The organism is Micromonospora sp. CMU55-4 (assembly GCF_011602315.1).
Taxonomy (GTDB): domain Bacteria; phylum Actinomycetota; class Actinomycetes; order Mycobacteriales; family Micromonosporaceae; genus Micromonospora; species Micromonospora chalcea.
Window position 1 is genome coordinate 1 of record NZ_JAAOLH010000001.1, and the last position, 57671, is coordinate 57671.

45 protein-coding genes, 1 pseudogene and 2 CRISPR repeat arrays (1 of these 48 running past the window's edge) are annotated in these 57671 nt (G+C 73.0%); of the genes and pseudogenes, 18 read left to right on the forward strand and 28 right to left on the reverse strand.

All coding sequences use genetic code 11. The features are described from left to right. Together HA073_RS00005 and HA073_RS00010 are read right to left on the reverse strand one after the other, a co-directional pair. Nucleotides 1–210: pseudogene (locus HA073_RS00005) on the reverse strand (1,4-beta-xylanase); the annotation flags it as partial. Between the two features lie 209 nt (nucleotides 211–419). Beyond that, nucleotides 420–3299, reverse strand: a complete 2880-nt coding sequence (locus tag HA073_RS00010; RefSeq protein WP_166455431.1) for a glycoside hydrolase family 9 protein — start codon at nucleotides 3297–3299, stop codon at nucleotides 420–422. A gap of 428 nt (nucleotides 3300–3727) precedes the next feature. Between HA073_RS00010 and HA073_RS00015 the strand changes: the two genes are divergently transcribed. Next, a complete protein-coding gene (locus HA073_RS00015) occupies nucleotides 3728–5293 on the forward strand; it encodes an aldehyde dehydrogenase family protein (RefSeq protein ID WP_043325594.1) in 1566 nt (521 codons plus the stop codon). Nucleotides 5294–5470: 177 nt separating this feature from the next. Here the strand turns inward: HA073_RS00015 and HA073_RS00020 are convergent, their stop codons facing one another. Both HA073_RS00020 and HA073_RS00025 read right to left on the reverse strand, forming a co-directional pair. Further along, on the reverse strand, nucleotides 5471–6646 hold the full coding sequence (locus HA073_RS00020) for a GNAT family N-acetyltransferase (RefSeq protein WP_240925447.1): 1176 nt from the start codon (nucleotides 6644–6646) through the stop codon (nucleotides 5471–5473). Between the two features lie 80 nt (nucleotides 6647–6726). After that, nucleotides 6727–7431 carry an amino acid-binding protein gene (locus tag HA073_RS00025; RefSeq protein ID WP_043325595.1) on the reverse strand — a complete coding sequence of 235 codons (705 nt, stop codon included), beginning with the start codon at nucleotides 7429–7431 and terminating at the stop codon, nucleotides 6727–6729. 151 nt (nucleotides 7432–7582) lie between these two features. On the opposite strand from HA073_RS00025, the gene HA073_RS00030 reads away from it, so the two are divergent. Both HA073_RS00030 and HA073_RS00035 read left to right on the forward strand, forming a co-directional pair. Beyond that, on the forward strand, nucleotides 7583–8653 hold the full coding sequence (locus tag HA073_RS00030) for a phosphotransferase family protein (RefSeq protein ID WP_166455432.1): 1071 nt from the start codon (nucleotides 7583–7585) through the stop codon (nucleotides 8651–8653). Beyond that, complete coding sequence (locus HA073_RS00035; protein ID WP_166455433.1) at nucleotides 8654–9865, forward strand: acyl-CoA dehydrogenase family protein; 1212 nt, start codon at nucleotides 8654–8656, stop codon at nucleotides 9863–9865. A 20-nt stretch (nucleotides 9866–9885) separates the two neighbouring features. On the opposite strand, the gene HA073_RS00040 is transcribed toward HA073_RS00035, so the two are convergent. The 6 genes from HA073_RS00040 to HA073_RS00065 all read right to left on the reverse strand — a co-directional run bounded on the left by HA073_RS00040 (nucleotide 9886) and on the right by HA073_RS00065 (nucleotide 16551). Further along, nucleotides 9886–10932, reverse strand: a complete 1047-nt coding sequence (locus HA073_RS00040; protein WP_043325601.1) for a LacI family DNA-binding transcriptional regulator — start codon at nucleotides 10930–10932, stop codon at nucleotides 9886–9888. An 84-nt stretch (nucleotides 10933–11016) separates the two neighbouring features. Beyond that, nucleotides 11017–12450, reverse strand: coding sequence for a GH1 family beta-glucosidase (locus tag HA073_RS00045; RefSeq protein WP_064447182.1), 1434 nt, complete (start codon nucleotides 12448–12450; stop codon nucleotides 11017–11019). Further along, the gene (locus HA073_RS00050) at nucleotides 12447–13247 is read right to left on the reverse strand and encodes a carbohydrate ABC transporter permease (RefSeq protein ID WP_205795793.1); all 801 of its coding nucleotides are present in this window, start codon (nucleotides 13245–13247) and stop codon (nucleotides 12447–12449) included. The genes HA073_RS00045 and HA073_RS00050 overlap by 4 nt, the downstream gene beginning before the upstream one ends. 105 nt (nucleotides 13248–13352) lie before the next feature. Then, a complete protein-coding gene (locus HA073_RS00055) occupies nucleotides 13353–14333 on the reverse strand; it encodes a carbohydrate ABC transporter permease (RefSeq protein WP_043325606.1) in 981 nt (326 codons plus the stop codon). A gap of 119 nt (nucleotides 14334–14452) precedes the next feature. Further along, nucleotides 14453–15772 carry an ABC transporter substrate-binding protein gene (locus tag HA073_RS00060; protein WP_043325608.1) on the reverse strand — a complete coding sequence of 440 codons (1320 nt, stop codon included), beginning with the start codon at nucleotides 15770–15772 and terminating at the stop codon, nucleotides 14453–14455. A gap of 233 nt (nucleotides 15773–16005) precedes the next feature. Continuing rightward, complete coding sequence (locus HA073_RS00065) at nucleotides 16006–16551, reverse strand: plasmid pRiA4b ORF-3 family protein (protein ID WP_043325609.1); 546 nt, start codon at nucleotides 16549–16551, stop codon at nucleotides 16006–16008. A 150-nt stretch (nucleotides 16552–16701) separates the two neighbouring features. Between HA073_RS00065 and HA073_RS00070 the strand changes: the two genes are divergently transcribed. The 10 genes from HA073_RS00070 (at nucleotide 16702) to HA073_RS00115 (ending at nucleotide 28680) form a co-directional block, all read left to right on the forward strand. Then, nucleotides 16702–17541: a pyrimidine reductase family protein gene (locus tag HA073_RS00070; protein ID WP_166455435.1), complete on the forward strand. Its 840-nt coding sequence runs from the start codon at nucleotides 16702–16704 to the stop codon at nucleotides 17539–17541. A 444-nt stretch (nucleotides 17542–17985) separates the two neighbouring features. Next, nucleotides 17986–19734, forward strand: a complete 1749-nt coding sequence (locus HA073_RS00075; RefSeq protein WP_043325613.1) for an ATP-binding protein — start codon at nucleotides 17986–17988, stop codon at nucleotides 19732–19734. An 11-nt stretch (nucleotides 19735–19745) separates the two neighbouring features. After that, entirely contained in the window at nucleotides 19746–20894 is a 1149-nt protein-coding gene (locus tag HA073_RS00080) for an exonuclease SbcCD subunit D (RefSeq protein WP_166455436.1), read from the forward strand. After that, complete coding sequence (locus tag HA073_RS00085) at nucleotides 20894–23368, forward strand: AAA family ATPase (RefSeq protein ID WP_166455437.1); 2475 nt, start codon at nucleotides 20894–20896, stop codon at nucleotides 23366–23368. Before HA073_RS00080 ends, HA073_RS00085 begins: the two co-directional genes overlap by 1 nt. Beyond that, complete coding sequence (locus HA073_RS00090) at nucleotides 23365–24336, forward strand: hypothetical protein (RefSeq protein WP_064447178.1); 972 nt, start codon at nucleotides 23365–23367, stop codon at nucleotides 24334–24336. The genes HA073_RS00085 and HA073_RS00090 overlap by 4 nt, the downstream gene beginning before the upstream one ends. After that, a complete protein-coding gene (locus HA073_RS00095) occupies nucleotides 24336–25193 on the forward strand; it encodes a spermidine synthase (RefSeq protein WP_166455438.1) in 858 nt (285 codons plus the stop codon). The genes HA073_RS00090 and HA073_RS00095 overlap by 1 nt, the downstream gene beginning before the upstream one ends. Nucleotides 25194–25275: 82 nt before the next feature. Next, on the forward strand, nucleotides 25276–25974 hold the full coding sequence (locus HA073_RS00100) for a sigma-70 family RNA polymerase sigma factor (protein WP_030503038.1): 699 nt from the start codon (nucleotides 25276–25278) through the stop codon (nucleotides 25972–25974). Next, nucleotides 25971–26753 carry an anti-sigma factor gene (locus tag HA073_RS00105; RefSeq protein ID WP_030503037.1) on the forward strand — a complete coding sequence of 261 codons (783 nt, stop codon included), beginning with the start codon at nucleotides 25971–25973 and terminating at the stop codon, nucleotides 26751–26753. The genes HA073_RS00100 and HA073_RS00105 overlap by 4 nt, the downstream gene beginning before the upstream one ends. Before the next feature lie 205 nt (nucleotides 26754–26958). Next, nucleotides 26959–27618 (forward strand): hypothetical protein, encoded by a 660-nt coding sequence (locus tag HA073_RS00110; protein ID WP_064447175.1) that lies wholly within the window; start codon nucleotides 26959–26961, stop codon nucleotides 27616–27618. Nucleotides 27619–27765: 147 nt separating this feature from the next. Next, on the forward strand, nucleotides 27766–28680 hold the full coding sequence (locus tag HA073_RS00115; protein ID WP_104114374.1) for a DNA-3-methyladenine glycosylase: 915 nt from the start codon (nucleotides 27766–27768) through the stop codon (nucleotides 28678–28680). A 4-nt stretch (nucleotides 28681–28684) separates the two neighbouring features. Here the strand turns inward: HA073_RS00115 and HA073_RS00120 are convergent, their stop codons facing one another. Then, a complete protein-coding gene (locus HA073_RS00120; RefSeq protein WP_064447269.1) occupies nucleotides 28685–29206 on the reverse strand; it encodes a DUF1990 family protein in 522 nt (173 codons plus the stop codon). Nucleotides 29207–29261: 55 nt separating this feature from the next. Between HA073_RS00120 and HA073_RS00125 the strand changes: the two genes are divergently transcribed. After that, nucleotides 29262–29750, forward strand: a complete 489-nt coding sequence (locus tag HA073_RS00125) for a GNAT family N-acetyltransferase (protein WP_043325626.1) — start codon at nucleotides 29262–29264, stop codon at nucleotides 29748–29750. Here the strand turns inward: HA073_RS00125 and HA073_RS00130 are convergent. Together HA073_RS00130 and HA073_RS00135 are read right to left on the reverse strand one after the other, a co-directional pair. Then, nucleotides 29725–30147, reverse strand: a complete 423-nt coding sequence (locus HA073_RS00130) for an SRPBCC family protein (protein WP_166455439.1) — start codon at nucleotides 30145–30147, stop codon at nucleotides 29725–29727. The genes HA073_RS00125 and HA073_RS00130 overlap by 26 nt on opposite strands. Before the next feature lie 235 nt (nucleotides 30148–30382). After that, on the reverse strand, nucleotides 30383–30595 hold the full coding sequence (locus HA073_RS00135; RefSeq protein ID WP_043325629.1) for a hypothetical protein: 213 nt from the start codon (nucleotides 30593–30595) through the stop codon (nucleotides 30383–30385). Between the two features lie 136 nt (nucleotides 30596–30731). Between HA073_RS00135 and HA073_RS00140 the strand changes: the two genes are divergently transcribed. Then, nucleotides 30732–31844 carry an ATP-dependent DNA ligase gene (locus HA073_RS00140; RefSeq protein ID WP_064447172.1) on the forward strand — a complete coding sequence of 371 codons (1113 nt, stop codon included), beginning with the start codon at nucleotides 30732–30734 and terminating at the stop codon, nucleotides 31842–31844. A gap of 19 nt (nucleotides 31845–31863) precedes the next feature. Then, complete coding sequence (locus HA073_RS00145; RefSeq protein ID WP_064447268.1) at nucleotides 31864–33468, forward strand: alpha/beta hydrolase; 1605 nt, start codon at nucleotides 31864–31866, stop codon at nucleotides 33466–33468. Between the two features lie 51 nt (nucleotides 33469–33519). On the opposite strand, the gene HA073_RS00150 is transcribed toward HA073_RS00145, so the two are convergent. Then, nucleotides 33520–34797, reverse strand: a complete 1278-nt coding sequence (locus tag HA073_RS00150) for a YncE family protein (RefSeq protein WP_166455440.1) — start codon at nucleotides 34795–34797, stop codon at nucleotides 33520–33522. 163 nt (nucleotides 34798–34960) lie between these two features. Between HA073_RS00150 and HA073_RS00155 the strand changes: the two genes are divergently transcribed. After that, nucleotides 34961–36109 carry a helix-turn-helix domain-containing protein gene (locus HA073_RS00155; protein ID WP_064447170.1) on the forward strand — a complete coding sequence of 383 codons (1149 nt, stop codon included), beginning with the start codon at nucleotides 34961–34963 and terminating at the stop codon, nucleotides 36107–36109. A gap of 67 nt (nucleotides 36110–36176) precedes the next feature. After that, on the forward strand, nucleotides 36177–36629 hold the full coding sequence (locus HA073_RS00160; protein ID WP_030503026.1) for a GNAT family N-acetyltransferase: 453 nt from the start codon (nucleotides 36177–36179) through the stop codon (nucleotides 36627–36629). Nucleotides 36630–36726: 97 nt separating this feature from the next. Here the strand turns inward: HA073_RS00160 and HA073_RS00165 are convergent, their stop codons facing one another. The 14 genes from HA073_RS00165 to HA073_RS00230 form a co-directional block, all read right to left on the reverse strand. After that, nucleotides 36727–37452, reverse strand: a complete 726-nt coding sequence (locus HA073_RS00165) for an ABC transporter ATP-binding protein (RefSeq protein WP_030503025.1) — start codon at nucleotides 37450–37452, stop codon at nucleotides 36727–36729. Then, nucleotides 37452–38441 carry an ABC transporter ATP-binding protein gene (locus tag HA073_RS00170; protein WP_069089390.1) on the reverse strand — a complete coding sequence of 330 codons (990 nt, stop codon included), beginning with the start codon at nucleotides 38439–38441 and terminating at the stop codon, nucleotides 37452–37454. Before HA073_RS00170 ends, HA073_RS00165 begins: the two co-directional genes overlap by 1 nt. A gap of 1 nt (nucleotide 38442) precedes the next feature. Next, a complete protein-coding gene (locus HA073_RS00175; protein WP_166455441.1) occupies nucleotides 38443–41172 on the reverse strand; it encodes an FtsX-like permease family protein in 2730 nt (909 codons plus the stop codon). Continuing rightward, nucleotides 41169–44354, reverse strand: coding sequence for an FtsX-like permease family protein (locus HA073_RS00180; RefSeq protein ID WP_166455442.1), 3186 nt, complete (start codon nucleotides 44352–44354; stop codon nucleotides 41169–41171). The genes HA073_RS00175 and HA073_RS00180 overlap by 4 nt, the downstream gene beginning before the upstream one ends. A gap of 198 nt (nucleotides 44355–44552) precedes the next feature. Beyond that, nucleotides 44553–45678: direct repeats of the CRISPR family, unit length 29 nt; unit sequence CGGAGCACCCCCACGTGCGTGGGGAGGAC. 18 nt (nucleotides 45679–45696) lie between these two features. After that, nucleotides 45697–46038 carry a type I-E CRISPR-associated endoribonuclease Cas2e gene (gene cas2e / locus HA073_RS00185; RefSeq protein ID WP_166455443.1) on the reverse strand — a complete coding sequence of 114 codons (342 nt, stop codon included), beginning with the start codon at nucleotides 46036–46038 and terminating at the stop codon, nucleotides 45697–45699. Between the two features lies 1 nt (nucleotide 46039). Next, nucleotides 46040–46957 (reverse strand): type I-E CRISPR-associated endonuclease Cas1e, encoded by a 918-nt coding sequence (gene cas1e / locus HA073_RS00190; protein WP_205795805.1) that lies wholly within the window; start codon nucleotides 46955–46957, stop codon nucleotides 46040–46042. A 41-nt stretch (nucleotides 46958–46998) separates the two neighbouring features. Continuing rightward, on the reverse strand, nucleotides 46999–47619 hold the full coding sequence (gene cas6e / locus HA073_RS00195; RefSeq protein ID WP_166455445.1) for a type I-E CRISPR-associated protein Cas6/Cse3/CasE: 621 nt from the start codon (nucleotides 47617–47619) through the stop codon (nucleotides 46999–47001). Then, entirely contained in the window at nucleotides 47616–48392 is a 777-nt protein-coding gene (gene cas5e / locus HA073_RS00200) for a type I-E CRISPR-associated protein Cas5/CasD (RefSeq protein WP_166455446.1), read from the reverse strand. The genes cas6e and cas5e overlap by 4 nt, the downstream gene beginning before the upstream one ends. After that, the gene (gene cas7e, locus HA073_RS00205) at nucleotides 48389–49531 is read right to left on the reverse strand and encodes a type I-E CRISPR-associated protein Cas7/Cse4/CasC (protein ID WP_166455447.1); all 1143 of its coding nucleotides are present in this window, start codon (nucleotides 49529–49531) and stop codon (nucleotides 48389–48391) included. Before cas7e ends, cas5e begins: the two co-directional genes overlap by 4 nt. Next, nucleotides 49528–50181, reverse strand: coding sequence for a type I-E CRISPR-associated protein Cse2/CasB (casB, locus tag HA073_RS00210; protein WP_205795735.1), 654 nt, complete (start codon nucleotides 50179–50181; stop codon nucleotides 49528–49530). Before casB ends, cas7e begins: the two co-directional genes overlap by 4 nt. Further along, nucleotides 50178–51659: a type I-E CRISPR-associated protein Cse1/CasA gene (gene casA, locus HA073_RS00215; RefSeq protein ID WP_166455448.1), complete on the reverse strand. Its 1482-nt coding sequence runs from the start codon at nucleotides 51657–51659 to the stop codon at nucleotides 50178–50180. Before casA ends, casB begins: the two co-directional genes overlap by 4 nt. Nucleotides 51660–51752: 93 nt before the next feature. Next, entirely contained in the window at nucleotides 51753–54527 is a 2775-nt protein-coding gene (gene cas3 / locus HA073_RS00220; RefSeq protein ID WP_166455449.1) for a CRISPR-associated helicase Cas3', read from the reverse strand. A 115-nt stretch (nucleotides 54528–54642) separates the two neighbouring features. After that, nucleotides 54643–56562: a CRISPR direct-repeat array (repeat unit 29 nt; unit sequence GTCCTCCCCACGCACGTGGGGGTGCTCCG). Nucleotides 56563–56702: 140 nt separating this feature from the next. Continuing rightward, the gene (locus HA073_RS00225) at nucleotides 56703–56885 is read right to left on the reverse strand and encodes a DUF397 domain-containing protein (protein ID WP_166455648.1); all 183 of its coding nucleotides are present in this window, start codon (nucleotides 56883–56885) and stop codon (nucleotides 56703–56705) included. Between the two features lie 4 nt (nucleotides 56886–56889). Further along, nucleotides 56890–57671 carry the 3' portion of a helix-turn-helix transcriptional regulator gene (locus tag HA073_RS00230; protein ID WP_166455450.1) on the reverse strand. 100 nt of this gene lie beyond the right edge of the window, so only the last 782 of its 882 coding nucleotides appear in the window; its start codon lies off the right edge, out of view — the gene reads right to left on this strand; the stop codon is at nucleotides 56890–56892.

The following is a 57671-nucleotide window of genomic DNA, read 5'->3' on the forward strand; positions in this document are numbered from 1 at the left end:
GAGCCGGCCCGCCGCGATGGCGGTGCCGAAGTAGCGGCCCGACTGCGCGGCGGCCGCGCCCAGCGTGCTCGCGGCGGCGTTCGCCGCCGGCATCATCACCGCGACGGCGGCCACCGTCACGGCGCTGACCGCGCCGGCGAGCAGCGCTCGGACGGCTGGTGATCGCCGTCGCCGACTCCCGCCGCGATGAGCGGATGGGCTCATTGCCATCTTGGCCTCCTTACTGGCCAACACCCAGGCCGTCGGGGCGGGACGACTGGACGTTTCGGTTGGGGCATCTAGCTTTGTCGATGCTTCCACCACGCATCGGTGGGGACAATGGTGTTTCGGAAAAGTTTCGGAACGTTTTTGGCCGCGCGGGGCCGGGTGCGGCGTGGCCGGTCACACGGGGTGCGGTACCGGCCACGCCGCGTTGACGGTCAGGCGACCGTGCAGGCGGTCCCGTTGAGCGTGAAGGTCGCCGGCCTCGGGTTCGAGCCGGTGTGGGTGCCGTTGAAACCGAAGCTCGTCGACGCCCCGGGCGCCAGCGTCCCGTTGTACGACAGGTTCGTCGCGCTCACCGCCGCGCCCGTCTGGGTCACGTTCGCCGACCAGGCCTGCCCGACCTTCTGCCCGGCGTTGCCGAACGTGAACGCCAGCGTCCAGCCGTTGATCGCCGTGGTGCCGGTGTTGGCGACGGTGATGTTCGCGGTGAACCCGGTGTCCCAGGAGTTCGCCGTCCAGGTCACCGCGCAGGTGCCGCCGGCCGGCGGCGCGGTGGTGGTCACCGTGACGCCGGGCGAGGCCGGTGAGACGTTCCCGGCCGCGTCCACCGCCACCACCGTGAAGGTGTACGTGGTGGAGGCGGTCAGCCCGGTCACCGCCAGCGTGGTGCCGGTGGCGGTGCCGACCAGGACGTTCCCGCCCCGGTAGACGCGGTACCCGGTGACGCCCACCGCGTCGGTGGACGGACCCCAGGTCAGCGTCAGTCCGGTCGGGCCGATCGCGGAGGCGGTGGGAGTGCCCGGCGCGGTCGGCGGGGTGGTGTCGGGCGCCGGGCCGGCCGGCGTGGTGACGCTGACCGCAGCCGACGACGCGGATCGGTTGCCGGCGCCGTCGAGCGCCCGCACGGTGAACTGGTACGTCCGCTCGGGTGCCAACCCGGTCACGGTGAGGGTGGTGCCGGTCGAGGCGGTGACGACCGGGTCGGCGCCGGCCGAGGTACGGGTCACCTCGTACCCGGCCAGCCCGCTGCCACCGGTGTCGGTGGACGCGGCCCAGGTCAGCGTGAGCCCGCTCGACGTGACGGCGGACGCGACAGGGGTGCCGGGCACTGTGGGCGCGGTGGTGTCCGGGGTGACCGGGCCGGGCTCCTCGCCCCAGACCCGTACGCCGCCGGAGTAGAGCGGCACCTTGCGGTTGGGCCCGGCGGTGGCCTGGTACGACGGGTCGTTGGTCGGGTCCCAGGTGCCGCCCTCCGGCACGCCGATCTTGAACTGCACCTCCATCCGGTGCTGGGACTGCCCGGCGGGCGCGATGGTGTAGCCGGTGCAGTCGACTTCGACGTACCAGATGTCGCCGGAGAACTGCTTCGCCGTCGACGGCGACGGGCAGCCCTGGGTGTAGCCGGGGGTGACGGTGACCGGTCCGGTGCCGTCGGGCCGGAAGAAGTACCGGAACTTACCGGTGGTCAGCGCCCGGGCCGGGAACGCCGACTTGTTGTAGATGATCGCCTTCAGTCCGGTGGCGCGCGGCTCGGCCTGCATGACTGTGGTCTCCACGGTCATCTCGTCCATGTCGGGCGTCTCGGCGGACGGGAACCCGGCGCGCGGGCTGCCGCCGTACTCGTTGGCGAGCCGGGCCAGCGCGGAGGTGAAGCCGGCGTTGTAGTCGGTGGCCACCTCGTTCATCACGTAGTCGGACCGGCTGTCGGTGTACGCGTCGTTTGCCGATGACGGGCCGCCGACCAGCGCGCCGTAGAGCACGTGCCGGGTCTCGGTGGGCACGGTCTGGCTGTCCCACCAGGAGCCGTGCGCGGTGCGGTGGTGCGGGTTGCGCGGCGAGTTCGTGCCGAAGCCGATCTGGTAGCTGGAGTTGCGCGGGTTGTCGCCGAGCGCGTAGTTGATCTGCCGGACGGCGAAGTCGTGGTAGCGCGCCTTGCGCGTGGTGTCGGTGGTCTTGTCGCTGTAGACCAGCGCGGCGAACGCGGTGTTCGAGGCGTACCGCAGCGCGCCCCAGGAGTCGAGCACCGCCATCCCGCCGGGCGAGTACGGCACCCGCTGCCCGTTGACGCCCACCGTCCAGTAGTCCAGCCACCGGTTGGCGTCGTCGGCGTACTTCTGCTTGCCGGTCAGGTTGGCCAGCAGCACGTACGCGCCGAACTGCTTGTTGTCCCAGGCGATGGTCCACTTGTAGGAGCGGGTGGTGGACTGCGGCTCGGTGCCGAGCTTGTCGTACTCGCTCTCGGCCTTGGCCAGGTAGGTGGCGTCGCCGGTGGCCCGGTACAGCCAGATCGCGCCCCAGACCAGCTCGTCCTGGTAGCCGCTCCACGACTTGTAGAAGCTCGTCGCGTCGGTGATGCACTCGTGGTAGCTCTTCCGCACCGTGTCGGCGAACGTGTAGAGCTGCTTGGCGTGGCCGAGCAGCTTGTCCGCGTAGGTCGCGTCGGTGGGGCGGAACACCATGGACGAGGCGGCCATAGCGGCCGCCGTCTCCCCCGCCAGGTCCGCGCCGCCGCAGCTCGCGTCGATCTTGTACGCGGGCCGCGCCATCGGCATCACCTCGGCCGGGCCCCACCACTTGTGGTCGTCGTCGCCCTTGCCGACCTGTCCGTAGAGGACGTTCGGCGCGGGGTGCGCCTTGACGAAGTAGTCGTTGACGAAGCGCAGGTTGTTCAGCAGGTGGGTGAGCTGCCCGGAGGCGACGTAGCCGTCGCGGTACTCGACCGCGCCCCAGGCCAGCATGGTGGCGCTGAACGCCATCGGGAAGCCGAACTTCACGTGGTCACCGGCGTCGTACCAGCCGCCGGTGAGGTCGACGCCTACGTCGGCGCCGTCGGTGAGCGCCGAGTCGCCGCGCCAGGAGACGCGGTTCCACGAGGGCTTGGGGCCGGACTGCTGCGCCTCGTAGAAGAACAGCGACTTCTGCAACGCCTCGGCGTAGTTGAACGTGGCCGCGGCCTGCGCGGCGGGCACCTCGACGGCCGACGCGGGCGGCGCGGCGGCGACGGCCGTGGCCAGGCCGACGGCCAGCGCGGCGCCGGCGGCGAGCAACCGGCGCAGCCGCGACCGGCCTCCGGGCGGCGGTATCGGACGGGGCATGGCGAGCTCCTGTGGCTGGCGCCGCGCGGCAGCCGGAGCGGGGACGGCGCTCGGGGCTCCGGCTGCCGCGAGGCAGTGGTGGTGGGGTGACCGCAGGAGCCTCGGGAGCGCTCCCATGGATAAGCGACAATGTAATGCGCGGGCAACATGTTGGGAAGGCCACCGTCGGCGGGGCCCGCTCGCCGTACCGACGGGTAACAAACGGGAGCTGGATCACACCATCGATGCAGTTCGATATCGAGCCGACTCGTTCCCAGCTCAGCGGCATCGCGGTGACGACGAACGCGCCGCGGACGACCCCGTCCGGGCCGCCGCCGTCCTGGCATACGAGCGTACGGTTGCCCGCCCGCTCGGCACCGCGCGACAGTACGCCTCACCTGCGGTGCCATCGACGCCGCCGCTCCCCGGACAACCCTGAGGAGATCGCGATGGCTCTACGACTCGCCGAGGGCACCTCCTGGTCCGACACGCTCGCCCGGGCGGTGGCCGCCACCCCCGAGGCCTTCGACACCACCTCCGACGGCGTGCCCACGCTCCACAATCTCGTCCAGGGGCAGTGGCGCGCGCTCGGCACACCGGCGCCGGTCCGTACCCCTGTCGACAACACCGTCCTCATCCACCTGGCCCGGCTCGACGCCGAGGCCGCGCGCGGCGCGGTCGCCCACGCCGCGGCGGCGCACCGGGAGTGGGCGCAGACCCCGCTGGCCGAGCGCGTCGCCCGCGTCACCGACGCGCTGGACGCGCTCACCGGGCACCGCGACCTGCTCGCCCTGCTGCTGGTCTGGGAGATCGGCAAGCCGTGGCGGCTGGCCTGCGCCGACGTGGACCGGGCGCTGGACGGCGTGCGCTGGTACGTGGACGAGATCGAGCGGATGCTCGCCGACGGCCGGGAGCCGCTGCCCGGCCCGGTCAGCAACATCGCCTCCTGGAACTACCCGATGAGCGTGCTGGTGCACGCCGAGCTGGTGCAGTTGCTGGCCGGCAACGCGGTGATCGCCAAGACGCCGTCCCAGGGCGGCGCGGTCTGCCTCACCGTCGCCCACGCGCTGATGCGCCGCGCCGGACTGCCCGCCACCCTGCTGTCCGGCAGCGGCGAGGAACTGTCCGAGGTGCTCGTCCGCGCGCCGGAGATCGGCGCGGTGGCCTTCGTCGGCGGGCGCTCCAACGGCGGCAAGGTCGCCGCCGCGCTGCTCGACTGCGACAAGCGGCACTTCATCGAGCAGGAGGGCCTCAACGCCTGGGGCATCTGGAACTTCTCCCAGTGGGACTCGCTCGCCGCGCACCTGCGCAAGGGCTTCGAGTACGGCAAGCAGCGCTGCACCGCGTACCCCCGGTTCGTGGTCCAGCGCGACCTCGTCGACGAGTTCCTCGACATGTACCTGCCCGTGGTCCGCTCGATCCGCTTCGGCCACCCGCTCGCGGTCGACGAGACGTGGCGGGCCGGCGACCCGCTGCCGGAGCTGGACTTCGGTCCGCTGATCAGCGCCGCCAAGGCCGAGGAGCTGCGCCGCAAGGTCGAGGAGGCGGTACGCGGCGGCGCCGTACCGCTGCACCGGGGCAAGCTCGACGGCGCACCGTTCCTCGACGGGCAGGACACGTCCGCGTACGTCGCGCCCGCCGTGCTGCTGGCCCCGCCCGGCCGGTCCCGGCTGATGCACGCCGAGCCGTTCGGCCCGGTGGACACCATCGTGGTGGTGGACACCACCGACGAGCTGCTGGCCGCGATGAACGCCTCCAACGGCGCGCTCGTGGCGTCGCTGGCCTGCGACGACGAGGAGCTGGCCGGCAAGCTGGCGGTGGACCTGCAGGCGTTCAAGGTGGGCATCAACAAGCCCCGTTCCCGGGGCGACCGGGACGAGCCCTTCGGCGGCCGGGGCGCCTCCTGGAAGGGCGCGTTCGTCGGCGGCGACCTGCTGGTGCAGGCGGTGACGGTGGGCGGAGACGGCCGGCTCTACGGCAACTTCCCCGACTACAGCAGCTACCCCGCCACCTGATCCCCGCGAACACGGACGGGGCCCCCGCATCGGGGGCCCCGCCGTGTCACCGTCCCCCGCATCGGAGGTCGGTCCGGGTGGCGCGCGAACGCGCCGGTTGCGGCCCTCCGGCCGGACCCCTCGGGCGTGCCGCGCCGTTGCGGCTCACCTCCGGGGTCCGGCCGGACGGCCGTCAGCTCATCCCGGCCGCTGCGCCGGCACGACCGCGCCGGCACGCGCGCCGCTACCGGCCACCGCCGGTGCGCCGGTCACCGCTGGTGCGCCGGTCACCGCTGGTGCGCCGGTCACCGCGTCGCCGCCGGAGGCCGGCTCGCCCGTCGGCGGCGCGGGAACCAGCGGAAGCGTCGCGGTCAGCACCGCGCCGTCGCGTTCCAACGCCACCGGCCGGTCCAGGCGGCGCAGCGTCCGCAGCATCGGGGTGTTCTCGGCCTGCACGTGCAGCAGCACCGCGGCGTAACCGGCCCGGTCGGCGTGGCCGAGCAGGCGGCGCAGCAGCGCCGAGCCCAGGCCCCGGCGCTGCCAGTCGTCGCGCACCAGCAGCGCCGCCTCGGCCTCGTCGCCCTCCCCGAGCAGGTTCGCCATCGCCACGACCGGCTCCGCCGCCCCGCCGGAGCCCGCCGTCGCGAGCAGGGTCACGCCCCGGACCGGCTCCAGCAGCCGGCGCAGCCGCGCCGGCGCCGGGTCGGCCGCCCCGCTCAGGTAACGCCGCTGCCGGCTGCGCGGCGAGCAGGCCGCGTGCAGCTCGCGTACGCCGGGCACGTCCTCGGCCGTCGCCGCGCGCACCGACACCTCCCCGCCGTCGGGCAGCACCAGCGTGACCCGTTCGGTGTCCCGGCGGGCCAGCATGGCCGCCAGCTCGACCACTGCCTGCGCCCGGGCGTACTCGGCCGGGGTGAAGCTCGGCTCCCGGCGGCACAGCTCGTACGCCCCGCCCGACGGGTCCGCGAGCGCCATGGTCGTGCCGCCCACCCCGCCCGGTGCGGTGGCCGGAGTCGGACGCCAGGTCACGGTGTCGGCGCCGAGCAGCGTGCGCAGCGCCGCGCCGGTCGCCTCCGGGTCACGGGCCAGCCGTCCGGCGAGCCCGAGCACCCGGGTCGGCTCGTCGGCCAGCCCGCGCGCCTCGCTGCGCGCGACCCAGCAGTCCCGGCCCCGGCCACGCTCCACGGCGGCCCGCAGCTCCGCCTCGGTGACCTGCTCGGGCGCGTCGACCAGGAAGTCGTCGACCGCGCCGGCCTCGGTGGTGTGCACCTGCACGCTGAGGATGTTGACCCCGCGCAACGCGAGGCTCGCCGTGAGCACCGACAGGTAACCCGGCCGGTCGTCCACGGTGGCTCGGATCCGCCACAGCGCCATGGTTGTCTCCCTTCCTCGGCACCGACCATGCCGTGCCCCTGTTGCGGGCCCGTTGCCCCGGGGTGACGCGGCCCGTCCGGTCAGGTGACGGTGATCACGGGTGGCGTGCCGACCAGGTCCAACCGGTCGCCAAGGATCACCGCGCCGGCGCGGACGATCTGGGCGAGCCGGTCCACCTCGGTGGAGTGGAACCCGGCCGCGGCCAGTGGCTCGCTGTGGTCGCGGGCGACCACCAGCACCAGGCCGGCCCGGCCGAACGGCGCGACCGCGTAGTGGTGCCCCTCCGGGCTGGTCATGGCCCGCGCCCGCAGCGGGGTCACCTCCGGCAGCCGGGGCGGCGCCGGGGCCCGCCAGCTCGCGTGCCCGATCGCGGCGACGCCCGCCTCGCCGCTGCGCGAGGCCCAGTCCAGGGGTACGACGGCGGCCACCGCCCAGTCGGCGGCGAGCAGCCCGGGTGCCGCGTCGACGAGCGTGGCCACCCCGTCGGCCGGGTTGGCGGCCACCTGGGCGAGCAGTTCCGCGTCCTGCCCGGTGGTGGTGGGCGCGCCGATCGCCCGCCACACGCCGTCCACCCGCACGCCGGGGATCGCGGCCAGCCCGGCGAGCATCCGCTCCACCCGCGCCGCGCCCGGCCACACCACAGTGAAGTCGTCCACCGCCCGGCCGCCGAGCCGTTCCAGGACCACCACCTGCACGATGTCGGCGCCGGAGACGCCGAGTGTCCGGGCCACCTGGCCGAGCGTGCCCGGACGGTCCGGCAGGGTCACCCGAACTCTCAGCAGCATGTCTGATCCCCTCCGCTCGGCGGGCCGGCCGAGCGGCCGGCAGGCTGGGGCCCAGCCTGCCGGTTGACCATTTCGCCCCTGTTGCAGCGGCATGTCCCGCCGGGAAAACCCCGACCTTGACAACAAAGCTGAGCTGCCATCAACTAATCGGATGACCGATCCGGCCGCCGCTGCCCGGCTCTCGGCCGGCTCGGCACCCCGCGGGCTCGACCTCGACCGGCTCGCCACCTACCTGGCCGCGCACCGGCCGGACCTGACCGGCCCCCTGTCGGCGCGGCTGATCGCCGGCGGCAAGTCCAACCTCACCTACCTGCTGCGCGCCGGTGACCGCGAGGTGGTGCTGCGCCGGCCACCGCTGGGGCACGTGCTGGCCACCGCGCACGACATGGCCCGGGAGCACCGGGTGATCTCGGCGCTCGCGCCGACCGGCGTACCGGTGCCGGAGGCGCTGGCGCTCTGCGCCGACGAGAGCGTCATCGGCGCGCCGTTCTACCTGATGGCGAAGGTCGACGGCGAGGTCTACCGGCGGCGCGAGCAGACCGACACGCTCACCGCCGCCCAGCGGCGCGACCTCGCCATGGCGATGATGGACACGCTCGCCACGCTGCACCGGGTCGAGCCGGCCGAGGTCGGGCTGGCCGACTTCGGCCGTCCGGAGGGCTACCTGGCCCGGCAGGTACGCCGCTGGGCCGGCCAGCTCGACCGGTCCCGCAGCCGGCCGCTGCCCGGCATCGACGAGCTGCGCGACGCGCTGGCCGCCAGCGTGCCCGAGGGCGCGAACGCGGGCCGGATCGTGCACGGCGACTACCGGCTGGACAACCTGCTCGCCACCGTCGACCCGCCGGCGGTGCGGGCGGTGCTCGACTGGGAGATGGCCACGCTCGGCGACCCGCTGGCCGACCTCGGGCTGCTGCTGACGTACTGGGACGTGCTCGGCGACAGCGACCACGGCGAGGGCAACCCGGTGGCCGACGGCATCGGGCCGCGCGCCGGGTTCCCCACCGGGGCCGAGCTGATCGAGCGGTACGCCGGGCGCAGCGACGTCGACGTCGGCCCGCTGCACTGGCACGTGGCGCTCGGCTGTTTCAAGCTCGCGGTGATCTGCGAGGGCATCCACTACCGGCACACGCTCGGCCAGACCCTGGGCGAGGGCTTCGACCGGATCGGCGACATGGTGGCGCCGCTCGTGGCACACGGGCTGCACGCGGTGAGGGAGAGCTAGATGGAGTTCGCGTACGACGACCGGACGGCCGAGCTGCGGCAGCGGCTGGAGGCGTTCCTCACCGAGTGCGTGTACCCGGCCGAGCCGGTGCACCACGAGCAGGTGCTCGCGGCCGGCGACCCGTGGGCCCGCCCGCCGGTGATGGCGGAACTGAAGGCGCAGGCGCGCGAGCGCGGGCTGTGGAACCTGTTCCTGCCCGACGCCCGCTACGGCGCCGGCCTGACCAACCTGCAGTACGCGCCCCTGGCCGAGCTGACCGGCCGCAGCCCGCACCTGGCCCCGGAGGCGCTCAACTGCGCCGCGCCGGACACCGGCAACATGGAGCTGCTCGCCGAGTTCGGCTCCGAGGAGCAGCGCAAGCAGTGGCTCATGCCGCTGCTCGCCGGGGAGATCCGGTCCGCGTTCTGCATGACCGAGCCGGAGGTGGCCTCCTCCGACGCGACGAACATCGGCACCCGGATCATCCGCGACGGCGACCACTACGTGATCAACGGCCGCAAGTGGTGGTCGTCCGGGGCGATGGACCCGCGCTGCGAGATCTTCATCGTGATGGGCAAGACCGACCCGGACGCCGACCGGCACCGCCAGCAGAGCATGATCCTGGTGCCCCGGGACACCCCCGGCGTGACGGTACGCCGCGGGATGCGGGTCTTCGGCTACAGCGACGCCCCGCACGGCGGGCACGCCGAGATCGACTTCTCCGACGTACGGGTGCCGGTCGAGAACCTGGTCGGCGAGGAGGGCACCGGGTTCGCCATCGCCCAGGCCCGGCTCGGCCCCGGCCGGATCCACCACTGCATGCGCCTGATCGGCATGGCCGAGCGGGCCCTGGAGCTGCTCTGCCGGCGCGTGCTCGACCGGGTCGCGTTCGGCCGCCCGCTCGCCGAACAGGGCGTGGTACGCGAGTGGATCGCCGAGTCGCGGGTCCGGATCGAGCAGGCCCGCCTGCTGGTGCTCAAGACCGCGTGGCTGATGGACACCGTCGGCAACAAGGGCGCGCACACCGAGATCCAGGCCATCAAGATCGCCACGCCGCTGATGGCCGAGTGGGTGATCGACAAGGCGATCCAGGCGCACGGCGGAGCCGGGGTCAGCCAGGACACCCCACTGGCCGAGCTGTGGGCGGCGGCCCGCACGCTGCGCCTGGCCGACGGCCCCGACGAGGTGCACCGCGCCTCGCTGGCCCGCCGGGAGCTGCGCCGCTATTCCTGACCGGCTCCCGCCGGGCGTGGTCAGGCGGAGGCGCGGTGGATCAGCTCGGTGTCCAGCAGCACGTGCGGCGAGGGAACCTCCTCGCCGCGGATGCGGGAGACCAGCAGCCGGGCCATCTGCCGGCCCATCTCCTCGACCGGCTGGAACACGGTGGTCAGCGGCGGCTCGGCCTGACGCGCGATCGGGGCGTCGTCGAAGCCGATCACCGCGACGTCCTCGGGCACCCGGCGGCCCGCCTCGCGCAGCGCGCGCAACGCGCCGAACGCCATCAGGTCGGAGGCGACGAACACGGCGTCCAGTTCCGGGCAGACGTCCAGCAGCCGGCGCATCGCGGCGGTGCCGCTGCCCTCGCTGAAGTCCCCGTACGCGATCAGGCCCGGGTCGATCCGGCCGCCGGACGCCCGGACGGCCTCCTGGTAGCCGGAGAGCCGGGCCAGGCCGGCGCCCATGTCCTGCGGGCCGGCGATGGTGGCGACCCGCCGGCGGCCCTGGCGGAACAGGTGCTCCACCGCCTGCCGCGCGCCGCCGACGTTGTCCATGTCGACGAACCACGCCGGCTGGGCGTTCGGGTGCAGCATCCGCGCCGGGCGGCCGCCGAGTACAGTCGGCAGGCCGCGCTCCTCCAGCAGCGTGGGCAGCGGGTCGGCGTCGTGCAGCGAGAGCAGGAGCACGCCGTCGACGTGCTGGTTGGTCAGGTGGTGCTCGACCCGTTCCCGCTCGATCGGCGACTGCACCATGGCCAGCCAGAGCTGCATCGGCGTCTCGACCAGCCCGGAGCTGACGCCCCGCACGATGGCCGCGAAGAACGGCTCGGTGAAGACCCGCTCCCCCGACTCGGAGACGACCAGGGCCACCGAGTCGGTCCGCTGGGTGACCAGCGCACGGGCGGCGCGGTTCGGCACGTACCCCAGCTCGGCGATGGCCTGCTGGACGGCGGCCCGGGCCTCCGGGCTGACCTGCGGCGAGCCGTTGACCACGCGGGAGACAGTGCCGCGCCCGACGCCGGCGCGGGCCGCGACCGCGTCGAGGGTCGGACGCCCGAGCGAGCGGGTGCGCTGCGTTGTCATCGTCTGTTGCTCCTCCGACGGTCGGGCGGGCCCGGCACCGATTGAGGCGTCGGCGCCGGGCCGCCCGTTACTGGCTGGCCCAGCTTATTGTGCGGGCAGTCCGTTGCGTCGGATCACGTCGGCGTACCACCTGGCGCTGGACTTCGCGATCCGGGCCTGGCTGTCGTAGTCGACATAGACCATGCCGAACCGCTTCGTGTAGCCCCAGGCCCACTCGAAGTTGTCCATCAGCGACCAGGCGAAGTAGCCCTTGAGCGGCACGCCGGCCTCGATCGCGGCGTGCGCCGCCCGCAGGTGCGCGGCGAAGTAGGCCAGCCGGTCCGGGTCGTCCACCCGGCCGTCGACCAGCTCGTCGACGAACGCCGAGCCGTTCTCGGTGACGTAGAGCGGCAGGTCGGTGTACTCCCGGTGGACCCGCTCCAGCGTCTCCACCAGGCCCGGGGCGTCGATCTCCCAGTCCATGTCCGTCACCGGGACACCCCGGGTGACGAACCGGACGTCCTCGCTGCCCGGCCAGCAGGACGGCGCCCGCCAGTAGGGCTCCGGCTCCGCGCCCTCGACCGGCGCGGCGACCACGTGCCGGCTGTAGTAGTTGATCCCGACCATGTCCAGCGGCGTGGCGATGGTCGCCAGGTCACCGTCGCGCACGTGCCCCATGTCGGTGATCTGGCGCACGTCGGCGACCAGGTCCGCCGGGTACGCCCCGCGCAGCACCGGGTCGAGGAAGAACCGGTTCGCCAGCGCGTCGATCCGGCGGGCCGCGTCGGCGTCCGCCGCCGAGTCGGTCGCCGGGGTGACCGGGTACAGGTTGACGGTGATCCCGAGCTGCGCGTCCGGGCGGGCCGCGCGGACCGCCTGCACGGCCAGGCCGTGACCGAGCATCAGGTGGTGCCCGGCCCGCAGCGCGTCCGCGCCGTCGCGGCGGCCCGGCGCGTGCACGCCGGAGCCGTAGCCGAGGAACGCCGAGCACCACGGCTCGTTCAGCGTGGTGAAGTACTTCACGCGGTCGCCGAGCGCGTCGGCGACCAGATGCGCGTACTCGGCGAACCGGCCGGCGGTGTCCCGTGCCGGCCAGCCGCCCGCGTCCTCCAGCGGCTGCGGCAGGTCCCAGTGGTAGAGCGTCAGCCAGGGCTCGATGCCGTGGCCGAGCAGCTCGTCGATCAGGCGGCGGTAGAAGTCCATGCCCTCCTGGTTGACGCCGCCCGTGCCGCCCGGCTGCACCCGCGGCCAGCTCACCGAGAAGCGGTACGACCGCAGCCCCAGGTCGGCCATCAACCGCACGTCGTCCGGCATCCGGTGGTAGTGGTCGCACGCCACGTCGCCGGTGTGCCCGGCCACCGTCCGCCCCTCGGTGTGGCTGAAGGTGTCCCAGATCGACGGCGCACGGCCACCCTCCGCCGCCGCGCCCTCGATCTGGTACGCGGCGGTGGCCGCGCCCCAGAGGAAGTCCGGCGGGAAGGTCAGGGCCGGACCGGCGTCGAGGAGACCGACGGCGGGCGGGCTTGCTGGATTGCTCACGACTTGACGGCGCCTTCCATGATGCCGCCGATGATCTGGCGGCCGAACAGAACGAACACGACGAACAGGGGCAGGGTCGCGATCAACGTACCGGCGAAGATCTGCGAGTTGTCGGCGAAGTAGGCGGTGTTGAGGCTGCGCAGCGAGATCTGGACGGTCGGGTTGGACGGGTCCGCCAGCACCACGAACGGCCAGAAGAACTGGTTCCACTGCTCCATGAAGGTCAGCAGACCCAGCACCGCGGCGGCCGGACGCAGCGCGGGCGCCACCACGTGCCAGTACACCCGCCAGGTGGAACAGCCGTCCACCCGGGCCGCCTCGATCAACTCGTTCGGTACCGCCTGCTCGGCGTACTGGCGCATCATGAAGATGCCGAAGCCGCCGATCAGGAACGGAACGGTCACCGACGGCATGGTGTTCAGCCAGTCGAGCTTGGCCATCAGGATGTACAGCGGCAGCACGCCGAGCTGGATCGGCACCATCATCGAGGTGAGGATGATCAGCAGCAGCGCGTTCTTGCCCCGGAAGCGCAGCTTGGCGAACGCGAAGCCGGCCAGCGAGCCGAAGAACACCGTCGCGACGGTGATCGTCCCGGCGACCAGGAACGAGTTCATCAGGCCCTTGAGGATGTTGGCGTCGCTGTTGGCGAGCACCCGCTCGATGTTCTCGCCGAGCCTGCCGCCGGGCAGGAACGGCGGCGGCCAGGAGTTGGCCGCGTCGTTCGTCCGGCTGGCGATCACGATCATCCAGTAGAACGGGAACAGGGAGAGCAGCACGCCGAAGATCAGGCCGATCATGGTGAGCGGGCTGGCCTTCCAGAGCCGCTCGGCCCGGTGGGTGGTCTTCACCGGCGCGCTGTGCCGGGTGGGCGGGCGGACCGCGGTGGTCGTCATCTCGTCACCTCACTTGTCGGAGCTGATGCGGCGGGCGAGCAGGTAGTTGATCGCCGACATCAACGCGATGAGCACGAAGAGCACGAGCGCGACCGCTCCGGCGTACCCCCACCGGAAGCGCTGGTTCATCACGTCGAGCAGGTACATCGTGATGGTCTGGAACTGCCCCTCCGAACCACCGGAGAGACCGCCCGAGCCGCTGGTGAACAGCAGGGGCTCGGTGAACAGCTGAAGGCCGCCGATGGTGGAGATGATCAGCGTGAAGATGATCGTGGGGCGCAGCTGCGGGACCGTGATCGACCAGAACTGCCGCCGCCGGGAGGCGCCGTCCAACGCCGCGGCCTCGTACATGTCCTTGCTGATCGACTGCATGGCGGCGAGGTAGATCAGCGCGTTGTAGCCGACCCACCGCCAGTCGACCATGGTGGAGATGGCGAACCATGAGGCGAAGCGGTTCGCCCGCCAGTCGATCGGGTCCAGGCCGATGCTGTCGAGCAGCCAGTTGACCAGGCCGAAGTCCTTGGCGTAGAGCATCGAGAAGATCAGCGCGACCACGGCGGTCGAGGTGATGATCGGCATCGCGATGGCCATCCGGAAGAACGTCTGCGCGCGCAGCTTCCGGTTCAGCGCGTTGGCGAGCATCAGCGCCAGCAGCAACTGGGGCACTGTGGAGAGCGCGAACATGCCGAACGTGTTGACCACCGCGTTCCAGAACTGCGGGTCCTCGGTGATCAGTTCGACGAAGTTGTCCATCCCGACGAAGGAGATCGTCGGGTTCAGCGGCGACCGGTCGGTCAGCGCGATCCAGACCGTGTACGCGATCGGGTACACGCCGAACACGGCGAAGATCACGAAGAACGGCAGGACGTACAGGTAGGGCGAGTACTTCAGGTCCAGCCGGGTCATCGAGGCGGCGCGGCGGCGTGTGTGACGTGCGGAGCGCGGCGCGCCGGGCTCGGGCGGCGCCGCGGCGTGCAGGTCGAGGCTCATGGGGAGTCCTTCTCCTCGGCCGGCGTCACCCGCCACACGGGCGACGCCGGACTCTGCGGGCACCGCGGGTGGCGCCGGCAGCATGGGCTGCCGACGCCACCCGCGGGCGGCTCAACCGGTCACTTACCGGCGGCCGCACCGTTCTTCAGGGCCGCCTGCCACTGCTCGCCGGCCGACTTGCCCTGCTCCACGGCGCGCAGCGTGTTCTCCACGGCGGTGCGGACCGCGTTGTTCTTCGGGCCGAGGTAGACCGGCTTCAGCTCGGTCGCGCCGGCGGCGAAGATCTTGCCGACCGGGGCCTTGCTGAAGTAGTCGTTGGTCGAGTCGGCGACGGCCGGGTCGGTGAGCGCCTGCGGGTTCGACGGCAGGTTGCCGACCGCCTTGTACGCGCCGATCTGACCCTTGGCGCTGGTCAGGAACTTGGCCAGCTCCGCGGCCTCCTTCTGGTGCTTGCTCGACTTCGGCACGCCCAGGAAGGAACCGCCCCAGTTGCCACCGGCGCCCGGCGCCTTGGCGATGTCCCACTTGCCGGCCGCCGCGTCACCGGCCTGGCCCTTGATGACACCGGTCATCCAGGCGGGGCAGGCGATGGTGGCGAAGGTGCCGTTCTTGAAGCCGGCGTTCCACTCGTTGGAGAACGACTGGAGGTTGTTGGACAGCCCGGCGGCGATCATCTTGGTGGTGAGGTCGTACGCCGTCTTCACGTCCGGGTTCTGGTCGATGACCATCTTGTTGCTCTTGTCGTAGTACGTGTAGCCGCTGCCCTGGCCCGCGACCTGCATCAGCACCACGTTGTAGAAGTTGGTCGCCGAGTCGACGAACTTGTGCTTCTTGTCGGCGGCGGCGAACTTCTGGCCGGTGGCGATGAACTCGTCCCAGGTCGGCCAGAGCGCGCCGACCTGCTCGCGGTCGGTGGGCAGCCCGGCGGCCTTGAACAGGTCGCTGCGGTAGCACAGCGCCATCGAGCCGACGTCGGTGCCGAGGCCCAGCACCTTGCCGTCGGGGGTGGTGCCCTGCTCCCACTTCCACGGCAGGAAGTTGCCCTTGAGGTCGTTCGCGCCGTGGTCGGCGAGGTTCACGAACTTGTCGGCCTGGGCGTAGAACTGGACGATGGTGCCCTCTTCCAGGGCCACCACGTCACCGGCGCCCGAGCCCGCGGTGATCTGCTGGGTCAGACGGGTGTTGTAGTCACCGAGGCCGAGACCCTTGCCCCGCTCCTGGATCTTGACGTTCGTGTGCTCCGCTTCGTACTGCTTGTACAGCTCTTCGTAGCCGAAGCCCTGGTCGCCGAAGACGTCGACGACCAGCGTGATCGGGCCGTCGCCGCTGCCGCTGTCGCCGCTGTCCGAGTCGTCGCCGCAGGCGGCGGTGGTGCCGAGCACGACGACGGACGCGAGCGCGATGGCCGCGAACCGCCGACGACGGATTGGGACGCTCATCCGAGACCCCTCTTTCGGTGGTGAGGCGATATCTGCTGTGTGGTGGGGGGTGCGTTTCGCGCGGGCCGGAGCGGGGCAGGAGGGAGATCCGCACCACTCTCGGGAGCGCTCCCATGAGGTTGCCGGGAGGTGACAGGGGTGTCAATAGACCGTTGGGAGCGTTCCCATTTCGTTACCGCGCCGCTGGCGACCCCTCCTCGGAGCCCGCGATCAGCGGCGCGCGGGCGGCGCGATCAGCAGCAGCGGCGCAGCAGGACGGTGGCGCGGCCGGCGTCGAACGCGGCCGGATCGAACGCCGGGCCGGCCCACTCGCGCATCGTCACGTGTTCCGGGTGCGCCGGGTCGGCGAGCGCCGCGAGCAGGACCGCGTACCCGGCCGGGCCGCCCACGTCCTCCGGCGGGCAGGCCCGCTCCCCGTCCAGGCAGACCGGGTAACGCTCGTCCGGGTCGGCGGCGCAGCAGTCCTCCACCACCAGGTCGTGCTCCCACCAGTCCCCGAAGTCGTAGGTGTAGCGGAACCGGTCGCCCTTGCCCACTACCGTGTCCAGCCGGACGTCCAGCTCGTCGCGCAGCGCCAGCTCGCCGTCCGGGTCGGGTTCGCCGTACTGCCGGCCGTCCACGTCGAACGAGTGCAGGTGGCAGTCGCGCCAGCCCATCGCGTGCTGGATCACCCGGTGCAGCCGGTCCAGCGTGTAGCCGCCGGGCACCAGCACCCGCCGCCACACCCGCGGCCGGACCCCGGCCAGCGACACCATGAGCTGGAAGATCTGACGCGACACGACGTCCCATCCTTCCTCGGCATAGGCTGCCTGCATGATCTGCCGAGCCTGCCGGGAACGGCGGCACGACGACTGTCCTGGCCGGAAGTGGTGCGACTGCCAGCACCGTACCCCCGAACCCACCCCTCCGGTCACCGGTCCGGCCGGCGAATGAGCGTCGGAACCCCGATCGAACGGATCTGGCCCGCACCCGTCACCGGCGCGCTGACCGATCCGGAACTCACCGCGCTCTACGGCCGGGCGGCCCGCCCGCACCTGCGGGTCAACTTCGTCGCCAGCGCCGACGGGGCGGTCACTCTGGACGGCTACTCCGCCGGGCTCTCCGGCGAGCCGGACAAGCGGGTCTTCGGGCTGCTGCGGATGCTCTGCGACGCTCTCGTGGTGGCCGCCGGCACGCTGCGGCACGAGGGCTACCGGGCGGTCCGGCTGAGCCCGGAACGCCGGGCCTGGCGCCGCGAACGCGGGCTGGCCGAGTTCCCGACGCTCGTGGTCGTCTCCGGCTCACTCGACCTCGACCCGGCCCAGGCTGCATTCGCCGACGCCCCGGTCCGGCCGATCGTGCTCACCCACGCCGACGCCGTACCGCCGCCCGGCCTCACCGACGTCGCCGACCTGGTCCGCTGCGGCCCCGCCCCGGTCACCAGCACCGACCGGGTCGACGGCAGCGGCCGGGTCGACGGCAGCGGCCGGGTCGACTTGGCCGTGGGCCTGGCGGAGCTGCGCCGCCGAGGGCTGGACCAGTTGCTCTGCGAGGGCGGCCCGCACCTGTTCGGCGCGCTCACCGCCGCCGACCTGGTCGACGAGCTGTGCCTGACCGTGGCGCCGCTGCTCGTCGGCGCCGGCCCGGGCCGGATCACCGCCGGGGACGCCAGCCCGCCCCGGCACCTGCCGCTGCGCCACGTGCTGGCCGCCGCCGACGGAGTGCTCATGTTGCGGTACGCCCGCGACCCCGCTGACCCCACACCCGCCGGATCCGCCCCCGCCGCCTGACCAGCTCCCGGCTCCCGGCTCCCGGCTCCCGGCTCCCGGCTCCCGGCTCCCGGCTCCCGAGATCTTGGTACCAACCGGCCCCTATGAGGGCGCTCTCGTACCAAGATCTCCGAGCGTCCCGGAGAGCGGGACGTGGGTCTCGACATTGGGGGCGGCTCTCGCGCGCCAAGCAACCCGGGGTTCGCGGGGCGAGTGGAACGTCATGGGTGTCAAAAGCTCGCGGAGACACCCATGGCGTTCCACCGAGCCGGCCGGGCCGGGGGCCGGAGACAGCGCCGGAGCGGGCAGAAACGTACGCACCGTGGCCGGGCGGATCCGGGTGGCTACCGTTCGGCGCACGCTCGGCGTGGCGTCCGCCGCGTCGCGTGGCAACCTGTCGCATCCCTCGGGCAGGATGCACGACGTGCACCGCCAACGGTACGACCAGCCGACCGGAGACCGCCGATGACCGACGACCAGCTCGACGGGCCCGGCGAGGGTGTCGGCCGGGTGCTCGGCACCGCCGACGCCACCCCGCTCACCTTCTGGACGGCTGTCGCGCCGGGCAGCTACCTGCAGCTGGACGACGTGGTGGTGACCCGCCGCGACCTGCCCGACCGGGAGCCGGTGACGATCGCCGGGGTGGTTACCCAGGTGCGTGCCCGGCACGAGGGGGCGCAGTTCGACTCCGACGTCTTCGCCATCGCCGACGGCACGCTGCCGGCGCAGGTGCAGGAGGCGGCCGAGGTGACGACCACGCGGGTCGACCCGGAGTTCTACGTGCCGCCGACGCCGGGCGCCGTGGTGCACCGGGCCGAGGGTGACGCGCGGGCGCGGGCGCTGCACTTCGACCGGATGGAGCGGCGGATCCCGATGGGGATGGGCCGCGACGGGGTGCCGGTCTACCTCAACGCCGACTTCCTCGACGGCACCCGGGGCGCGCACGTGTCGATCTCCGGCATCTCCGGCGTCGCGACCAAGACGAGTTTCGCCACGTTCCTGCTCTACTCGGTGTTCCGCTCCGGCGTGCTGGGCGGCGACGCGGTCAACGCGAAGGCGCTGATCTTCAACGTGAAGGGCGAGGACCTGCTCTTCCTCGACCACCCGAACAGCCGGCTCGACGATCCGACCCGGGCGGCGTACGCGAAGCTGGGCCTTGATGCCGGCGCGTTCCCGGACGTGCGGGTGTACGCCCCGCCGCGGGTCGGCGACTCCTCCGGCACGCCGGATGTGAGCAGCCGGCTCACCGGGGTGGACAGCTTCTACTGGACGCTGTCCGAGTTCTGCGCCGACCGGCTCCTGCCGTACGTGTTCGCCGACGCGGACGACGAGCGCCAGCAGTACACGATGGTGGTCCACTCGGTGGCCGCGCACCTGGCCCGTTACGCCCAGCCGGCCGACGGCGGGGTGAGCATCGACGGGGTGCGGCTCGGCTCGTACGCGGATCTGGTCGACCACGTGGTCGAGCAGCTCAACGACGACGAGACGCGCGGCGAGTGGGCCGGTAGCGCGGTCGGGCTGGGCACCGTGAACGCGTTCGCCCGGCGGCTGATCGGCAGCAAGAAGGACCTGGGCCGGTTGATCCGTGGTGACCTGGCGACCCGCCGCCCGCACTCGATCAACACGGCGGAGAGCGCGCAGGTGACAGTGGTCGACCTGCACAACCTGCCCGATCGCGCGCAGCGGTTCGTGGTCGGTGTGACGCTCAAGAGCGAGTTCGAGCGCAAGGAGAAGGCGGGCACCGCCAAGCCGCTGCTGTTCGTCGTGCTGGACGAGCTGAACAAGTACGCGCCGCGGGAGGGCTCGTCGCCGATCAAGGAGGTGCTGCTCGACATCGCCGAGCGGGGCCGCTCGCTGGGCGTGATCCTGGTCGGCGCGCAGCAGACCGCCAGCGAGGTGGAACGGCGGATCGTCACCAACTCGGCGATCCGGGTGGTCGGCCGGCTCGACCCGGCCGAGGCGTCCCGCCCGGAGTACGGCTTCCTGCCGCCTGCCCAACGGCAGCGGGCGCTGCTGGCCAAGCCGGGCACGATGTTCGTCAACCAGCCGGACATCCCGGTGCCGCTCTGCCTGGAGTTCCCGTTCCCGGCGTGGGCCACCCGGGTCTCGGAGGCGGGCCGCGCGCCCTCGGAGACGCTACGGTCGATCACGCAGGCCGCCGATCCGTTCGCGGTGGTCGGCTCCGGCTCCTCCGACGACGACATCCCGTTCTAGGCGGCACCCAGATGAAGATCCTGCACACCTCCGACTGGCACGTCGGCAAGGTCCTCAAGGGGCAGTCCCGGGCCGAGGAGCACAAGCAGGTCCTCGCCCAGGTCATCGAGATCGCCCAGCGTGAGCGGCCGGACCTGGTCATCGTCGCCGGTGACCTGTACGACACCGCCGCGCCCACCCCGGAGGCGACGCGGCTGGTGACCCGGGCGCTCACCGCGCTGCGGCGTACCGGCGCGGACGTGGTGGCGATCGGCGGCAACCACGACAACGGCGCGGCGCTGGACGCGCTGCGCCCGTGGGCCGAGGCGGCCGGGATCACGCTGCGCGGCAGCGTCCGGGAGAACCCGGACGAGCACGTCGTCGACGGGGTCACCGCCGGTGGGGAACGCTGGCGGCTGGCCGCGCTGCCGTTCCTGTCCCAGCGGTACGCGGTGCGCGCGGTGGAGATGTACACGCTCACCCCGGCCGAGGCGAACCAGACGTACGCCGACCACCTGGGCCGGGTGCTGGACCGGCTCGCCGAGGGGTTCGCCGAGCCGGACCGGGTGCACCTGGTGACCGCGCACCTGACCGTGGTCGGGGCGAGCACCGGCGGCGGCGAGCGGGACGCGCACACGGTGCTCGGATACGCGGTCCCGGCTACCGTCTTCCCCGGCAACGCGCACTACGTGGCGCTGGGTCACCTGCACCGCTCGCAGCGGGTCATCGGCCCGTGCCCGATCCGCTACAGCGGCAGCCCCCTCGCCGTCGACTTCGGCGAGCAGGAGAACGTCAGCTCGGTGACGATCGTGGAGGTCACCGCCACCACGGCCGCCCGCATCCGGGAGGTGCCGGTGCCGGGCGCGGTGCCGCTGCGCACGGTACGCGGCACGCTCGCGCAGCTCGCCGAGATCGAGGCGCCGGAGGGCTGGCTGCGCGTCTACGTCCGGGAGCAGCCCCGGGCCGGGCTGCGCGAGGAGGTGCAGGAGCTGCTGCCCCGGGCGCTGGAGATCCGGATCGACCCGGAGCTGGTGCCCGCGCCGGGCAGCGGGACCCGGACCGCCCAGCGGGCCGGGCGGTCGCCGGGCGAGTTGTTCGGCGACTACCTGGACAGCCGCGGGCACGCCGACGAGGGTGTCCGGGAACTCTTCGACGAGCTGCTCGAGGAGGTGGAGCACTGATGCGGCCGATGCGGCTGGACATGGCCGGGTTCACGGTGTTCCGCGACGAGACCACTGTCGACTTCACCGACGCGGACTTCTTCGCGCTGGTCGGGCCGACCGGTTCGGGCAAGTCGACGGTGCTCGACGCGATCTGTTTCGCGCTCTACGGCACGGTGCCGCGCTGGGGCGGCGCCCGGGGGCTGGCGAACGCGCTGGCGCCGTCGGCCACCGAGGCGCGGGTCCGGCTGGTGTTCGAGTCCGCCGGGGACCGCTACGTGGCGACCCGGGTGGTGCGCCGGGACGGCCGGGGCACCGTGAAGACGGCCAACGCCGGGCTGCAGCTCATGCCGCCGGGCTTCGACGTCACCAAGCTCGACACCGGGCTCAGCCCGGAGGATCTGGGCGAGGTGGTGGCGGGCACCCCGGCCGAGATGGAACAGGCGGTGCTGGACGCGGTCGGGCTGCCGTACGAGCAGTTCACCTCCTGCGTGGTGCTGCCGCAGGGGCAGTTCGCCGACTTCCTGCACGCCAAGCCGGCCACCCGGCAGCAGATCCTGGTGAACCTGCTCGGGCTGGGCGTCTACGAGAACGTGCAGAAGAAGGCGGTCGAGCGGGCCGGGCAGGCCGAGGCGAAGCTGGAGACCGTCGACAAGCTGCTCGGCGGGCTCACCGACGTCGACGACGAGAGTCTGGCCGCCGCCCGGGAGCGGGTGGACGCGATGCGGGAGCTGGCCGCAGCGGTCGCTGCCGCCGTACCCGAATGGGAGCGGGCCCGGGCGACGGCGGGTGAGCGGGCCGCGGCGCTGGCCGCGCTCGACGCGGAGCTGGGTGTGCTGGCCGGGGTGCGGCCGCCGGACGGCACCGCCGAGCTGGCGCGGGCGGTGGCGGCGGCCCGGGTGGCCGCCGACGAGGCGGCGGGCGCGGTCGGGCTGGCCGAGGAGCGCGAGGAGAAGCTGCGCGGGGAGCTGACCGCCGCCGGTGACGAGAGCGCGTTGCGGTTGCACCTGAAGGCGTACGCGGACCGGGACCGGCTGACCGCGGAGGCGGCGACTGCGCGCGCGGCGGTGGACGCGGCGCGCGGCGAGCACGACGCGGCGGTGGCGGCGCTGGCGGCGGCGCGGGCGGACGCGCAGCGGGCCGAGACGGAGCTGGAGTCGGCGTTCCGCGCGCACGAGGACGCGAAGGCCGCCGACCAGGCGGCGGCGCTGCGGGCGCACCTGGTCGACGGCGCGCCCTGCCCGGTGTGCGAGCAGACGGTCACCACCGTGCCGGCGGTGCCGAAGGGTTCGGCGGTGAGCCGGGCGATCGAGGCGGGCAAGGCGGCGCGGGCGGCGAGCGAGGCGGCGAAGCGGGTGGTGCAGGAACGCGACGCCGCGGCCCGCGAGCTGGACCGGGTGCTGCTGCGCGCCCGGACCCAGCACGACCAGCTCGGCGCGCGCCTGGCCGAGCTGGACGAGCAGCTCACTGACGCGCCCACGCCGGAACGGCTGCGGGAGTCGCTGGCCGAGCACGCGCGGCTGCGCGCCGCGCTGGAGGAGGCGGCGGGCGCGGTGCGGGCCGGGCGGGAGGCGGCCCGGCGGGCGCGGGGCGCGCTGGACGCCGCGCAGGATCGGCTGCGCCGGGCCTGGCGTGACTTCGACGCGGTACGCGACGGGCTGGCCCGGTTCGGGCCGCCGGCCGCCGACCGGGACGACGTGGCGGCGGCGTGGACGGCGCTGGCCGACTGGGCGGGCGAGCAGGCGCGGGCGCGGCGCGCGGACCGCGACGGGATGGCCGAGTCGGTGGAGGCGGCGCAGCGGGCCGCGGCCGAGGTCGCCGACGGGATCGCCGCGTTGTTCACCGCGGCCGGGCTGGACGCCCCGCAGGACGCGTCGCGCGACGTGGCGGTGGCGGTGGAGCGGGCCGAGGCGGAGTTGCGCCGCCTGGACGAGCGCCGCGAGCAGGCCGCCGGGCTGCGGGAGCAGCGGGCCGGGCACGAGCACGAGGCGCGGGTGGCGCGGGCGCTCGCCTCGCACCTGCGGGCGAACAACTTCGAACGCTGGCTGCTCACCGAGGCACTGGACCTGCTGGTCGACGGCGCGTCGCGGATCCTGCGGGAGCTGTCCGGCGGGCAGTACGACCTGGTGCACGACAAGGGCGAGTTCTTCGTGGTCGACCACCACGACGCGGGGCTGCGGCGCGGGGTGCGCACGCTGTCCGGCGGGGAGACGTTCCAGGCGTCGCTGGCGCTGGCGCTGGCGCTGTCCGAGCAGCTCGCCGGCATGTCCACCACCGCGGCCAGCCTGGAGTCGATCGTCCTGGACGAGGGTTTCGGCACGCTCGACGCGGCGACGCTGGACACGGTCGCGGCGACGCTGGAGAACCTGGCCGCCCGGGGCGACCGGATGGTCGGCGTGGTCACCCACGTGCCGGCGCTGGCCGAGCGGATCCCGGTCCGGTTCGAGGTGCGCAAGGACGCGCGGACGGCCCGCGTGGAACGGACCGGCCTGTGACGTCACAGTCGCCGGCGTTCTTCGTCGACGCCTGGGATCCGGCGTACGGCGCGTCGTTCGAGGCTGCGGGCGGGTCCGGTCCGGCCGCGCCGAGCAGCGCCCAGGTGGACGCCGACGTCGAGCTGCCGGCCACCGACTGGCGGGCGATCGGCCCCCGCGCGGGCGTGCGGTCGCCGGACGTGGTGCTGCTCGTCGACGGGGTACGCCGGATCGACGCCAGTGTCTGGACGGCCGAGGAGGACGGCGGCTCGTTCCCCGGCATCGCCGCCTCGTACGCGGCCGGTGTGGTGCGCTGCGACCTGGACCGGGGCGCCGCCGAGATGGCCGGCGCCCGGGTGGGCCGGGGGCTGTTCACGGCGAGCCCGTCGGCGCAGGACGTGGTCGCCGGGACTGTGCGTTACCCGGTGCACCGGGTCAGCGGCACCGGTGAGCTGAGCAAGTTGCCCGCGGCGGTGCAGGCGCCGCTGACCGCGCTGGAGGTGGCCGTCTCCGACGCGGTACGCACCGACGGCGACCTGCTGGTGGTGGACGGCCCGCTGCGCAGCCGGCGCAACCTGCCGCGCACGCTCGGGTACATCAAGACGCAGCACAGCCAATACCTGGACGGGCGGCTGACCGCCGTGGTGACCGGGCTGGCGCCGGGTGAGCGCTGCCCGGTGTTCCGGCTGGGCACGGCGTGGGGCGGCTGGTCCTGGTATCTGCGCCTGCCGGTGCGCGCCGGGGCGCCGTGGGCCGGGATCGTGCGGGTGGAGTGCTCGGCCGACCTGACCGTGCCGGAGGCGATCGCGCTGGCCGACCTGTCGCTGGTGACGTTGCCCCGGTTCGCCTCCACCCCGTACAAGGATCCGCGTGCCCCGCAGAACCTGGTGCCGATCGCCGGGCTGGAACGCCGGTTGCGCGGGATGCTCGGCGACGCGCGGCTGCTGCACCGGGTGCTCACCGCGGCGGCGCGCGGAATGCGGCGCTGATGGGCCGGCGACGCGACGCCGACCGGGTGGTGGCCGACGTCGACACCGGGCGGGCCGAACTGGTGCCGGACCGGGACCGTCCGGGCTCGTGGACGTTGCTGCTGGACGGCGCACCGCAGTCGCATGTGGACCTCGCCGACCCGGCTCACCTGGAGTTCGAGTACGTCCGGCGGCTGGCCGCCGCGCTGGACCTGGTGGCGCCGGCCGGGGCGCCGCTGCGGGTGCTGCACCTGGGCGGCGGCGCGCTCACCCTGCCCCGGTACGTGCAGGCCACCCGCCCGGGTTCGACGCAGCGGGTGTCCGAGGTGGACGGCGCGCTGGTGGAGCTGGTCCGCCGCGAGCTGCCGTGGCCTGCCGATCCGCGCCTGCGGGTACGGGTGGCCGACGCGCGGGCGACGCTGACGTCGAGCCGGGACGGCGCGTACGACGTGATCGTGGCGGACGTGTTCGCCGGAGCCCGTACCCCCGCGCACCTCACCTCGGTGGAGTACGCCGCCGAGGTGGCCCGGGTGCTGGCGCCCGGCGGCAGCTATCTGGCGAACGTGGCCGACGGCCCGCCGCTGCGGCACGCGAAGGCGCAGGTCGCCACAGTGCGTACCGTGCTGCCCCGGGCCTGCCTGGTCGGCGACGCGGCGGTGCTGCGCGGCCGCCGGTACGGCAACCTGGTGCTGGTGGCGTCCCGGGTGGAGCCGCCGGTGCCGGAGCTGGCCCGGCGGGCGGCCGGCGACTGGTTCCCCGGCCGGGTGCTGGCCGGCGCGGAGCTGGACCGCTTCACCGGCGGCGCGGCGGTGGTCCACGACGCGGACGCCGTCGACTCCACTCCCCCGCCGCCCGGAATTTTTTCCGTCAAACGTTGATCCGATCGGCTGGTGGCTGCGTATCACCGGGCGGCCATGCCCGTGGGGGGCCGGCTGATGTCATTGGACAGCGGAGGTCTGCATGCATGCGGTGGCGGCCGGCTGGCACGGCGAAGTGGCGCGGCCCGAGTGGATGTTCGCCCGGGCACAACCACACTCGCGCGCCTCGCGTTCCCGCCGGGGGGTCGACGCCCGGCCCGCCGATCGCCAGAATGACCCGGTGCCGCCGCGACCCGCTCCCGGACGCCACCAGGCGACCTCCGCCGAGGCCAGCCACTCCGACCAGCTGATCCGCCTGCTGTACGCCGAGCACGCCGGCCCGCTGCTGATGTTCGTGATGCGGCTGACCGGCGGGGACCGGCAGCGGGCCGAGGACATCGTGCAGGAGACGCTGCTGCGGGCCTGGCGCAACGCGCACCGGCTCGGCGTGCAGGGCCAGGGCTCGTTGCGTCCCTGGCTGGTCACGGTGGCCCGGCGGATCGCCATCGACGAGCACCGCAGCGAGCAGGCCCGCCCGCCGGAGACGTACGACCGGGATCTGACCGCGTTCGCCGAGGCGGACAGCACCGACCGGGTCCTGCGCACGATGACGGTGGCGGACGCGCTGCGTACGCTGAGCCAGTCGCACCGGGAGATCCTGGTGGCGACGTACTTCCGGGGGCGCACCGTGCCGGAGGCGGCCGAGGAGCTGGGGCTTCCGCTCGGCACCGCCAAGTCGCGGGTCTACTACGCGCTGCGCGCGCTGCGCACGGCTCTGCAGGAGAGGGGGGTGACCGAATGAGCCGGGCCGACCACATGGACGTCGCCGCGTACGCGCTCGGCGTGCTGGACGCGGAGGACGCGGAGCGGTTCGAGGAGCACCTGGCCACCTGCTGGGCCTGCGCGGCGGAACTGGAGACGATGGTCCCGGTGGTGGGGCTGCTCTCCGGCATCGACGGCGAGGCGATGGCCGCGCTGGAGCAGACGCACACCGATCCGGCGCTGCTGGACCGGACGCTGGTGGCGGTGCGGCGGGACCGCCGTCGTACCCGGGTGCGGCAGTTGCTGGCGACAGCGGCGGCAGTGGTGGTGTTCGGCGGCCTGAGCGGGGTCGCCGCCGGGATGCTCGGCGACGAGCCGGGGCCGACGCCGCAGGCCGGGCCGACGCAGACCGCGCCGACCGCGGCGCCGAGCGGCGAGCCGGGCAACCCGAACGACCCGGGCGTCGGCGGGGAGAAGCCGATCGAGGGCGACCAGCACAACGCCACCGACGCGGGCACCGGCGTGCAGACCACGATGTGGCTGGCGCGCAAGGAGTACGGCACGCAGATCTCGGTGCAGCTGAGCCGCCTGCCCGGGCCGCGTGTCTGCCGGCTGGTGGTGGTGCGCAAGAACGCCACGAGCGAGGTCATCTCCACCTGGTCGGTGCCGGCCGGCGGCTACGGCACGAACCAGAACCAGCTTCCGCTGGAGCTGACCGCCTCAACCTCCGCCCCGGTGCGCGACATCGACAAGCTTCAGGTGCAGTCGGTGGACGCGAACGGGGTGGCGAGTCCGCTGGTGACGGTGGACGACATCTGATCCGGTACGACGACGGCGTCGGGCGGCTGGACCGCCCGGCGCCGTCTTGTCGTGTCCGGGCCGGCGGACCCCCTCGTGCTGACGCACGCGCCAGAACGGCTGTCGGTTCAATCAGTCCACTGTGAAATGTGCCACCGTTTCGACTTCAACCTTGACAGTGCCGCGCCCGTACTACTCGGCGAACTGCCAAGAACGAGGAGGGCACGTGGCACACCACAAGCGGACGACCGTCATCGTCGCGAGCGCGATGGTCGCACTTACGGCCTGCGCCCCCGCAGGCTACAACGGGGCGAACTCGAGCGCGGCCGAGCCGGTCGCCGTCGCCGCGGCCGAACCCACCGCGGCGGCCGAACCGGAGGCGTCGGCGGCTCCCGAGGAGGAGCCGGTCGCGGACAAGGCGCCCCCGGCCAACGTGAAGATCACCGACGAGCTGGTCGGCAAGAAGCTGCCCCGGATGGGCCGCGTCGTCACCGACCAGGACGGCTGGGTGCTGTACCGGTTCGACAAGGACTCCGACGACCCGCCGCAGTCCAACTGCGTGGACAAGTGCGCCGAGGTCTGGCCGCCGTCGCTCACCGACGGCAACCCGAAGCTGCGTGGCGTCTCCGACGACAAGGTCGGCACCATCACCCGCCAGGACGGCACCCGGCAGCTCACCATCGGCGGCTGGCCGGTCTACCGCTACATCGGCGACAAGAAGCCGGGCCAGTGGAAGGGCCAGGGCGTCGGCGGCACCTGGTTCGTGGTCGACCCGAACGGCAAGAAGAACCTGACCTGCCTGCCGACCGGCACGCCCAAGCCGGTCGCGCCGCCCGCGGCGGGCAGCTCGAACAGCTCCGGCGGCGGGTCGGACTACTCGTACTGACGCACCAGGTCACGGTGACCGGTCGCCGCCGGGGAGGGCGCGGCCGGTCATCGTCGGGAACCCGGGAGGCGGGGCGCACCGGCATCGCCCCGCCTCCCGGCTCGGCGTGTCCGGCGTCACCGCCGGGACGCGTGGCAGAGTGGCCGGGTGACCTCGCCCGCCGCCCGCCGCACGCTGCGCCCCCCGGCCGGCTACCGGCTGGCCGCGTCGGTGCGGGCGCTCACGTTCAGCCCGTACGACCCGTGCGCGCGGATCGCCGCCGGCACGTTCTGGTGGGCCACCCGCACCCCGGACGGACCGGCCACGCTGGCGCTGCGCCCGGAGGCCGGCGAGCTGACCGCCGAGGGGTACGGCCCCGGCGCCGGCTGGGTCGTCGAGCGGGCCGACCGGATCGCCGGACTGTGCGACGACCTGACCGGGTTCGCCGCGCTCGCCGCCGCGCACCCGCTGGTGGCCCGCCTCGCCCACACGCACCACGGGCTGCGGATGCCCGCCACCGGCCAGATCTTCCCCCGGCTGCTGCGGGCCGTCTTCGAGCAGAAGGTCACCGGCAAGGAGGCGTACCGGGCGTACGCCGCCACCGTGCGGCACTTCCGCGAACCCGCCCCGGGTCCGCTGCAACCACTGCTGCTGCCGCCGGAGCCGGCCGCGGTGGCGGCCACGCCGTACTGGGTGTTCCACCCGTTCGGGGTGGAGCAGCGACGCGCCGACACGCTGCGCCGCGCGGCGGCCGTCGCGGACCGGCTGGAACGCTGCGCCGACTCGGCCGAGGCCACCCGGCGGCTCACCGCGATCCCCGGCATCGGGCCGTGGACCGCCGCCGAGGTGGTGCGCATCGCGTACGGCGACCCGGACGCGGTCAGCGTCGGCGACTACCACGTGCCGAACACGGTGGCCTGGGCGCTGGCCGGTGAGCCGCGCGGCGACGACGCCCGGATGCTGGCGCTGCTGGCGCCGTTCCGGGGGCACCGGGGCCGGGTGTGCGTGCTGCTGGAGGCGGCCGGGATCCAGGCGCCGAAGTACGGCCCGCGCGCCCCGATCCGCTCGTTCGCCCGCTACTGACCGCTCAGCGCCGCCGGCACAGCCGCCGCAGCGTCCGGCCCAGCCACCAGGCGTACGCCCGCTGGAAGCCGAGCACGACCGGCCCGCCGGCCCGCACGTACCAGTGGGCGGGGCGACTGAACGCGGTCACCTCGAACCAGACGCCGTCGGCACCCCGGGTGACCAGGAACGCCTCCTCACCGACCTCCGGGTGCCCGGGCAGCGTGCCGTAGCCGAACCCGGCCCGGTCCGGCTCGTCCACCACCCAGACCACCTCGGTCGGGCCCCACAGCCGCGCCGGGCCGACGCCCAGTCCCGGCGTGACACGTACCCCGGGCGCCGCGCGCGGCGCGTCCGCGCGCATCACCACGCCCGCGGCGCGGTGCAGCCGCCAGCCCAGCAGCGCGTCCGCCGCGACCGGGAAGCCGCCGTCCGGCAGCCGGACCCGGTGGCGCAGGTGGTGGTAGCCGGCCGGCAGGCCGCCGTCGCGGGTCGCGCCCACCTCCGGGTACGTCAGCTCGGGCACGCCGGTCACCTCCACGCTGATGGGAACACCCCCGCCAGCGTACGGCCGCTTCTGAGCGCTGTGGTGAGCTGAGCCGGTGACCGACGTGACCATCGCCCCCGCCGACGTCGCCGACGCCGGTGAGATCCTCACCGTGCAGCGCGCCGCGTACCTGGTGGAGGCGCAGCGCTACCGGGACGTGTTCCTGCCCCCGCTGACCGAGACGCTGGACGAGGTCCGGGCGGCGCTGGCCGGACCGGACGTGGTGCTCGCCGCGCGGCGCGGCCCCCGCCTGGTCGGCTCGGTACGCGCCCGCGTCGACGGCGACACCGCCCACGTGGGCCGCCTCTCGGTCGCGCCGGACCAGCAGGGCCGGGGCGTCGGCGGACGGCTGCTGGACGCGGTCGAGCAGGCCTGCGCGGGCCGGGTGACCCGGTTCGCGCTGTTCACCGGCGCGGACAGCGCGGCGAACCTGGCCCTGTACGCGCGGCGCGGCTACCGGGTGGTGGCGCACCGGCCGGACGAGAACGGCAACCGCCTCGCCGTGCTGGAGAAGACGGTCAGCCCTGCTCGCAGCGGCGCCTGAGCCCGTCCGCCTCCTGCCGCAGGTAGCGGCGCATCATCGACCCGGCGAGCAAGCCGAGCAGGCCGGCCAGCGGACCGGTCTGCACCAGGGCCAGCTCGGCCCGGGTGCGCCCGTCGCCGAGCGCGACGAGGCGGTGCTCACCCCGGCTGCGTACGCCCGCGCTCGCGGACTCCCAGACGAACGAGTACGGCGGCTCGATCTCGGTGACCCGCCACACCGCCGGGGGCAGGCGCGGCTGCTCCAGCCGGGCGGTCGAGCCGAGCGCCAGCGGACCGGGTTCCAGCCGGCGGGCGGCGGTGACCGAGGGCGTCCACTCCGGCCAGCGCTCGACGTCGCTCTGCACCGCCCAGACCCGGTCGACGTCGGCGGCGATCTCGACGGACTCGACGAACCGCATCGGCGTTCCTCCCCCGTGGACGGTCCGCTCAGGCTACGCCCGCACTCCACCCGCCCGCCGTCCCGCGCGCGCCCCGCTCCGCTCCCCGCCTCCGCGCCCCGCCTCCGCGCCCCGCTTCCGCGCCCCGCTTCCGCCCCGCCTCGTCGATCTTGGACTTGTGGTGCCCAGGATGCCCGATTGACGAGCTTTATGAGGCGCCACAACTCCAAGATCGGAGCCTCGCCGGGGCGGCGGGTCAGGCCGCTTCGCGCAGGTCGGCCAGGGTGACCGGGGCGTAGCGCTTCAGCAGGCGTTCCAGCTCGGTGATCGAGCCGACCTCGCCGAGGACGTTCGCGCCGCCGCCGTGCTCGGCCGGATAGCGGTGCGCCAGCCGGTAGCGGTAGCGGCCACGGATCAGCTCGACGCTGACCCGCCAGCGCCCGCAGCATCCGCAGCTCCACTCCGGCACGCCGCGAAGGTAGCTCTGACCTGCGGTTTCAACATCCGGGCAGCGGTGACGAAGGCGACCGGCACGGGACACGCCGCCCGGCCACCCCCGGTGATCTGCCTCACCACTGTCGGTGGGGTCTGGTTGACTGGTCGCCGTGGACCTGCCGATCAACCCTCCGGTCGAGCCGATGCTGGCCAAGAGCGTGTCCGAGCTGCCCACCGATCCCGGCCTGACCTACGAGCCGAAGTGGGACGGCTTCCGCTGCATCGTGTTCCGCGACGGTGACGAGGTCGAGCTGGCCAGCCGGGGCGGCAAGTCGATGACGCGCTACTTCCCGGAGGTGGTCGAGCAGGCGCGCCGGCAGCTCCCGCCCCGGTGCGCCGTCGACGGCGAGCTGATCGTGATCCGCCGGGACGGGCCGGGCGGGCACCCCCGGCTCGACTTCGAGCTGCTGGCCCAGCGGATCCATCCGGCCGCCTCCCGGGTGAAGCTGCTGGCCGAGACCACCCCGGCCGACTTCGTCGCGTTCGACCTGCTGGCCATCGACGACGAGCTGCTCACCGGGCAGCCCTATCCGCAGCGCCGCGAGCGGCTGGAGCAGGCGTTGTCCGGGGTGCGCCCGCCGGTGCACGTGACCCAGGTGACCACCGACCCGGAGACGGCCCGCCGCTGGTTCGAGGTGTTCGAGGGCGCCGGCCTGGACGGGCTGATCGTCAAGCCGGCCGACCTGCCGTACGAGCCGGGCAAGCGGCTCATGTTCAAGGTCAAGCACGCGCGCACCATGGACGCGGTGGTGGCGGGCTTCCGCTGGCACAAGTCCGGCCCGGTGGTGGGCTCGCTGCTGCTGGGGCTCTACGACGACCAGGGCGTGCTGCACCACATCGGCGTCAGCTCCTCGTTCACCATGGCCCGCCGCAAGGAGCTGCTGGACGAGCTGGAGCCCTACCGCGAGGTGGGCGGCGAGCACCCGTGGGTGCACGGCGACCACGAGCGCGGCCAGCGCATCCCGGGCGGGGTGAGCCGGTGGACCGGCGGCAAGAACCTGGAGTGGGAGCCGCTGCGTCCCGAGCTGGTGGTCGAGGTGGCGTACGACGCGATGGAGGGCGACCGGCTGCGCCACACCGCCCGGTTCGTGCGCTGGCGGCCCGACCGTGATCCGCGCTCCTGCGACTACGGCCAGCTCGACCGCCCGATCCGCTACGACGTCGACGAGGTGCTGCGCGGCGATCCGGCGGCGACGGTCGGTGACGCGGCCGGCCGGGCGTAGCCTGGCGGTCGACACGATCATGGAAGGCGCCCACGTGACAGGCTTCCCCGACCGGACCCGCCGGTTCCGGCCCGCCCTCGCCGCGTTCGTCGCGGCGGTGGTGCTCACCGCCGGCTGCACGCTGCCGGCGTTCGCGCCGCGCGCCGAGAGCGAGGGCGAGGCCGCCCCGCCGGGCACCGCCCCGGAGTGGCGGGCCTGCCCGGAGGTGCCGAACGAGCTGGTCGGCCGGGGTGCGGCGGACATGCGCTACGACTGCGCCCGGATCGCCGTGCCGCGCAACTGGGGCACCGGGGCAACCACCGGCGCGACCGCCGGGCCGGGCGCGGGAGAGACGTTCGAGATCGCGCTGATCCGGGCCCGTTCGACAAAGCAGCGCGACCGGATCGGGTCGCTGGTGGTCAACCCCGGCGGGCCGGGGGCCTCGGGCGTGGACACCGCCGTCTACCTGTCCTTCGGTCCGGCGTTCGGCGGGCTGCCGACGTCGGTCACCGACCGGTTCGACATCGTCGGCTTCGACCCGCGCGGGGTGGCCCGGTCCAGCCCGGTCAAGTGCATCTCCGACGCCGACCTGGACGCCAGCTTCGGCTACGACCCCGACCCGGAGAGCCAGTCGTCGTTCGACGGCTTCGTCGGCCTCAACCGGCGCATCGGCGAGCGGTGCGGCGCGAAGTACGGCGACCAGCTTCCGCTCTACGGCACCGAGCAGGCGGCCCGCGACATGGACGCGGTCCGGGCGGCGGTCGGCGACGACAAGCTGACGTACCTCGGCTACTCCTACGGCACGCTGCTCGGCGCCACCTACGCCCAGCTCTATCCGCAGCGTGTGCGCGCCCTGGTGCTCGACGGCGCGGTCGACCCGCAGCAGAAGCTGATCGCCGGGTCGGAGAGCCAGGCGAAGGGCTTCGAGCGGGCGTTCGACAACTTCTCCCGCTGGTGCGCGGCGAACGCCGGCCGCTGCCCGATCGCGCCGGACGCCCGCGGTGCGGTCACCGACGCGATCGCCAAGGCGAAGACCTCCCCGGTACGCGGGCAGGACGGCCGGGAGGCGACCTCCGGCTGGGTCTTCTACGCGGTGATCTCCTCGCTCTACACCGAGCAGGGCTGGCAGGAGCTGGCCCGGGCGATCGACGAGTTGCAGGGCGGCGACCCGGCCGGCGTGTTCAAGCTGGCCGACTCGTACGCGGGCCGGGAGCCGGACGGGCACTACTCCAACCTGTTCGACGCCAACCTGGCGGTCAACTGCGCGGACGAGACCGAGAAGCCGACCCGGGAGCAGGTCCGCCAGTTGCAGTCGCAGTGGCGGCAGAAGTACCCGCTGTTCGGTCCCGCCCTCGCGGTGGGGATGCTCGGCTGCGTGGAGTGGCCCGGCGAGCGGGACCCGTATCCGACCGGCCGGGCGAACGGCGCGCCGCCGATCCTGGTGGTCGGCACCACAGGTGACCCGGCCACGCCGTACGAGCAGACGCCCGCGCTGGCCGCGATGCTGGGCGTGGGTCGGGTGCTCACCTGGGAGGGTGAGGGACACACCGCGTACCCGCAGACGCCGTGCGTGACGTCGGCGGTCGACGCGTACCTGATCTCGCTCACCGTCCCCCGGGAGGGGCTGCGCTGCCCCGCCCGGTGACGGTCCGGCCGGCGGCCGGGAGCCGGACGCCGGCCGGTGGAACGTCGGCGGTCAGCCGGCGGCCGGGGGCGTCCAGTCCTGCGGCACGTGTCCGATCCGGACGCGCTGGGGGTGGTCGCCGACCGGGACGCTCGCGACCTTCTGCCCGGTCGCGAAGTTGATCGCGGTGACCTGGTCCGCGCCGGATTCGGAGATCACGCAGTCCCGGCCGTCCCCGCTGACCGTGGCCCAGTACGGCTTGTTCGCGGGCACCAGCGGCCCCTCGCGCAGCGTGGCCCGGTCGAGCACCGTGGCGTAGTCGTCCATGGTCCCGGCGACGCAGATCCGGGCGCCGTCGGGGCTCATCGACAGGCCGTGGTGCCGGGAGTCGTTGACCCAGGTGGTGCGGTCCTCGCTGGTGGCCGGGTTCTTCGGCAGCGTGGCGATGCGGGTGATCCGGTCGGTGGCCACGTCGTACTCGACCACACCGTTGAAGAAGGACACCTGGAAGTAGAGCCGACTGCCGTCGGGGGTGAACACGGCCGGGCGGACCGCGTCGGAGAGGTCGCGGCGGCCGGCGGCGTCGAGGCGGTCCCGCATGTCGATGACCTTGACCACCTGGTACGTGCTGGTGTCGGCGACGGTGATCCGGCGGTCGCCCTTGGTCCAGTCGAGCCAGGGCGCGTCCAGGTCGGTGTTGACCTCGCCGATGGACATGTTCCACAGCCGGGTGCCGCCGTCGGTGTAGATGTTCTCGTGCGGCTTGTCGCCGGCGCCGAACGAGCCGAGCTGCGTTCCGGTGCGGATGTCCAGCACGTGCACGGTGTTGGAGGTGGAGGCGGAGACCGCGACGCGGGTGCCGTCGGGTGACACGGCCATGTGGTCGGCGCGGTAGCCGGAGACCGGGAACCGCCAGCGCAGCGCGCCGGTGGCGAGGTCGATCGAGACGACGTCGGCGAAGCTGGGCCGGGACACCACCACCGCGCTGCCGTCCGGGGTGGTGTACATGTCGTCGACGAACTGGTCGTGGCCCTCCCCCGGGCCCTGCCGGATGCCGAGGAAGTACGCCAGTTTGATCGGGTTGAGGTAGATCTCGCGCAGCCGCGCGGCGCGGTCCGGGATGACGTTGATCCGGCCGAGCTTGGCGTAGTCACCACGGGACCGGATGACGTCGGCGGTGCCGTCCCAGTTGTTGCCGACGAACAGCACCTCCTGGAGCGGGACCGCGGCGGCGGCCGGCGCGGGCGCCGTCAGCAGCGGGGCCGGGGCGACGAGGGTGAGCGCGGCCAGCACGGCCAGGCCGGCACGGCAGCGGCGGGTACGGGACGGGTGCTGTGGCACGGGTGTCATGGACGCCTCCTGGCAGCCGGTACGACATCGACGTTTCTCAGTGGCGCGAACGGTGTTACCTTGCGGTAACAACCAGGAGAGCAACCGGCCGGCTGCCGGGGCTAGGGACCGGACGCCAACGCCCGCGCGACCTGGTTGTGCCGCGACGACAACGGGAGGCGGCGTGACCCGGACCGGGAACGTCCCCACGTTCGGCACGCTGCTGCGCGACCTGTCCGCCGACCCGGCCGCCGTCGACGAGGTGGCGCGCGCGGCCCGCGTGAACTCCCCCGAGGTGGCCCGGCTGCCCGCCGACGAGGTACGCCGCCAGGTCGTCCTGCTGCTGACCAGTGGTCTCGGCGCGCTGGAACGCCACGAGGACCCGGCCGGACGGGACTTCGCCGAGGCCCGGCGGCTGGGCGCGGACCGGGCCGCGCAGGGCGTCACGGTGGCCGGGCTGCTGCGCGGGGTGCAGGCCGGACGGGACCGCGCGGTGGAGCTGGTGGTCCGGCACGGCCGGGCCGCCGGCATCCCGGACGAGGTGCTGCTGGAGGGGCTGCTCACCATCGGCCGGTACGCCGCGGCGGTGGAGCGGGCAGTGGTCGACGGGCACCGGGCCGCCGAACGGGACCTGCTCCGCACCGGCGCGGCGGCCCGGGCGCACCTGCTGCGGCGGCTGCTGCGCGACGGCCCGGCGGGCCTGCCACCGGCCGAGCTGACCCGGTTCGGGCTGCGGCCGGACGGGCGCTACCACTGCCTGGTCGCCGCGCCACCCGACCCGGTACGCGCGCACGCGCTGCACCGGCAGCTCATCCGGCACGGCGGGCTGCTCGGCACCGTCGACGACCGGCTCGCCGGGCTGCTCCCGCGACCGCCCGACGCCGTACCGGCCGACCTGCTGACGCTGGTGACGCCCGCACAGCCGCTGGCGCGGGCACCGGCCATGTACGCGCTCTGCCTGGCGGCGCTGGCCACGGCGGCGCACCGGCGGCTGCGCGGCCTGCGTCAGGTCACCGACCTGGCAGGGGAGACCGCGCTGGCCGCCCAGCCGGTCCTGGCCGAGCTGCTGCGCGGCACGCTGCTCGGCGCGCTCGACCCGGCCGACGACTTCCACCGGGACCTCGCCGGCACCGCGCTCGCCTGGCTGCACCACGGCCAGCGGCTGGACCAGACCGCCGCCGCGCTGCACGTACACCCGAACACGGTGCGCTACCGGCTGCGGCGGCTGCGGGAGCTGACCGGCGGGCCGCCGGTCGAGGAGGGAGCGCGGTGCACGGTGCCGGAGACCGTGCACTGGTGGTGGGCGTTGCGGAGTTGGCTGGACGGCGGCTGAGGCCGCCGCACCTCCTCGACGCCAGACCGGGCGACACCGGCACGAGGCGCTGTGCCAGGCTGGCCGGATGACCGAGGTGATCTTCCGGGAGGCGGTCCGCGCCGACCTGCCGGCCGTGCTCGCGCTGCTCGCCGACGACGTGCTGGGGCGTACCCGTGACCTGCCCGAGGTGGACGCGGCGTACGAGCGGGCCTTCGCCGACCTCGACGCCGATGCGCGCAACGAGCTGATCGTCGCCGACGACGGCGGGGAGCTGGTCGGCTGCTTCCAGCTCACCTACATCCCCGGGCTGGGCCGGCACGGCGCCGAGCGGTGCCTGATCGAGTCGGTGCGGGTCCGCTCCGACCGGCGCGGCCGTGGGCTGGGCGGGACGATGATGCGCTGGGCGATCGACCGGGCCCGGGAGCGCGGCTGCGCGCTGGTGCAGCTCACCACCGACAAGCAGCGCGCCGACGCGCACCGGTTCTATCGCGACCTGGGCTTCGTGGCCAGCCACGAGGGCATGAAGCTGGCGCTCTGACCGGGCCGCGACCAGGCGCCGGGCCGCCGCGACCCGGCACCCGGCCGCGACCGGGCGCCGGGCCGCCACCCGAAGGCGCGCGGCCCGGTCACCCCGGTCAGTCCTCCGGCGCCAGCCGGCCGTCGCGCAGCGTCAGCGTCCGGTCGGCCATCTCGATCAGCGCCGGATCGTGCGTGGCAACCAGCGCGGTCATCCCCCGCGCGTGCACCACCGCCCGGAGCAGGTCCATGATCGAGCGGCCGGTCTCCGAGTCGAGCTGGCCGGTTGGCTCGTCGGCGATCAGCAGGTCCGGCTCGTTCGCCAGCGCCCGGGCCACCGCCACCCGCTGCTGCTGCCCGCCGGACAGCTCGTACGGGCGCTGCGCCGCGTGCCCGCCCAGCCCGACCAGCTCCAGCAGCACCGCCACCCGCTGCTCCCGCTCGGCCGCCGGCACCTTGGCCAGCCGCAGCGGCACCCCGACGTTCTCCGCGGCGGACAGGATCGGCACCAGGCCGAACGTCTGGAACACGAACCCGATGGTGCCCCGCCGCAACGCCAGCAGCTCCCGCTCGCCCGCGGCGGTGACCTCGTGCCCGGCCACCCGGATCAGGCCGGCGTCCGGGCGGTCCAGGCCGCCGACCAGGTTCAGCAGCGTGGTCTTGCCGGCGCCGGAGCGGCCCCGCACCGCGACCAGCTCGCCGCGCCGGGCGGTGAAGGAGACGTCCCGTACGGCGTGCACGGCGTGCTCGCCCTTGCCGAAGGTGCGGCTCACCCCCTCGACCCGGACCACGTCCTCCACTGCCGTCCCCGGCACCGCCGGCAGCACCACTGTCTGGTCGGTCATCACTCACTCTCCTCGGCGTGCGTCCGGTCGCCGGGGCGCACCTCGACGTGATCGGGTTCCAGATTGAGGCGGACCCGGTCACGCAGCGACAGCGCCTCCACGAACTGCGCCGGCAGCTGCATCCGGCCGGTGCGGTCCAGCACCGCGTACTCCTCGCTGACCATCTCGGTGCCGCCGTCGGCGGTGACGCGCGCGGTCCGGCGTACCTCGGAGGCGGTCCGGCCGTCGCGGATCGCGACGGTACGGCGGACCTGGCCGGCCACGGCGTGGTCGTGGGTGACCACCACGATGGTGACCCCCAGCTCGGCGTTGATGGTGCGCAGCGCGGCGAACACCTCCGCGCCGGTGGCCTCGTCCAGCTCACCCGTGGGTTCGTCGGCGAAGAGGATCTCCGGGTCGTTCGCGACCGCCACGGCAACCGCGCAGCGCTGCTGCTCGCCGCCGCTCATCTGGCCCGGACGGCGGTCCGCGCAGTAGCCGACGCCGACCATGTCCAGCAGCTCGCGGGCCCGTTCCCGCCGCTTGCGCCGCCCGCCGCCCCGCCCGGCCAGCTTCATCGGCAGCTCCACGTTCTCCAGCGCGGTCAGGTACGGCAGCAGGTTGCGGCCGGTCTGCTGCCAGATGAAGCCGACCACCTCCCGCCGGTACGCCAGCCGCCGCTTGTTCGACAGCGACAGCAGGTCGTAGTCGGCGACCCGGGCGATGCCGGCGGTCGGGGTGTCCAGGCCGGACAGGATGTTCAGCAGGGTCGACTTGCCGGAGCCGGAGGCCCCGACGATCGCGACCAGCTCACCCCGGTCGATGACCAGGTCGAGGCCCTGCAGGGCGACGACCTCGACGCCCTCGGTCTTGAAGATGCGTACCAGGCCGTCGCAGACGATGTGCCCGCGCAGCCGGTCCCGCCCTCCGGCCCGTTGCGCGGCCCGTTCGGCCGCGCGTTGCTGCAGGGACGCCAGGTCCGGTACGGACGTCTCGGCGGTCGCGGTCATCTCAGCTCTCCTCTCCGAGCCGCAGCACCTCGCCGAGGCGCATCCGGCGGTTGTTCACGGCCTCCACGGTGATCGCGAAGCCGAGGGCCAGCATGGCCAGGACCGACACCCCGGCGACCAGGCCGGGTTCGAACTGCGGGCGTACGTCCACGCCGCCGGTGAAGGCGGGCAGCCCGAGCACCGGCGTGAGCAGCAGCGGCAGCAACGCGCCGACCACCGCCCCGGTGAGCACCGACACCAGCACCAGCGGGGTCAGCTCGACCATCAGCATGCCGCGCCACTGCCGGCGGGACAGGCCCATGGTGCGCAGCCGGGACAGCACCTGCCCGCGCGAGCGGGCCCCGGCGAGCACCGCGAGCGCGAGCCCGAGCAGCCCCAGCACGGCGCCGCCCCCGGCGCCGAGCGCGAAACCGAACACCAGCAGGCCGTTCACGCCGGTACCGCCCAGGTCCGCGCGGACGGCCGAACGGGTGGTGACCTCCGGCGCGCGGGCCTTGTCCCCGGTGCCGACCCCGCCGATGCGCAGGTAGCGGTTCTGCCCCTCACGCGCGACCCGGTCCACCTCGGCGGCGTCCACGCCCGCGCCGGCCAGCACGAACCCGGTGGGCGCGAGCTGGTGCGGCGCGTCCGCCGGCAACGCCGGCCACGGCAGCACCACGAACCGCGCCACGCCGTCGCCGACGAGCGCGAACTCGTCGACGGTGGCGGCGGTGCGCACCGGCAGCCGGTTGCCCTGCACGTCCAGCCAGGCGGGCCGGTCCCCCTGGGCGTCGGCGAGCCCGGCGTCGGCCAGCTCGTCGGCGACCGCCGGGGACACCAGCGCCGGCAGCGGCGTGCTCCCGTCGGCGCGGGCCCGCACCGGGTCGGGCACGCTCACCGGTACGCCTGCCGCACTGGCCACCTCGGCGAACCGCTCGCCGTCCACGAGCACCACGCGCAGCTCGGTGACCGGCGCGGGGCGTCCGGCGCGGTCGGCGTACGGGCGCTCGGCCGGCACCGTGAGCAGCGGCGCGACAGCGCGTACCCCGGGCAGCTCAGCCAGTTTCCCGGCGGTGTCCGGCGCGAAGCGCTCCCCGCGTACCAGCAGGTCACCCGGCACGGCCTGGGCGGCGGCGGTGTCCCGGCCGCTCTCGATGCCGGTCGCCACCACGCCGCAGAACGCGGCGGTGGCGACGGCCAGCACCACCACGACCAGCGGCCCGGTACTCGCGGCCCGGCCCGCGCGGGCGGCGCCGAGGAACGCGACGCTGCCGCGCGCCCGGGCCGCGACGCGGCTGAGCAGCCGCAAGGGCCAGGGGTACGCGCGCAGCGCCACCAGCGCCGCCGCGATCGCCAGCAGCACCGGCACGGACACCAGCAGCGGGTCCACCGAACCGGCGGTGAGCCCGCGGCGGCGCAGCAGGAACGCGCCGAGCACGGCGAGCCCGAGCACCGCCACCTCGACGGTGAGCCGGACGGCGGGCGACCGGCCGCCGAGGTCGGAGCGGCCACCGGCGCGGCGGCCGACCGCGAGCGCGGCGAGTGGCGGCAGCAGCGTGGCCAGCAGCCCGGCGATCAGCACCCAGAGCCACGGCGACCCGGCGCCGGGCAGCAACCCGCCGAGCAGCCAGCCGATCCCGGCCGCGGCCGGCAGCACCAGCAGCGACTCGGCCAGACCGCGGCGCAGCACGTCACCGGTCGAGCCACCGCGGGCCCGGATCAGGTGGAACTCGGCGCGGCGTCGGTTCGCGGCCAGCCGGGCGGCCAGCAGCGTCAGCCCGGCCAGCGTGGCGAGCAGCCCGGCGGCGATGACCGCGAGCAGGGTACGCGCGGCGGCGAGCGAGTCGGCGAAACGCCGCAGCGGGATGTCCACGCCCTGGCTGAGGGTCACCTTGACCTCGGTGGGCATCGCCCGGTCCAGCCCGTCGACGCCGGCGATCAGCGCGTCGAGGCGGCCCGGTTCGAGCCGGTCCGGTGCGATCCGGTACCGCCAGCCGAAGGCCACCGGCCATTCCCCGGCGGTGATCGAGTTCAGACCCGCGTCGGCGGTGTACGCGACGCCCACGAACGGTTGGCCGTCGCCTTCCGGCGGGCTGAGCTTCAGCATCGACGGCAGCGTGTCCCAGACACCGCCGGCCGGGTCGTTCGGCCGCCACACGCCGACCAGGTCGACCGGGCGGGAGTTGAGCACGTTGTTGTCGGCGTCCAGCAGCGAGAGACGGAACCGGTCGCCGGCCGCGACGCCCAGCGTGGTGGCGATCGTATCGGCGAGCGTCACCTCGATCGCGCCGGCCGGGGTGACGCCGCGTTCCGGCCACCGCCCGTCGACCAGGGTGGCCGCCTCCCGGATGCCGGTGCCGGCGCGCAGGTGCAGGTCGATCAGCCCCTTGTCGTCGCTGAGCGTCGGACCGCGCAGTCGCCCCGGGACGGTCTGCGCCGCGAACCAGCGCTCGCCGATCGTGTCGCGCACTTCGGCGGGCATCTTCTCCTCGATCGCCGCGAGCAGGGTCCCCCGGCTGGCGGCGACGGGCTGCTCCGAGGCGGGCACGACGTCCGGCGCGGTGCTGTACGTGAGGTCCCGGCGGGCCACCGGCTGACCGGCCACGTACTCGGTGAGCCCCTGCCCGGTCAGCCGGTCGGCGACCCGGGGCACGCCCGTGATCAACAGCGCGGTCACCAGGGTCAGGACGGCGAGCAGCAGGAACTGCCCCCCGTATGCGCGGACCCGGCGCGCGGCACCAGGAAGGCTCATCGTTCTCCTCCGATCCGGAGCTGCGCGGCGGCGACCCGCTGGCGGATGCCGGTGGTGATGACGGCGGCGAAGGCGAGCGCGGCGAGCAGCAGCCCGGCGGCGGTCGCCCCGATCGGCACCCAGGGCACTGTGAAGACCGCCTCGGGCACCGGCCGGCCGGCGGCCGGGGTGAGGATCACAAGCGGCACCATGGTGGCCGCGACGAGGGCGCCGACCAGCAGCCCGACGCCGACTCCGATCGCGGCCAGGAAACCCTGCTCGGCGAGGTAGGCGCGGGCCAGCAGCCGGGTGTTCGCGCCGAGCGTGTTGAACACGGCCAGTTCGGTGAGCCGCCGCCGGGTGGTGGCCCACACGTCGACCGCCAGGCCGACCAGCGCCAGCAGCACCGACCCGAGCGCGGCGGCGAGCAGCCCGGTGCGGGCGCCCTGCCAGTACGGGTCCCCCGCGGCCTCCTCCGCCACGCGCTGCCGGTCCAGCAGCACCGTGCCGCCGACAGCGGCGAGGGCCTCGGTCGCGGCGGCGTGCCCACCCGGCGTGGTACGCAGCCACCACTCGGCCACCGGCCGTACGCCTCCGCTGCGTTCCAGCAACTGGGCGCCGGCGGTGGGCAGGTCCAGCAGCACGCCGTCGCCAGCGGTGCCGGGGATCGCGGCGACCTGGCCGACCACCGTGGCCTCGATCGTCACCTCGGAGACCGACAGCTTGACGGTGTCACCGGTCTGCACGCTCAGCGCGGCGGCGACCCCCGGTGTGATCAGCACCGGCACCGGCGGGTCCTCGGCCATGGGCACCACGGCGAACCGGGACGACGGCACCCGGGCGAACTGCAACAGCCCCGCGGGCACGTCGAAGCCCTGCGTCGCGTCCACCTCGGTGGGCGTGGCCCGGGCGTCCCGGCGTGGCCCGCTGCCCGGGTCGATCACCCGCCACGCCCCCTCCACCGGCAACGGCAGCGCCGCGCCGCCGCCGTCGGTGAGCCGCAGGTCGCTGAGCAGCAGCCGGTACGAGTTGCCGGTGGCGTCACCGCCGTCGGCCTCGAAACCGGCCAGCCGCAGCGGGGCGCCGCCGGTGTCGGGCAGCGGCACGGAGAAGCGCACCGGCCGTCCCTCGCCGCCGGCCTCGGCCAGCCGGACCCGCCACGTGGCCCCGGCGTCGGTGGCGAACAGCGCGGTCACGGCGACGCGCGGCCGGTCGTACATGCTCTCCACCGGGGTGCGGACAATGCCGGAGAACGTCTTCGCCCCGGCCGGCAGGACACCGCCGACCGGCGCGCCCCGGCCGCGCGCGAGCCGGTCCAGCAGGGCACCGGTGGACGCCCCGCCGTCGGCGTCGTCGAGCCGGATCATCCCCTTCGCGGCGGCGGCGTCCAGGGCCACCACCGTCGCCGGCCGGGCCTCGCGGCCCAGGCGCACGTCGTCACGCCAGGCGGGCAGCACCCGGTCCAGGCCGGGCGCGGCGGCCAGCTGGGCGGCCCGGTCCGCGGGGGCGGTGCCGTCACGTTCGGTCAGCCGCAGGTCCGTGCCGACGGTGTGCTGGGCCTGGTCGCGCTGCGAGCGTTCCCAGGAGGCGACGAGCGACCACGCGAGCGTGCTGCCGCCGACGGCGAGCGCGAGCAGCAGCACCGGGCCGGCGTGCGGGCGACGCCCCGCCTGCCACATGCCGAACATGGTGGCGTTCCACGGCCGGCGGTCGACGAAACGTTCCGCGATCCGGGTGGTCGGCGGCAGCAGCCGCAGCGCGATCACCGCGCCGGCCAGCACGCCGATCGTGGGCGCGGCGGCCAGCAGCGGGTCGATGCCGAGGCTGCCGTTCGCGCCGGCCAGCGGCGAGGAGTACTGCCGCAACTGGGTCCAGGCGAGCACGGCGAGCGCCACCAGCACCACGTCCACGCTGGCGCGCTGCACGGCGGCGCTGCGGGACGGGCGGGACCGGGCCGCCATGTCGGCGACGTAGGTGCCGGCCCGGCGCAACGCCGGCAGCACCATGGCGAGCAGGCAGCCGACCGCCGCGCCCACCGCGACCACCCAGACCCGGGCCAGATCGCCGTCGGCCAGCCGCAGGTCCGCGCCGAGATACCGGACCGCCTGCCCGGTCAGCGCCGGAGCCAGCAGCAGCGCCGGCGCCACCACGAGCGTGGCCTCGCGTACGGCGAATCCGGCGATCTGCCGGCGCGCGGCGCCCCGGGCCCGCAGCAGCGCGGTCTGCGCCCGCCGGTCCTCGTTGAGCAGCGCGGCCACCAGCACCAGCGCGTACCCGCCGAGCACCACGATCAGCAGCAGCGGGGTGAGCAGCGCGGACCGGCCCACCAGGTCGGCCCGGCCCAGCCGGTCCACGAGCCGGTCCAGGTGGCTGACCTGCTGCGTGGAGGAGCCCAGGCCGGTGGCCTCGGGCAGCTTCTCGGTGATCTCGTTCAGCGCTGTGGTCACGGCCGGCAACCGGGCCGGCTCGACGGCCACCAGGTCGGGGTCCACCAGCCAGGCCGCCGAGGTCGAGCCGGGGAAGGTACGGGCGAAGTCGGCCGGGTCGAGCGCGAACGGCCCGTACGAGGTGACCTCCGCGTCGCCCTGACTCTCCCCCACCCCCGGGGCGAGCCGCCAGTACGCCTCGGCCGCGTCCCGGGGCCGCCACGTGCCGGCCACCACCACCGTGCTGGCCCGCTCCGCGCCCCGGTCGTACAGCGGCACCCGCTCGCCGACCTCGAGGCCCAGTTGCGCGGCCACCTTCTCCGGCAGCGTCACCTGCAGCGGGTTGCTGCCGGGCACCGGCCACGCCCCGGCGGTCAGCTCGGCGTGCGCGGGCAGGTCGTCAAGCGTGGCCAGGTTGGCGAACATCGGGTCGTCGTCGGTACGGGCGGCGCCCACGTCACCGGTCAGCTCCCGCCCGGTGCCGGAGCGGATCCCGGCCACCGTGACCGGCGCCCCGCCCAGCCCGTTCGCGAACTGTGCCCGTACCGCCCGGTCCCGCTCCGCGTACGCGGCGGCGTCCGCCCCGCCGGAGCCGCTGATCAACAGGCTGCGCTCCTCCGCCGGGGCGGCGTCGAGCACCGCCCGGGCGCCCGCGTCCACCGCCCGGCGGTTGTAGTCGGAGAGCCCGGTGACCAACGCGACCGCGACGAGTGCCGCGACAGCGGCGGCGAGCAGCAGCCCACGGGCTTCTACCGCCCGCCTCCACACCAGCTTCATCCGACGTCCTCTCCTGGCCCCGGCGGGCCGATGCCGAGAGAGAGCAGTGACACCCACGAAAAGGTTCGCGCCCGTTACATGATCGTTATCGGCCTTCCGTGCGCCGCCCGAGAGCCGGGGAGCATTCGCAGGGTCTGGCACGCCGTGACCGTTGGCGTCGACAGGTGCACGCGCTGTCGTGGGCAACTCGAAGGTTCGCGGAGCACTCCCAGGTGGGCGGGTAGGACATGCGATCAACACGCCGACCGTGGCAATACTCGGAGCACCCCCACGTGCGTGGGGAGGACCCCGACCTGACTCCCCGCCCGATCTCGCGGTGCGGAGCACCCCCACGTGCGTGGGGAGGACAGCACGTACACTCGTCCGCGCCGCCCGGCATGGGAGCACCCCCACGTGCGTGGGGAGGACGACTGCAACAGCGTCGCCGGGACCATCTTCCGCGGAGCACCCCCACGTGCGTGGGGGAGGACGGCACCAGGTGCTCACCCCGGGCCGTGACCAGCGGAGCACCCCCACGTGCGTGGGGAGGACACGCTGGCGGTTCGGCTGCGCACCGAGCACGGCGGAGCACCCCCACGTGCGTGGGGAGGACGTCAGCGGTCGGCGTCAGATCGACCCGCACGCCGGAGCACCCCCACGTGCGTGGGGAGGACCGGGGCGAGCGCCGGCGCGAGCGCCATGATCCCGGAGCACCCCCACGTGCGTGGGGAGGACCACGGCTCGTCGTCCACGGACTGCGCGCCCACCGGAGCACCCCCACGTGCGTGGGGAGGACAACGCCGCGCGCCAGCCCTGCGCCTCAGCGCACGGAGCACCCCCACGTGCGTGGGGAGGACGACGACTGGGCGGTGCTGAGGCCGTGAGTGGACGGAGCACCCCCACGTGCGTGGGGAGGACTAGGGAAGGGCCCGCCAGGTGACCGGCGGGCCCGGAGCACCCCCACGTGCGTGGGGAGGACGACTACGAAACCGTCTACCTGCCCACCGGCGACGGAGCACCCCCACGTGCGTGGGGAGGACGTTGGAGCCGGGGCCGGTTTCGGCGCCGGAGGCGGAGCACCCCCACGTGCGTGGGGAGGACTACAGGAGAACGGTCACGGTGTCGGGGTACTTCGGAGCACCCCCACGTGCGTGGGGAGGACGAAGTCGGCGGCGTCGGTGGCGATGGCGACGGCGGAGCACCCCCACGTGCGTGGGGAGGACCGCTTCGGCTCCTGCAACATCGCACCCTCGTACGGAGCACCCCCACGTGCGTGGGGAGGACGCCGTCACGTCGTCGGCTGCCATTTCGTACGACGGAGCACCCCCACGTGCGTGGGGAGGACACTTCGCGACCTGCGGCTTTACCAGCCCTCCGGCCAGATTTCTTCGACCGGCTCCTGAGCGGCCCGCGGATCTTCCTTCGGACTCATGGCGACGAGGGTAAGGCCGTCGAAGTCCACTGGGCGCCGTCGACGCTCTCCCGCTGTCCGTAGCGAAAACCCTTGCTCGGTGTCGTCCGGGTGGATGAGAACGGCAGCACCGTCGCCCACCACTGCGCTCGCGGCGTTCCACAGTTCATCGCGGACTTTGGCCGACAGAGTGCCGACGAACATGCCGGGGGTTACTTCGATCATCCAACGACTGAGCGCACCCCGGAGGTGGTCGGGCACAGCGGTGGTGGCGAGGACGACCATCGAGGCCATGTCAGTCCCAGGAGTCCGAGCCGTAGTTGACCCCGGACGGCACAGAGCCCATGTCCGGATCCCAGAGAGAGGTGACTTCGGCAGCGGGCTGACGCTGCTTGGGTGCGCTGTCGGGATCGAGCAGGCGCTGAATGTCGGCGACGATTGTCGGCATCAGCTTGAGCAGGCGGAACTCGTCTCGCAGCTTGCGTCGTACGTCCCGTTCGGGTTGAGCTGACGTGCTCAGGGAGAAGGCGAGCGGCACGGTGACCTTGGCCTTGTAGAGGTCGGCGATGTCGTACACGAAGGCGTGCTGAGTGCCGCTGTGGACGAAGCCGAGCGCCGGTGAGCAGCCCAGGGCGAGGATGACGGCGTGCACCACGCCGTAGAGGCTGGCGCTGGCTGCGGAGAGCGCCAGGTTGACCGGGTCCTGGGCGTCCCAGGCTTCGGGGTCGTAGTTGCGGCGGAACTTGCCGGTTCGATACTTCTGCGCCATCAGCCGGTAGAGCGCCTTCATACGCTGGCCTTCCATGCCGCGAAGCTGGGCCAGCGTGGTGCCTTCGGCTACGGACTCGCCGAAGCGGTGCTCGTACATGCGTGTCGCCACCTGGAGGCGGCTGTGGTCGTCAGCCCAGCTCCGGGCCTGCTTCTCCAGCCAGTTGGTGGTGAGGGAGGTGGGAGTGATGCCGGCGTAGCAACGGACCCCACCGGAGCCGACGCAGACGACCGTGGTGCCGTGTCGGGCCAAGGTCGACAGGGCGCGGTGGGTGATCGATGTGCCGGGACCGAGAAGGAGACAACTGATGGCTGCGGTGGGCAGGTAGACGCGTTCGGTTCCTTTCGGGGTATCCACCTGCGCGAGGACGCCTGTGTCGTCCTGGACGATGCGGACGATGTCGGCGTAGAGGAAGCTCAGCGAGTCCGCCACCCGGGGCAGCATGGCCAGGGTCGGTGCGGCGAGTCGCTGCCGGGCGTTGGCGCTCACCGCATCGGGGCGAGGCTGAGCAGTCCGCAGCCGAACGAGCGCCCGCGTCCGATGCCGCTCAGCACGGCGGCGCGCACCCGGTCGGGATCGGCTATCACGGCCTGTCCCTCGAAGAGGGTGATGGCGTGGCGTACCGGAACGGCACGGCCGCGGGCGGCCGGTTGCGGCTGGGCGCGAAGGTGACGCAGGTCGAGGCCGGCGGTCTCGGCCTTGCGCTGCCACCACTGCTCGGCCTGCTGACCGGAGAGCGCGACGATCTTGCCGGCGCTGTCGCCCTTCCATGCCCGCTTGGACGCGTTGGCGGCGATCCGGTAGTGCACCGGTCTTCCGGCGTCCAGTGCCTTGAAAAGTGGACTGACGTCGCGGGTGTCGACGGTGCCGTAGCCGTCCGGCAGCCGGGCCGGGTCCGGTGGCAGGGTTGTCTGGACCAGCAGCACCGGGCCGGAAGTGGTGTGGTCGAGCCGGAAGAGGACACCCGCGTGTTGCCGTGGTTGTTCACCCAGGTCGTCCGGTACCAGCGACATCACCCTGCGGTGCACGGCGGTGATGTCGCGCATGTCCCGTCGCGCTGCCGGGTGGCGAAGGTCGGGTGCGATTCGGGTCAGCCAGGCGGTCACGTGCGGACTCCTCGCAGATGCTGGTCCAGTGCGTCGAGATATTCCGCGCCGATGCCCGCGCACAGATCGGCCGGGAGGCTGCGGCTGCTGACGTGAACCTCACGGGTCAGGAAGCGGCGGCGCGGACGCCGCTCCCCCGCCGCCGAATCAAGATCCACGGGTACGTCGTTGAGCGTCATCCGGCTTGCGGCGCCATCGCCGCCCGGTCCGCCCGTCACGAAGTCCACGCTGACGAAGTCCGCATCGCGACTGGGGCGGGATCGGTTGAGAGGCAGGTGGTCCAGGTCGCCCACGGCGTCGGTGATCGGGCCCGACAGCACGAACGGGTGCTCCACCGGACAGGAGCGGCGCCCCAGATACGGAGCCCAGACGGGATTCGTTAGCGCCTCGTGGACCTGGTCCACGAGCGCATCCGGGCCAGTGACCGCGACGGTGAACACGGCGTCCGCCAGGTAGAACCGACGCGAGACGATCGTGCCGGTTCCCGCGGGCCGCCGTTTGCCCTCCGCTGTCGGCACGGTCCGCTCCGGTGGCAGGCCACCGCCGACGGTGTGGAAGTCGTACATGAGCCGGCCGGGCCGGTCGACCCGAACGGTGAACTCCAGAGCCGCGAGGTCGCTCATCGACTCGCCGCGCCGCCGACCTTGGGCGGCGGCGATGATGCCGATCATCGCCGAGCGGGTCGGGACGGTGGCGGTGTCCCGGACGCTGAACGTGCTGTGGTCACCCCACGACTGCATCGGCCCGGCCAACCGCAGCAGAAGGCCCGTCATTCCGCCCTCACGCGTTCGACGGCGGCAGCGATCAGGGCGTCGAAGCTCGGCCGGGTCTCACCGAGCTGCTCCAATCCCTTGTCGTCGATGCTGGCGTACCCGTGGTAGATCAACCCACGGTCGCCGATCAGCCGGTAGATCCGGCCGGCGTAGTCGGCAAGTTGCCGCCGCGAGGGATCGGCGTAACCGCTGTCGAGCGTGGCCCGGATCGGCACTTCGAAGGCGCTGGCCAGAGATACCGGCCGGTCGCTGCGAACAGCGACGTAGGCCAGGTCGGGGACGGTGAACGGCGCGGTGGAGTTCTTCTTCGCCTGCGGCATGGCGGTGATGAACGCCGACAGGAACGCCGAGGTCAGCTCGACCGCCGTGGCGGCGTCACCGAGGTTTTCGACGAGGTCCCGCAGGTTGACACTGGCGTACCGATAGAACGTGCCGGTGCTGAACTCGGCACTGTTCATGTGTCCGCTGCCGGCCTGGTCGGCGTCCTGCTTCAGGTCGTCCACGGCGGTGAAGAAGTCGACCTGCGGATCCGTGCTGTGGGTGGTGAACGCATGTGCAACCTGCACGGCGCCGTCCACGTTGGTGCCGGGCAGTTCCGCCAGCATCCGCCCGAACAGGTTGATCACGTCGTTACGGCGGGCCATCGCCGCGCGCACGGCGTCGGCCGGAAGCGCCGCCTCGCCCTTCTTGAGCTTGACCGTGCCGGCGTGCAGACCGGCGAGCCGGTCACGCTGCTGCACACAGACGTCGGCCAGTTCGTCGAAGGCCCGCTCCGGCAGGTAGAACAGCACCTGCGCCTCGCCGGACTCCTTGTCGACCTTGAAGCCGTCGGCCTTCACGGCCATCGTCGCGAGCGTCGCCATGAGCTGCGCGGCGGCGAACGTTGCCAGCTCCGTATCCCAGCCCTGTCTCACCAGCCGCGCCTGGACGGCCTGCGGTAGCTGCCGGGTCCGCTTGGCCGCATCGCCGGACGAGGTCTCCAGTTCCTGCCGCACGGCCCGCTTCCAGCTCTGGCTGGAGACCCGGGTACGGTCCGCGTCCCCGAAACGCACGGTCTTGGGCGAGCCCAGGTCGTCGCGGTTGAGATTGGCGTACGGAACGGTTTGCAGCAGGTGAATGTCGACGTAGCGGGCAATCATGCTGATTCCTCCAGGATCGGGTGGTGCTGCTTCTCGGCACGGCGGTCGGCGTCGTGCAGGGTGCGGTAGAACGACTGAAGCCAGGACTTGGCAACCTGGTCGCGGTAATACCGCCACCGGCAGAGGTCGTCGAGAAGCTGCGCCCAGTCGACCTGGGACTCGACCGTGCCGAGGTGCCGGACGACACCTGCCAGGTGCTGGTAGAGGCCCGGGTAGCCCTGGCGGACAAGCAGGTGCAGCCGCTTCTCGGCGGTGGCCTGGTTCATCGCGCGGCGTCCCGGTCCGGGTCGGCACACCGCCCAGGCCAACGACTGCCCGAGGTTGGGTCGATTTCCCCGTCCGGTGTCGCCGGTGGGGGAAGCCTCGGCCTCGTCGGCTTCGGCGGTCTCGTCGGTGCGACCGATGTTCGGCCGGTCCCGAATCGTCGCAGCGATCATCGCCGCTACGGCGTAGTAGGCGTACTCCTGGTCCTGTCGCATCGACGGTCGGAGCAGCGGGGCGACGACGGCGTGCATGGTGTACGCCTGCTCGGGCCGACGACGCAGTCCGCGGCGCAACGCCGCACGCCGGCCACGGTCGCGGAGGCACTGCTCGGTGATCCGTCGCACGAAGGCGTCGGAGTGCCTTTCCTCGGTGTCCGTGGACGTCATGTGGCGGATCCCTTCTTCGGTGTGGTCGACAGCAGCCGGTGCGCCGTCTGCACCGCCCGTACCAGCCGGGGTGAGCTGACGTCCGCAGCGGCACGGTCGATGGCGTCGTGCGCGAGGTGGGCGAAGGCTTTACTCCCGTCGGAGAACCGGCCGTCTCGTACGTGTTCCCAGAACACCGCTTCGGCCCGCGACCAGTAGATGGCCTCAGCCGTGCGCGCCCACGGCCCTTCCCGGTCCTTGACGTTGACGGCCTCGCGCCAGGCTTGCCGCAGCACCGCACCGACTCGTCGGCCACTCGACTCGGCCGCCCTGGTCAGGGCGGCAACACCGTCGGCGGTCGCCGGATCGCGCTCCCGCAGCCAGCCAAGGATCGGTGGGGTCACGGCGGTGAACCACTGCCGGTCCTTGGCCTGCCCGTCCTGGTCGAATCCGTACGCGCGGACACGTCCGCCGAGTTGGAGGTCGGCTGCGGCGGCCATGATGTCGGGGCGGCGGGTCTTGATCTCGCCAGCGGCACCCAGTAGGGCTTCGACGTCCCGCCACAACGCCCGGGATCCGTCGGCCGGCAACTGGTACCAGCCCCCGTCCTTGTTCTGCCGGTGCACCACATACGGATCGCGAGCCGCCGAGCCAGGGAGCCGCCACGCCCAGGTGACGTAGGCGTCCGCCACCGCCTCCCCGGTGCTGTCCGGCACCAGCAGCACCGCATGTCGGGCGCGGCCGGTCAACTCACCGCACGGCCAGGACATCTTCCACGGCACACCCAGCGGATCCGGTAGCTCGTCGCGCTCCCAGGGGCACAGGTCAGGTCCCTCGCCCTGCCCGGACACCTGCGAGGGCACGCCTACCACCAGCGACTCGAACAGGTTCTCCCCGAGCGGGTGATACGACATGGCACCCCGCAACGGGCCGGCGTTGCTGTTGGCGAACTTCTGTCCGGCCACTTCGCGGCTGCTGCACCTTCCGGATGCGCCGTAGTACAACTGCGCGATCAGGTACCACGCCGCTTCGCCGGGTGCCAGGGCCGCCGGGTCAGCGTCCGTGTGGTGGCCGAACCACACCTGCGTGTTGCCGGCTGGGCGGTCGAACACCAGCTTGTTGATCCCCGAGGATTTCGGGCACTCGGTGGCCAGCCGCGGATCCTGCATCCACGGTCGACGAGAGTCGAACAGGTCGAACCGGCCGCGATGCTTCTCGAAGTAGGCGTCCACGTCGTCCGCGACGAACCCACCCCGATCGAGCACCTGTTCCTGCCGCTGCCGCCATCGGTCCCCGCGCAGGGCGTCGAGGCCGGTCACGCGGGCGGTGATCGCGTACAGGATCCGCCACAGCCCCGACGCGGCCGGCGGCACCGGAAGCACGAGGTCGTCGAACTCAGCCGCCCGGACGAACAGCTCACGGAGCCCGACCAACTCGGACTCACCGCCGGCCGTCACCGGTATCCACGGTCGATCTATCAGATCGAAAGATTTCATCATTTAGCATGACTCCTGAAGGCAGACCGCATGAGGGTGCCGAGTCGGCGGCTCGATGCGAAGCCTCATGTCAAATGATTGACTTTCACCGTCAGCTCACCCCGCACCTGTGGAAGTGACAACGAGTCCAAGTTCTGGATCGAGATGAGCCGATCGGTCGCCCCAGACGGCCCCTCCGGGACCGCGGGGAGTGATCGGCATCCACAGCGGGTGGATTTCTTTGAGCCAGGCGTTCTCACTCCATACCGTCGGCAATCCGGTTGAGGGCTCGTATCCCCGGATCAGGTCGGCACGTACCGGGATCGTCTCCTGGAGGATCGCCCGTACCTCCTCGTTCCGGAACCGGCCGTCACGCCTGGACCCGTGCTGTGGGAGCGGAGTCCGGCGTTCGGCGTCGAGCCATTGGCCGCCATCCGGGTCGAGGTAGCAGCAGAGCACGCGCTCCGATTCGGCGCCGAGACGGGTGGAGGCGCGCCACTCCGGCGTATCGGTGCGGCTCAGCGATTCCAGGTCGGTCACCTCGTCCGGGCTCGGGATGACGCCCAGTTCGGCTGCCCCTCGCTCGACGCTCCGGCCGGCCCGGTACTCGTCGTACTCCGCGCTCAGCACCTGGTCGTGACGGATGGGTGGCGGCGCATACACCGCCTCGACGTGGCTTTGCACCGAGTGTGGTACCGCGATGGTGTCGATGTCCGCGAGTCGCTGGTGCGTCGCCCGCAGCAGGTACCGCGCGTAAACGTCACCCCAGGCAGCAGGCTTGACGTGTTCCGCGCCGTCCGCCCCTCGCGGGTCGAGGACCACCACCCGCGGCTGCTCCGCCCAGCTCGGCCTCGGCCTGACGTGTCGATGGCACCGCCCGGCCCGTTGCAGGAGTTGCGCCATCGGAGCCAGGTCGGTCACCAGGAGGTCGAAGTCGAGATCCAGCGACTGCTCGATCACCTGGGTAGCAACGACGACCGTCGGACGGGACCGATCGCCGGCTCTGCCCATGCGACCGGTGATAGCGGCGGTGATCTCTTCCCGTCGGCGCGCCGGGAATCGGGAGTGCAGCAGCATCACGTCCACTGCGGCGGGCATCCAGTCGCGGATCACCCGATAGGTCTGCTGCGCGTCGTTGACCGTGTTGCACACGACGCCGGCACACCCGCCGTGCTCCGCGACCGGCGCGAGCACCTGCCGCACCACCTCTCGTCGATCGGCCGGATCGCTTACCGGCCCGTCGAGGTGACGCACCGGGCGTACGTCGAGCGTGAACTTCACGCTTCGGCCCGCCACCAGCGCCTCTCGGGCCTGCGGGGAGATCGAGAGCGGATCACGTTCCTGGGCCGCCGGCACGAACGTCCAACCCGGGTACGGCACAACGCATGCCGACCGCTCGACCCCAGCACCTTTCTCGTAGGCCCGCACGAGGGTCGCCGCCTGCGACGACGGCAACGTCGCCGACAGCAGGACAACCGGGCATCCGTACGCTCCGAGCCAGTTCAGGAGCTGGCACAGCAGGGTCGTCATGTATTCGTCGTAGGCGTGCGCCTCGTCGACCACGAACACCTTGCCCGACAGGCCGAGCAGGCGTAGAGCGTTGTGTTTGGTGGTCAGCGCGGCCAGGAGCGCCTGGTCGACGGTGCCGACCGCCATCGGGGCCAGCAGTCCGCGCTTGCGGCCGCGCAGCCAATCGGTCGCCATCACGTCACGGCTCGGGTCGTCGGAGACCACCTCGCCGGGATCGGCGAGGTCGGCCGCAGCCCGCGCTTCGTACTCGGCATTGAGCCACGACATGCTGTGCAGCAGGGTGACCGGCGCCGGGCCCGCGGCCAGCTTGGCGGCGAATGCCCGCACCCGGCGGTACATCTCGTCCGAGGTAGCCATCGTCGGCAAGGCGAAGAAGAACCCGTGCGCCCCGCACACCTCGGCCAACCTTCGGGCTGCCACCAACGCGGCTTCGGTCTTTCCGTCCCCCGTCGCAGCCGTCACAACCATCAACCCCGGTCCATCAACCACCGGAAGCACTTCGTCGAGGATGGACCGTTGAAGCGCGTTCGGACGGTGCGGAAACAGATCCTCGAACCCCGCAGATCGGTACAGCGGCGCCACCAGGCCCGCGTCGTCGAGCAGCGTGCGGACGGGCGCAGCCAGGGCAGCGAGGTGAGCCAAGGCGCTGGCGGCATCGGTGCGCTGCGGCACCCGCGACGACTGCTCGACCAAGAAGTGTTCCTGGCTGGCCAGCCAGTCGGCGAGGATCACAAGCCCCGTGACCAGCACACTGGCCGGCGCCGTCACGGTCGGCGGCGGCTCGGGGCAGCCCACCGCCTCATGCACCACCCGCACGAACGCCGCACGCTGTCGCGCCCAGCCGCCTTCACCCAGTTGCTGTCGCCCGCTGTGTGGGCCGCTGGTCTGCTGGAAACGTCCGTGATGGCCGCCCACGACCTGAGCCACGCGATACACCGGACGGCTACTGACGCGACGGCCTGACTGGGAATATCCGAGTGGCCCCAGAAGATCGGGTAGACACAATTGGCCAGCCGCATCGTGTCGGAGCGAACCATCGCCTGACGTGTCCTCGTACAAGCCACAAGCGAGCAGTGCTCCGAAGGCAGCCTCGTTCTTCTTCTGGAAGCCAGGCGAGACCTTACCGACGTCGTGCAGCCCCGCCCAGAACATCACCAACGACTTGGCGTGAGAATCGCTGGTGCCCAGCCCTTCCGCAATGACGCGGCGCTGATTCGGGGCCAGGTAGCGGTCCCACAGTTCCCCGGCGACGGCAGCGGTGTCGATCAAGTGCCAGAGCAACGGGTACGGCTTCAGAAGCTGGCTAGACTTGCCCCAGATCCCGGCGTCGACCGCTTCATGGTCGAAACCCAAACCGATCACCTCCGCTCCACATCCCGCTCGTGAGGGCAGCCGCATGCAACCACGGCCGTACGACACTTCAGCCCGGCCAGCGCAAAACCGCACAGTGGGCCGATAAACCCGCAGGTCGCGAAGTGTCCTCCCCACGCACGTGGGGGTGCTCCGCTCCCCCCGGGCGAGCCCCTGCGCGCGTGGGTGTCCTCCCCACGCACGTGGGGGTGCTCCGTCGATGTGACCGCCGTTCTCCCGCAACGCCTCGTCCTCCCCACGCACGTGGGGGTGCTCCGTCGGTGAAGGTGTGCAGAGCTCGGGCGACGACGTCCTCCCCACGCACGTGGGGGTGCTCCGGTCGAGCACCCGATCATGGTGGGCCTGCGCGGGTCCTCCCCACGCACGTGGGGGTGCTCCGTTAGCTCCCGGGTCGCTTCCCGGGTCGCTTCCGTCCTCCCCACGCACGTGGGGGTGCTCCGGCTTGGGTCGAGGTCACAACCGACCTGGACGGGTCCTCCCCACGCACGTGGGGGTGCTCCGTTCGGGTCACTGCCGGTCGGCTGCTTCCCCGTGTCCTCCCCACGCACGTGGGGGTGCTCCGGCCCGGGCGGTGATGGACGAGCTGGGCATCGCGTCCTCCCCACGCACGTGGGGGTGCTCCGGAACTCGACCAACTGCGGCAGGCCGCGCTGAAGGTCCTCCCCACGCACGTGGGGGTGCTCCGGCTTCAAGGTCAAGTACGAGACCGCCGTGTGCGTCCTCCCCACGCACGTGGGGGTGCTCCGGCCGGGCACTGGCAGTACCCCAGCTACCTGGCGTCCTCCCCACGCACGTGGGGGTGCTCCACCAATCCCACCCCCGTGGCCCCCGCACCCCCGGTCCTCCCCACGCACGTGGGGGTGCTCCGGTCCACGGGCAGAAGATCGGCAAGAGCAGCTAGTCCTCCCCACGCACGTGGGGGTGCTCCGACGCGGACCGGCAGCTACAGCGGGCTATCGGGGTCCTCCCCACGCACGTGGGGGTGCTCCGCTGTAGCGGGCGTCGTGCCGCTGCTCATGTCGGTCCTCCCCCCGCACGTGGGGGTGCTCCGTCGGCGTCGAGATCGTCCATGACCTGGACGATGTCCTCCCCACGCACGTGGGGGTGCTCCGAGGGGTGCACGTCGAGAATCACGGACATTTATGTCCTCCCCACGCACGTGGGGGTGCTCCGGCGTTCCAGCGGGCCCGCAAGCTCACCGCGGAGTCCTCCCCACGCACGTGGGGGTGCTCCGGATCGGCCCGGTTACCACGAGTGCTGGACGGCGTCCTCCCCACGCACGTGGGGGTGCTCCGATGATCGCGGCGTTCTGGGTCGACCTGACGATGTCCTCCCCACGAATGTGGGGGTGCTCCGATCCTGAAGGTGGGCTGACGGGAGGTCCGTCGGTCCTCCCCACGCACGTGGGGGTGCTCCGGGCACGTTCGACCTGCCGCACTACTCGCGGTGGTCCTCCCCACGCACGTGGGGGTGCTCCCCAGCACGCCGTCAGGGCGCCGTCGCCGCGCAGGTCCTCCCCACGCACGTGGGGGTGCTCCGTTCCTCGACCGGTCCGGTGGGCTGAACATGCAGTCCTCCCACGCACGTGGGGGTGCTCCGTCGGTGGGGATCTCGTTCGGGTCGTCAAACTCGTCCTCCCCACGCACGTGGGGGTGCTCCGATGCGCGGCCGGTACCTGAAAGGGCAGCCGGGGTCCTCCCCACGCAAGTGGGGGTGCTCCGCCGTACGACGTCTCCGGGGTGAGCGCGCACCCGTCCTCCCCACGCACGTGGGGGTGCTCCGGGCCACGTCTACCAGCCGACTGCGCCGGCACCGTCCTCCCCATGCACGTGGGGGTGCTCCGAAGTCCGTCCACACCGTGTTCGTGGTCAGGAAGTCCTTACCACGAACGTGGGGGTGCTCCATTCACCCTGACCGGAGAGAACGGGCTCACCATGTCCTCCCCACGCACGTGGGGGTTCTACGTGGGCGGGCCGGGCGACGTTGGCGTTCGCGGCGTCCTCCCCACGCACATGGGGCACCCCGGAGACGGGGCCGCGGGCGTCCACGCTCCCGCGCCCTCCCCACGCACGCGGGGGTGTCCATCTATATAGCCTGCCCGTCCTTGACGCTGAGCGGCGGGCCTGGTGCCTAGTTGGCTGGCACCAGACCCGCCGCCCATATAGTTCAGGGTCGGTCGTTCAAGCCACCCGCGCGAACCGACCCGACGAACCGGGTCCAGGCCGTCGGGTTGAAGCTCAACGCCGGTCCCTGCCGATCCTTGGTGTCCCGCACGCCGATCGTATCGGCGAAACCGGCCACCTCGACGCAATCGCCATTACTACCGGACCGGGACGACTTGCGCCACACTCCGTCACGCTCCATCGAGCATCTCCTTCGCTATCGCCCCGATCAACTCGCGGGACTCATCCGTACCGAGCGCCCGCTCCGCGAGCGAGCGCCACGCATCTTCGTAGATCTGGATTTCGTGGGGCTTGTCAAGGTAAACGGCACCACAGGGTCCGTCCATATAGATCGTGGTCGGCTCCGGTGCCCGCACCTCCGTTGGGAAATCAAGCATCGTGAAGGTACCGGTGGACGCCCAACGCGACAGGCCCGCATGCAAGGGGAGAACTCGAACGTTGATGTTGTGTCGTCGCCCGTTCTCCACGAGCGCGTCCAACTGCCGTCCCATCGCCGCACGGTCCCGCAGCGGGCGACGCAGCACTGCCTCACTCAGGATCACGTCAAGGTGGGGGGCTCGCGGTACGGCACGCGCCAACAGTCGCTGTCGACGCAACCGAACATCGATCTTCGCCCTACGCTCGGTCTCGGATAAGCCTGGCTGGTCTACCGCGATCAGCTCGCGCATGTACTCAACCGTCTGCAAGAGCCCTGGGATCAAGTCGGCTTCGTACTTCCGAATCTTTGTCGCTGCTGACTCCAGGCCCACGTAGAGCTTGAACCAATCCTCGATTGCCTCCCCGTAGCTGTGCCACCAGCCGTGCGCCTTGGTTTCCCGGGCCAGAGAGCGCATGGTTTCGATGGTTTCTCGCGACGCGCCGTAAACGCGGCACATGGCTTCCACGTCGTTCGGGTGCATCGGCACCTGGCCCGTTTCATAACGCCAGATCCGGGGCGCCGACCATTCCAGCT

Coding starts and splice junctions, on each gene's coding strand:
- HA073_RS00040 (WP_043325601.1), bottom strand. CDS start 10,932: ATGACAACGCAGCGCACCCGCTCGCTCGGGCGTCCGACCCTCGACGCG.
- cas5e (WP_166455446.1), bottom strand. CDS start 48,392: ATGACGGGCCTTCTGCTGCGGTTGGCCGGGCCGATGCAGTCGTGGGGT.
- HA073_RS00145 (WP_064447268.1), top strand. CDS start 31,864: ATGGAAGGCGCCCACGTGACAGGCTTCCCCGACCGGACCCGCCGGTTC.
- HA073_RS00095 (WP_166455438.1), top strand. CDS start 24,336: ATGGGCCGGCGACGCGACGCCGACCGGGTGGTGGCCGACGTCGACACC.
- HA073_RS00070 (WP_166455435.1), top strand. CDS start 16,702: ATGAGCGTCGGAACCCCGATCGAACGGATCTGGCCCGCACCCGTCACC.
- HA073_RS00020 (WP_240925447.1), bottom strand. CDS start 6,646: ATGGCGCTGTGGCGGATCCGAGCCACCGTGGACGACCGGCCGGGTTAC.
- HA073_RS00025 (WP_043325595.1), bottom strand. CDS start 7,431: ATGCTGCTGAGAGTTCGGGTGACCCTGCCGGACCGTCCGGGCACGCTC.
- HA073_RS00055 (WP_043325606.1), bottom strand. CDS start 14,333: ATGAGCCTCGACCTGCACGCCGCGGCGCCGCCCGAGCCCGGCGCGCCG.
- HA073_RS00010 (WP_166455431.1), bottom strand. CDS start 3,299: ATGCCCCGTCCGATACCGCCGCCCGGAGGCCGGTCGCGGCTGCGCCGG.
- HA073_RS00175 (WP_166455441.1), bottom strand. CDS start 41,172: ATGAGCCTTCCTGGTGCCGCGCGCCGGGTCCGCGCATACGGGGGGCAG.
- HA073_RS00075 (WP_043325613.1), top strand. CDS start 17,986: ATGACCGACGACCAGCTCGACGGGCCCGGCGAGGGTGTCGGCCGGGTG.
- HA073_RS00180 (WP_166455442.1), bottom strand. CDS start 44,354: ATGAAGCTGGTGTGGAGGCGGGCGGTAGAAGCCCGTGGGCTGCTGCTC.
- HA073_RS00060 (WP_043325608.1), bottom strand. CDS start 15,772: ATGAGCGTCCCAATCCGTCGTCGGCGGTTCGCGGCCATCGCGCTCGCG.
- casB (WP_205795735.1), bottom strand. CDS start 50,181: ATGACGTCCACGGACACCGAGGAAAGGCACTCCGACGCCTTCGTGCGA.
- HA073_RS00050 (WP_205795793.1), bottom strand. CDS start 13,247: ATGATCGGCCTGATCTTCGGCGTGCTGCTCTCCCTGTTCCCGTTCTAC.
- cas2e (WP_166455443.1), bottom strand. CDS start 46,038: ATGGCCTCGATGGTCGTCCTCGCCACCACCGCTGTGCCCGACCACCTC.
- HA073_RS00170 (WP_069089390.1), bottom strand. CDS start 38,441: ATGACCGCGACCGCCGAGACGTCCGTACCGGACCTGGCGTCCCTGCAG.
- HA073_RS00165 (WP_030503025.1), bottom strand. CDS start 37,452: ATGACCGACCAGACAGTGGTGCTGCCGGCGGTGCCGGGGACGGCAGTG.
- HA073_RS00035 (WP_166455433.1), top strand. CDS start 8,654: ATGGAGTTCGCGTACGACGACCGGACGGCCGAGCTGCGGCAGCGGCTG.
- casA (WP_166455448.1), bottom strand. CDS start 51,659: ATGATGAAATCTTTCGATCTGATAGATCGACCGTGGATACCGGTGACG.
- HA073_RS00080 (WP_166455436.1), top strand. CDS start 19,746: ATGAAGATCCTGCACACCTCCGACTGGCACGTCGGCAAGGTCCTCAAG.
- HA073_RS00030 (WP_166455432.1), top strand. CDS start 7,583: ATGACCGATCCGGCCGCCGCTGCCCGGCTCTCGGCCGGCTCGGCACCC.
- HA073_RS00150 (WP_166455440.1), bottom strand. CDS start 34,797: ATGACACCCGTGCCACAGCACCCGTCCCGTACCCGCCGCTGCCGTGCC.
- HA073_RS00160 (WP_030503026.1), top strand. CDS start 36,177: ATGACCGAGGTGATCTTCCGGGAGGCGGTCCGCGCCGACCTGCCGGCC.
- cas1e (WP_205795805.1), bottom strand. CDS start 46,957: ATGCTGCCCCGGGTGGCGGACTCGCTGAGCTTCCTCTACGCCGACATC.
- cas7e (WP_166455447.1), bottom strand. CDS start 49,531: ATGATTGCCCGCTACGTCGACATTCACCTGCTGCAAACCGTTCCGTAC.
- HA073_RS00085 (WP_166455437.1), top strand. CDS start 20,894: ATGCGGCCGATGCGGCTGGACATGGCCGGGTTCACGGTGTTCCGCGAC.
- HA073_RS00105 (WP_030503037.1), top strand. CDS start 25,971: ATGAGCCGGGCCGACCACATGGACGTCGCCGCGTACGCGCTCGGCGTG.
- HA073_RS00130 (WP_166455439.1), bottom strand. CDS start 30,147: ATGCGGTTCGTCGAGTCCGTCGAGATCGCCGCCGACGTCGACCGGGTC.
- HA073_RS00100 (WP_030503038.1), top strand. CDS start 25,276: ATGCATGCGGTGGCGGCCGGCTGGCACGGCGAAGTGGCGCGGCCCGAG.
- HA073_RS00015 (WP_043325594.1), top strand. CDS start 3,728: ATGGCTCTACGACTCGCCGAGGGCACCTCCTGGTCCGACACGCTCGCC.